Below are 54,586 nucleotides of genomic sequence, written 5' to 3'. Positions count from 1 at the left end.
CTTTTGGGGGCGGGGCTGGGTCAGGGCCGCTCCTGTGAGGACTATTGCCGCGCCGATCGGGGTCGACCAGGTCAGGGACTCGTTCAGGAGGGCGACTCCCGCCGCCGTGGCGATGACCGGGATGAAGTACGTGACCATCTGCGCGGTGGTCGGGCCGACCTCGGCGACCAGGCCGTACTGGATCAGTACCGCGAGGCCGGTGCCCAGGGCACCCAGGGCGACGATCGCGAGCAGCGGGACGGTCGCGAAGTGGTGCGGCCAGGACGTGAACAGGGGGGTCACCAGGGCCAGTTGGACCGTGGCGAGCAGCAGTTGGGCGCCCGTCATGGAGAGGTGCGAGTGGCCGCTGTCCGCCAGGGTGCGGCGGACGTAGATCCAGCCGACCGGGTAGCTGAACGAGGCGAGCAGCGCCAGCGCCGTGCCCGTCACGTCCACGCCCTGGAAGCCCTGCCACACGCCCAGGACCGTCAGGACCCCGAGGAAACCGATGCCCAGGCCCGCCACCCGGCGCCGGGTCGGCCGGTCCTCCGAGAGGGCGACGAGGGAGAGCGCCATGCCCCACAGCGGCGACGTCGCGTTGCAGATCCCCGCCAGCGTCGACGGGACCGTCTGCTCGGCGAACGCGAACAGGGAGAACGGGAGGGCGTTCAGGAGGAACGCGGCCACCGTGAGGTGACCCCAGGTGCGGGCGCCGCGCGGCAGCCGCACCCGCTTCACGGCCATCGCCGCCGCGAGCACCGCCGTACCGAACACCAGGCGTCCGAGAGTCACCTGGAACGGCGCGAACCCGTCGGTGCCCACCTTGATGAGCAGAAAGCTGAAGCCCCAGATGAGGGAGAGAACGCCGAAGCGCAGGCGCCAGTCGAGGGCCCGGCGGGGGAGGGGCGGGTGCGCGCCGGACGGGGCCCGGCGGGAGGTGGTGACGGTGGTCATGAGGACAAGCGTGACCCTCTGGTCCTCGTAGCACAAGCGAGATTTCTTGCGCCCTATCCCTTAGCATCGCTTACATGTTGAACCTGGAGCGGCTGCGCGTGCTCGACGCGCTGGCCCGGTACGGATCGGTGAGCGGCGCCGCCGACGCGCTGCACGTCACCACCTCCGCCGTCTCGCAGCAGATGACGAAGCTGGAGCGCGAGGTCGCCCAGCAGCTGCTCGCCAAGCACGGACGCGGCGTGCGCCTCACCGACGCGGGGCGGCTGCTCGCCGAGCACGCGGCCCGCATCCTGTCCCAGGTCGAGCTGGCCCAGTCCGACCTGGAGGCGCAGCGCGGGCAGGTGGTGGGCGAGCTGCGGATCTCCGCGTTCCCGACCGCCGCACGGGGCCTGTTCCCCGCCGCCCTGTCGGGGTTGCGCGACGAACATCCTCAACTGAGAGTGCGTTCCCAGGAGTTGGAGCCCGAGGCCGGGGTCGCCGGAGTGCTCCGCGGTGACCTCGACCTGGCCGTGGTGCTCGACTGGTACAACAAGCCGATGCCGATGCCCGACGGCCTGGTCAAGGCGAGCATCATGGACGATCCGGCGGACATCGCCATGCCGCTGCGCCACCCGCTGGCGAACCGCTCCGAGGTCGGTCTGGAGGACTTCGCCGACGACGAGTGGATCACCTGGGGCGAGGGCGAGTTCTGTCACGAGTGGCTGCTGTTCACGCTCCGCGCCAAGGGCATCGAGCCGCAGATCGGCCACCGCGCCGCCGAGACCCATACGCAACTGGGGCTCGTCGCCGCCGGGTTGGGCGTCTGTGTCGCCCCGCTGCTCGGCCGCCACCCGATGCCGGAGGGCGTGGTGACCGTGCCCGTCCGGCAGCAGGTGCGGCGTCATGTGTACGTGGTGTGGCGGGCGGACGCCGACCGGCGGCCCTCGATCCGCGCGGCCGTGAGGGCGTTGCAGAAGGTGGGCGCCGACCTCGGCCGACTGTCGGACGGGTAGACCCCGCTCCGCCGTCGTACGTCCGCTACAGATCCGCCAGCTTGCGGAAGTCCCACGACGTGATCTTCTCCGGCGTCAGGCGCGCCCACGCGTGCCGGCCGTCGTAGATCATCTCGGGCAGCCCGAAGTTCTTCTGTGCGAACATCCGCTCGGGGACGTCGAGTTCGGGGCACGGCTCGCCGGTGCGCGGGGACTCGCCGAGGAACTCGATCCGGCCGGAGAGTTCCACGCCGCGCAGCTCCCCGTACTCCTCGCCCGCGTCGACCACCACGGCGACCCGGCCGTCGGCCCGCAGGTCCGCCCAGCGGCGGCTGCGCGCCAGGGAGTACAGCCACAGGGACGTGCCGTCCCACAGGAACCAGAGCGGGCTGACGTGCGGGGTGCCGTCGGCCCCCACCGTGGCCACGCGGCAGGTGCGCTGCCCGGACAGGAACCCGTCGCGCTCCTCGGGCGTCATCATGATCTTCCGGCCCCGGCGCTGTGTGACGGTCATACGCCCTCCTCTTCCTCCCCGGACGCCCCGAAAGGGACCTGACGATGTGTCAGGTCAGCAGCATGCTGCCTCTTCCTTCCCCGCGCAATGGTGGCTAGTCTCCAGCACCCCGCACCACCAGGACGCACAGGGGGACCCATGCCGTCACCGGAACAGCTGGCCGACCTGCTCGACCCGGCGTACACCATACTGCTCACCGTGGAGTGCCAGGAGGGCGTCGTCGGCACCGACAGCGCGCTGCCCGAACTGGCCGACGAGGCGCGGTCGTCCGGTGCGCTCGTCCATGTCGCCCAACTCGTCGCCGCCGCCCACGAGAGCGGGGTCCAGGTCATGCACGCCGTCGCCGAGCGGCGCCCCGACGGCCGCGGCGCCAACCGCAACGGCCGCCTCTTCCGCGCCGCCGAACGCCTCCCGGTGCAGCAGCTGTCGGGCACCAGGGCCGTCCGCGTCGCCGCACCCGTCGAGGTCGCGGACGAGGACTTCGTCGTGCGGCGGCTGCACGGGCTCTCGCCGATCACGGGCACCGACGTCGACCCGCTGCTGCGCAACCTGGGCTGCCGCACCCTCGTCGTCACCGGGGTCTCCGCCAACGTGGCGATACCGAACGCCGTCTTCGACGCGGTGAACCTCGGCTACCAGGTCGTCGTGCCCCGGGACGCCATCGCGGGGGTGCCCTCCGACTACACCCCCGCGATGATCCGCAACACGCTCGCCCTCGTCGCCACCGTGACCGCGACGCAGGACGTGCTCACCGCGTGGAAGCGGTCTAGGCGAGGCTGATCGCGTCGCCGCTCGTGGTGATCTTCTTCTCGCCGAGCGGCTGCGTCGCCGGACCGTGCTTGACGCTGCCGTCCTCGATGGAGAACCTGCTGCCGTGGCACGGGCAGTTGATGGTGCCGCCCTCGACCTTGGTCACCGGGCACTGCTTGTGCGTACAGATGTTGGTGAACGCCTTGAACTCGCCCTTCTTCGGCTGCGTCACCACGACTCCCGCGTCGGCGAAGATCGTGCCGCCGCCCTCCGGGATGTCCGAGGTCTTGGCGAGCTCCTTGCCGGCGCCGTCGCCGCTGCCGGCCGACGAGGCGTTCCCCGCGGGCTCGGACGAGCCGTCGTCCGAGCTGCCGCAGGCGCTCAGTGCCGCGGCGAGACCGGCGGCCCCCACCGCGGCGACCACGGTGCGGCGGGACGGGGCGGACTCCTGCGATGCGGTCATGAGGTGGGGATCCCTTCGTCGTGCGTCGGATCGATCGGGGCCGTGCCGGATTCCGTGGGGGTTGCTCAGGGGTACGTACGGTGATCCCGCGGCGTTCAAGGCCTTCTCGATCTCATCACCCGGGCCCGCGCCCACCGGCGCCATGGCGACCCGTCACGGCGCCGATGTCACCCCATCGAGGGAACCCGGCCGCCCCGCCTCAGGCGACCGCGCCGTCGCCTTCCGTGGTCATGCGGGCCACGTGGAGCGCCAGGTAGGAGACCTCGTCCTCGCTCAGCTGCTGGCCGAGCCGCAGCTCGACGATCGTCGCCAGCCGCTGCGCGGTGCCGGTCGCCTCCGGGTAGTGCAGGCGGATGCCCTTGCCGATCGTGGACTCGTGTCCCTTCAGCTGCCGGTGCTGCTGGATGCGCACGAAGAGGTAGCGCACGTGGGTGATGAACCGCGCGGCGGTCATCGACTCCTGCGAGACGTCGAGCCCGTACTGCTCGCCGACGACGGCCAGCATCTGCTGGATGACGCCGGTCATCGTGTACGTGAAGGACAGGTCGCCGGAGGCGAATCCCGCGTTCACCAGGTGCAGGGCCAGAGCGGTCGCCTCGGAGGGCTCCAGCTTCGGGTCCACGTGCTCGTTCACGGCCGCCAGCAGGCGCTGCGCCTGGGCGTACTCGGTCGGGTACAGGGCCTGGACCTCGGCGCGCAGCGGGTACTCGACGGCGATGCCCTGCTTCGCCCTCTCCAGCGCGTTGGCGACGTGGTCGGCGACGGCGATCGCGAGGGTGGGGCGAGTGGACTCGCGCCCCTCGATCCCGGCCTCGCCGAGCGCGATCACGACGGCCCGCAGGACCTCCTCGCCGACGAAGGTCAGGGCCTGCGCCAGGTGGTCGGGGTCGCGGCCGTCCTCCGGGACGAAGACGCGCACGATCAGCGTGGGATCGATGGTCTGGCCCTGGCGGGTGTTGAAGCCGATGCCACGCCCGGTGAGGATGACCTCCTGGCCCTTCCCGTCACGCGCGAGGACCACGTTGTTGTTGAGCACGCGCAGTGCTTCCACCGGTCCTCCTTTCCGTCCGTGGTCCGACTTCTGCCTGACTTCTGTCCGACTTCTGTTCGATGATCCCTTATCGCCCGCCGTGCGCGCCAACCTCGCCCTGACCCACGCGGCAGGCGCGCACCCCCGGGAGGGGGCGCGCGCCCGGGCGACGGCGGTCCGGCTACCGCGTGACGGTCACCACGGCGTCACCCGCGGCCACGTCCCGCCCGGCGGCGAGCGGCTCGACCGAGGCGAGCTCCGCGGTGTTGGGCACGGTCATGAGGGTGACGGTCGGGTGCTTCGCCGCGCGCACGGCGTCGAGGTCGACCTCGGCCAGCAGGTCACCGGCGACCACCTTCTGTCCCGACGCGACGCGCACGTCGAAGCCCTCGCCCTTCATCTGCACCGTGTCGATGCCGACGTGCACGAGCACCTCGACGCCGTCCGCGGTGCGGATGCCGAAGGCGTGACCGGTGTCGACGACGGTGACCAGCTCGCCGTCGACCGGGGCGACGATCCGGCCGTCGGCGGGCTCGATGCCCAGGCCCTCGCCCAGCGCGCGGGACGCGAAGACCGGGTCACCGGCCTCGTCGAGGCTGACGACACGGCCCGCGACCGGCGCCGTGAGTTCGAGACCGGTGGTGCCGGCGGCCGGGGCGGCAGCGCCGGCTCCCGTGGCTCCCGCGGCGACGGGCCCGCGCTCGTCGGCCTCGGCGGCGTCGCGCTCGGCGTTCACCTGGGCGCGGTCCTCCGCGGTGCGGAAGTCGGAGAAGTACACGAGCGCCATCGAGGTGAAGAAGGCCGCCGTGATCGCGATGACGTAGGTGACCGCCGGGGAGAAGACCGGGATCGTCAGCAGCGAGGTGAAGGCGAACGCCTCCGTGTCCACGCCGCCCAGCAGACCGACGATCACGCCGCCCACGAGGCAGCCCACGAGCATGCGCGGGTAGATCCGCTTGAAGCGCAGGTGGATGCCGTACAGCGACGGCTCGGAGATGCCGCCGAACAGGCCCGCGGCCAGCGCGCCGGTGGCGGTCTGCCGCATCTCCTTCTCACGGTGGCGCAGCGACAGGAGCAGCACGCCGGCGGTGGCGCCGAAGCAGGCGAAGTTCCAGGCGCCCATCGGACCCTGGATGAAGTCGGAGCCGAGGGTGTTGATGTTCTGCAGCATGAGCGCGTTCAGCGGCCAGTGCAGGCCCAGCGGCACCAGGAACGGGTAGAGCAGCGGGATGACGATCGCGAAGACGATCGGGGCGTTGTTGTTCAGCCAGGACAGACCCTCGCCGAGGCCGTTGCCGGCCCAGATGCCCAGCGGGCCGATGAGGAAGGCGGTCACCGGGATCATGACCAGCATGCTGAAGAACGGCACGAAGACCATGTGCACGTTCTCCGGGAAGACGCGCTGCAGGCCCTTGTAGACCAGGGCGAGCACGGCGACCATCAGCAGCGGGACGAACACCTGGCCGCCGTAGTCGTTCAGCTGCATCGGCAGCCCGAAGACGTGCGCCACGCACTCCTGCGTGCCCAGCGTCGCGTTCGTGGAGCAGGTGACGCCGGGGATCCCGGAGTCCTTGTTGAGCATCCCCGTGAAGTTCGGGGTCATGACCGCGGCCATCACGGCGGCGCCGACCCACGGGTCGATCTTCAGCTTCTTGGCCGCGTTGTAGGCGACGAAGATCGGCAGGAAGTACAGCACCGAACGCCACATGGCGTCGACGAACACCCAGGTCGCCGACTTGTCCGCGGCCCGGAAGTCGGTCACGCCGAGGGCGTCGAGGACCGAGGCGATCGCGATGATCAGCGAGGAGCCGAGCAGCACGCCCATGAGCGGGCGGAACGAGTCGGAGAGGTACTCGAAGAAGTTGTCGAGCCAGGCGAACCGTCCGCGGCTCTTGGCGCGCACCTCGGCCTTGACCTCGGCGTCGGACTTCGCCCGGGGCGTGCCGCCCTTGGTCATCGACGGCAGGTTCATGATCTTGGAGTAGACACCCGAGACGGCGCCGCCGATCACGATCTGGAAGCGGTCGCCGGACTGCGGCACGGTGCCCATGACGCCGTCCAGGGCGTCCAGGGCGGCCTGGTCGACCTTGGCCCCGTCGTGGAGCTGGAAGCGCAGCCGCGTCGCACAGTGCGTGAGGCTCTCGATGTTCCCGGGTCCGCCGACACCGCGGAGGATCTCCTCCGCCAGTGCGTCGGTACCCGTTGCGGGTGTGCTGCTCATGATGCTTCCTCGCATCCTCAGGTTCTTGCCGTCGTGCAGGGTTCGTGACCGCTCCCGACCGGTTCAGGGCAACAAAAAAGGCCCGGGCAGCGCCAACGGCGCTTCCCAGGCCTTGCCTCGCCTCACGTGGACGACGACGTCCTGTGGGGAGTAACAACCCTGTGATCGGGATCGATCGGCGTCACTGTAGCACCGTGCGGGGGGCCTGTGAACGACTGTGCGATACGGCACTGCGTCCGCGAGGTTCGGCGGGGGTGGACCATCCGCGGTGGCAGGGGTGGACCATCCGCGAGGCTCGTCCCTCGGCCACGGGCAACTCCCTTCCGCGCCCCTGCCGTTGACGGGGCGCGACGCCGGTTCCCGCGCCGGTGCGGACCTTCGATCGACAGGCCGGGCAGCCGTATAGCCTGGGACGATGCTTGATGAAGTCGCGGCGACCCGCTACGTCACCCCCCTGCGCGAAGGGGGATCTCTGCCCGGACTCGTCGAGGCCGACGACCGGGGTACGTACGTCATGAAGTTCACCGGCGCCGGACAGGGGCGCAAGACGCTCGTCGCCGAGGTGATCTGCGGGCAGCTGGCGCGCGCACTCGGCTTCCGGGTGCCCGATCTCGTCGCCATCGGCCTCGACCCGGTGATCGGCCTCGGCGAGCCCGACCCCGAGGTGCAGGAGCTGCTCAAGGCGAGCGGCGGCACCAACCTCGGGATGCGGTTCCTGCCGCGCGCCCTCGGCTTCGACCCGCTCGCGTACACCGTCGACCCGCTGGAGGCCGGCCGCGTCGTCTGGTTCGACGCGCTGATCAACAACGTCGACCGGTCCTGGCGCAACCCCAACATGCTGGTGTGGCACGGCGACCTGTGGCTCATCGACCATGGCGCGAGCATGATCTGGCACCACAACTGGCGGGGCGCCCCGGCCTGGGCCGACAAGCCGTACGACGCGACCGACCACGCCCTCGCCCCCTTCGGGCCGGACGTCGCGGCGGCCGCCGCCGAGCTCGCCCCGCGCGTCACCGGGGAACTGCTCGCCCGCGCCGCCGCCGACGTGCCCGACGTGTGGCTGGCGGACGAGCCCGGCTTCGCGGACCCGGACGCGGTGCGGCGCGCCTACGTGGAGACGCTCCTGGAGCGCGCCGCGACCGTGCACGAGCGGATCGGCCTGCCCGCCGGTGCCGCGGACCGGACCCGGCGCGCGCCGGGCTGGGTGACCACGCAGGGAGCGGCCCGATGAGCGAACGCGACGTCTTCGAGTACGCCCTGCTGCGGGTCGTGCCGAGCATCGAGCGCGGCGAGCAGATCAACGCGGGCGTCGTGGTGTACTGCCGCGCCAAGTCGTTCGTCACCGCCCTCACCCACCTCGACGAGGCGAAACTGCTCGCGCTCGACCCCGAGGCCGACGTGACCGGGGTGCGCGCCCTGCTCACCGCCGTCGAGCGGCACTGCCGGGGCGGCGACAGCGCGGGCCAGGCGGCCGGGGACGACGCGGGGCGGCGCTACCGCTGGCTGATCGCGCCCCGCTCGACCGTGGTGCAGCCCGGGCCGGTGCACACCGGTCTCACCGCCGATCCGGCGGCCGAGGCGCAGCGGCTGCTCGCCCGTCTCGTGCACTGAAACGGCCTGGTCCGGAGCGCTACGTGAGCAGAGGCACCCGGTGGGTACGTTGACACCGGGTGCCAGGGCTTCTAGCGTCACTCGCACAGGGTACTAAGCGGTCGCTCACCCGCACCGGAGCGGAGCGACCGCCCTCTAGGGCGAGGAGACCGAAGAGCATGTCCACCACTGAGCAGCGCGTAGCCATCGTGACCGGGGCCGCGCGCGGCATCGGCGCCGCCACCGCGATCCGGCTGGCCGAAGAGGGCCGCGCCGTCGCCGTGATCGACCTCGACGAGGCCGCCTGCAAGGACACCGTCGAAAAGATCACCGCCGCCGGTGGCAAGGCCCTTGCCGTCGGCTGCGACGTCTCCGACGAGGCGCAGGTCGCGGCCGCCGTCGCGCGGATCGCCGAGGAGCTCGGCGCTCCCACGATCCTCGTGAACAACGCGGGCGTGCTGCGCGACAACCTCCTGTTCAAGATGAGCGCCTCCGACTGGGACACCGTCATGAACGTGCACCTGCGCGGTGCGTTCCTGATGACCAAGGCCGTCCAGAAGCACATGGTGGACGCCAAGTTCGGCCGCGTCGTGAACCTCTCCTCGTCGTCCGCCCTCGGCAACCGCGGCCAGGTCAACTACTCCGCCGCCAAGGCCGGTCTGCAGGGCTTCACCAAGACCCTCGCGATCGAGCTCGGCAAGTTCGGCGTCACCGCCAACGCCGTCGCCCCCGGCTTCATCGTCACCGACATGACCGCGGCCACCGCCGAGCGCGTCGGCATGGGCTTCGAGGAGTTCCAGGCCGCCGCCGCCACGCAGATCCCGGTGCAGCGCGTGGGCCGCCCCGACGACATCGCCAACGCCATCGCCTTCTTCACCGGCGAAGCGGCCGGCTTCGTCTCCGGCCAGGTCATGTACGTGGCCGGCGGACCGCTCAACTAAGGCCGGAGGAGACCGACATGACCGCAGAACTCTCGGGCAAGGTCGCCCTCATCACCGGCGCCAGCCGCGGCATCGGCTACGGCATCGCCGAGGCCCTCCTCGCGCGCGGCGACCGCGTCTGCATCACCGGACGCGGCGAGGACGCGCTCAAGGAGGCCGTCGAGACCCTCGGCTCCGACCGCGTGATCTACGTGGCCGGCAAGGCACACGACGAGGCGCACCAGGCCACCGCCGTCGAGCGCACCATGGAGGCGTTCGGCCGCGTCGACTTCCTCATCAACAACGCCGGTACGAACCCGGTCTTCGGCCCGATGGCCGAGCTCGACCTGAACGTGGCGCGCAAGGTCTTCGAGACCAACGTCGTCTCCGCGCTCGGCTTCGCGCAGCAGACCTGGAAGGCGTGGCAGAAGGACAACGGCGGCGCGATCGTGAACATCGCGTCCGTCGCCGGCGTCTCCGCCTCGCCGTTCATCGGCGCGTACGGCATGAGCAAGGCCGCCATGGTCAACCTCACCTTCCAGCTGGCGCACGAGTTCGCGCCGACGGTGCGGGTCAACTCGATCGCCCCGGCGGTCGTGAAGACCAAGTTCGCGCAGGCCCTGTACGAGGGCCGGGAGGCCGAGGCCGCGGCGGCCTACCCGATGGGCCGGCTCGGCGTGCCGGAGGACATCGGCGGCGCCGCCGCGTTCCTCACCTCGGAGCAGTCCGACTGGATCACCGGGCAGACGCTCGTCGTCGACGGCGGCATGTCCCTCAACGCGGGCGTCGCCTGACGCAGGTGAGAATCCGGGCGTCGGATGACAACGTCTGACATACGCCCTCGCGCATCAAGTGCCCCGTCGGTGCAGGCAGTTGCACCGGCGGGGCACTGCGATATGGTCTGCCGACCCATGGCATGGCCGATCGAGGAGCGTGCGCGTGTTCATACGGTTGCTTGCCCCCCGTACGCGGATCCGTACGGCGGCGGCGACTGCGTCCATTGCTGTGCTCGCCGGGTGCGGGCTGGTGAACACGGGCGATTCCGAGGACGAGAAACCGATCGTCGTGGGCACCACCAGCGCGCCCAGCACCCTCGATCCGGCGGCCTCCTGGGACGGCTCCTGGGAGCTGTTCCGCAACGTGTACCAGACGCTCGTCGCCTTCCCGTCGGGCGCCGCCGAGCCGGAGGCCGACGCGGCCGAGTGCTCGTTCCAGGACAGCGCCAACCGCGTCTACCACTGCGAACTGCGCGAGGACATGAAGTTCTCCGACGGGCACCCGCTCGACGCCGCCGCGGTGAAGCACTCCGTCGACCGGATCCGCACGATCGGCGTGAAGGGCGGACCCGTGGGGCTGCTCGGCAGCCTCGACAAGGTCACGACCTCGGGCGACCGCGACGTAACGTTCCACCTGAAGAAGCCGGACGCCACCTTCCCGTTCGTGCTCGCCACCCCCGCCCTGTCGATCGTCGACCCCGACGAGTACCCCGCCAAGGCGCTCCGCCAGGACGGCGCGGTCACCGGCTCGGGCCCGTACGAGCTGAAGTCCTACACGGACGGCGAGCGGGCCGAACTGGTCAGGAACCCGAACTACAAGGGCTTCGCCGACCGCAAGAACGGCGCCGTCACCATCCGCTACTTCGGCAAGTCGGCGGAGATGGTCCAGGCCCTGAAGGCCAAGAAGATCGACGCGACGTTCCGCGGACTCGCCGCCGAGGACGTCGTGGACCTCCAGACCAAGAACGCCACCGACGGCCTCCAGCTCGTCGAGGGCGCGGGCACCGAGATCAGCTACCTCGTCTTCAACCCGAAGGACCCGTGGGCGGGCAAGCGCGCGGTGCGCCGGGCGGTCGCCCAGGTCGTGGACCGCGGCGCCATCGCGCACGAGATCTACAAGGACACCGTCGAACCGCTGTTCTCGATGGTCCCGCGGGGCCTCGCGGGACACACCACCGACTTCTTCGACGACTTCGGCGACCCGAGCCCCGCCAAGGCCGCCGAGATCCTCTCCAAGGCCGGCATCACCGCGCCCGTCCCGCTCACCCTCTGGTACACCACCGACCGGTACGGCTCCGCGACCGCCCCCGAATTCGCGGCCCTCAAGCAGCAGTTGGAGGACTCCAAGCTGTTCAGGGTCACCCTGAAGAGCCGGCCGTGGAAGACGTACGAGGCCGGCTACCGCAAGGGCGAGTACCCGGTCTTCGGACGCGGCTGGTTCCCCGACTTCCCCGACGCCGACAACTTCATCGCGCCCTTCGTGGGCCAGGAGAACGCGGTGAGCACCCCGTACGTCTCGCCGGAGATCACCGACCAGCTGCTGCCGCAGTCGCGCCGGGAGAGCGACCGGGGGGCCGTGGTCCGGCAGTTCGAGCGGGCCCAGCAGATCATGGTGGACGACGCGCGGCTGCTGCCCCTGTGGCAGGGCAAGCAGTACATCGCGGCCAGCGACGAGATCTCCGGCGGGGAGCGGGCCCTCGACCCGTCGACGATCATGATGATGTGGGAGCTGCACCGCAAGACCAGTTGGTGAGGGTGCCGGACACGATTGTCAGTGGGCGCCGGTAGGTTTCTGGGTGTCGAAGCGCTCGCGCTCCCCGGACGGGGTGGCGCGGGCGTGCAAGTGCCCGTACCCCGGAGGTTGTTGACGTGACCGACACCGCGATGCTGCCCGAGTCCTGGCGCGGCGTCCTCGGCGAGGAGCTGCAGAAGCCCTACTTCAAGGAGCTCACGGAGTTCGTCGAGGAGGAGCGCGCCAAGGGTCCCGTCTACCCGCCGCGCGAGGAGGTCTTCGCCGCGCTCGACGCGACGCCGTTCGACAAGGTCAAGGTCCTCGTCCTCGGCCAGGACCCGTACCACGGCGAGGGCCAGGGCCACGGCCTGTGCTTCTCGGTGCGGCCCGGCGTGAGGACGCCGCCCTCCCTGCGGAACATCTACAAGGAGATGCAGGCCGAGCTCGGCACCCCGATCCCGGACAACGGCTATCTGATGCCGTGGGCCGAGCAGGGGGTGCTGCTGCTGAACGCGGTGCTCACCGTCCGCGCGGGCGAGGCGAACTCGCACAAGGGCAAGGGCTGGGAGAAGTTCACGGACGCCGTCATCCGCTCCGTGGCCGAGCGCCCCGACCCCGCGGTGTTCGTCCTGTGGGGCAACTACGCACAGAAGAAGCTGCCCCTCATCGACACCGAGCGGCACATCGTCGTCAAGGGCGCCCACCCCTCGCCGCTGTCCGCGAAGAAGTTCTTCGGCTCGCAGCCCTTCACGCAGATCAACGACGCGGTGGCGGCCCAGGGGCACGAGCCGATCGACTGGACCGTGCCGAATCTGGGCTGAGCCGCCGAGCCGCGCGCCGTGCCCTGCCGTGCCGTGTCTGACGGGGTTTGCCGGCGGTGGCCGTTAGCGTCGGAAGTCGTGATCGGCATATGAGCCGGTTTCCGACCTTGGAGGAGCCAGTGGCACAGCAGCGCGAGCAGGCGGCGGACGACGCCATGATGACCCGCATCGGGCAGGTGGCAATGCTGGCCCACGCCGGTGACCGCGAGGAGGCGCGCGACCGCTTCCTCGGCCTGTGGTCGGAGATCGGCGAGGACGGCGACCCGCTGCACCGCTGCACGCTGGCGCACTACATGGCCGACACGCAGGACGATCCGTCCGACGAGCTGGCCTGGGACCTGCGGGCGCTGTCCGCCGCCGACGGGCTGACGGGGGAGCGGCTCGCCGGGCAGGAGCGGTCGCTCGCGCTGCGGGCCCTGTATCCGTCACTGCATCTGAACCTGGCGGCGGACTACGTGAAGCTGGACCGCCCCGACGCCGCCCGCAGCCATCTGGCCCGGGCCTGGGCCGTGGTCGACGCGCTCGGCGACGACGGGCACGGGGACGGCGTGCGCGCCGCCCTCGCCCGGCTGGAGCAGCGCGTGGCCGGACTGCCCGGCGAGGGGGACGGCGGGGGCGAGGGGGACGACGGCGGCCGGCCCGGCGGGGAGCCGCTGGGGCCGCCGCGCCGCAGTTCCTGAACGGATCGTGATCCGGCCGGGCGCCGCGGGCGGCGGCTCCCGCAGATGTCAACTCCCGTAGGTGTCCCGGCAGATGACGGACTGGGGGCTGTCCGGGTCCCAGCCCCCGTACTGGCGGCCGAGGGCGCACACGTCGGTCTGCGCCGGGGGCTTCGGGGCGGGTGACGGCTTGGCCGCGGGCTTCGGCGCGGCCGTACGCGGTGGCGGCTCCGGCGCCGTACGCCGCGGTGGGGCGGCCTGCCGCGGGGGAGCGGAAGGCGGCTGCGCGCGGGGTGCGGGGGTCCGGTGCGGCGACGGCCCCGTCCGCTCCATGGCTTCCCGTGCGGGCGCCTGGACGAGCGGCCGGTCGTCGGCGTGGCCGTCGGGGCGGGGCGCCGCCGGGGCCGTGGCGGCCGGTGACGGAGCGGCGGGTGCGGTCGGCGTGGGGACGCTCACGCATCCGGACGCGGTGGCGGCGGTGACGGCCGTGACCGCCGCCGACAGCAGGAGCGTGGCTGAGCTGGACTTTCTGGGCACCCGGGCAACTCTGCTGGACGGAGTCGCCGTGGGGCAGCCGGAGTGGGCGAGGATGCCCCGCACGGGTGACGGACGGGGCGGCGGGCTGCCGGCAGGTGGCGTCGCCGCAGCGCTTCGAGTTCCGCGCCTCAGTCGTCCGAAGCGCCCAGCATCCCGTGCAGCGACTCCCCGTAGCCCTCCCCGGTCAGCCGCGTCGCCATGACCCGGAGCCGGTCCGCGGTCGCCCTGCGCGGCACCGCGATCCGGGCCGCGGGCGCCCTCGGCCCCGCCGTGCTGCTGCGCGGCACGGACGGCATCGCGGACCGGCGCCCGCCGCAACCACGGCCCTACGTCGCGCAGGGCGAGCGGCGGCAGCCCGCGACGCCCGTATGCTGCCCAGACGCAACGGGGCATCGGCGACAGAGGAGTACAGGAACGTGAAGGTCGGCTGCATCGGACTCGGCGACATCGCGCAGAAGGCATACCTTCCCGTGCTCACCACGCAGGCCGGGATCGAACTGCACTTGCAGACCCGGACACCCGCCACCCTGGCCAGGATCGCGGACCAGCACCGCGTCCCCGAGGCACAGCGCCACACCGACCTGGACTCGCTGATCGCGCAGGGGCTCGACGCGGCGTTCGTGCACGCGCCGACGGCCGTGCACCCGGAGATCGTGGCGCGGCTCCTGGAGGCCGGCGTCGCCACCTACGTCGACAAGCCGCTGGCCTACGAACTCGCCGAGTCCGAGCGGCTCGTGCGGCTCGCCGAGGAACGCGGCGTCAGCCTCGCCGTCGGCTTCAACCGGCGGTACGCGCCCGGGTACGCGCAGTGCGTCGAGCACCCGCGCGAGCTGATCCTGCTCCAGAAGAACCGGGTCGGCCTGCCCGAGGAGCCGCGCTCGATGATCCTCGACGACTTCATCCACGTCGTCGACACGCTGCGCTTCCTGGTGCCCGGCACGGTCGACGACGTCACCGTGCGGGCCCGCGTCGAGGACGGACTGCTGCACCACGTGGTGCTCCAGCTCGCGGGCGACGGCTTCACCGCGCTCGGCGTCATGAACCGGCTGAGCGGTTCGACCGAGGAGATCCTGGAGGTCTCCGGGCAGGACACCAAGCGGCAGGTCGTCAATCTCGCCGACGTCATCGACCACAAGGGCCAGCCGACCGTGCGCCGCCGCGGCGACTGGGTCCCGGTCGCCCGCCAGCGCGGCATCGAGCAGGTCGTGCTCGCCTTCCTCGACGCCGTCCGCGCGGGCAAGGTGCTCGGCGCCCGGGACGCGCTGGCCACCCACGAGCTGTGCGAGCAGATCGTGCGCGAGGTGCAGCGGGCCGGCGCCTGAGCGTCAGCGGCCGGGCCAGACGTGGGCGGACGGCAGACCGGACGCCGCCGCCCGCCGCCTGGACCAGCGCACCGCCTCCGCCGCCGCGAGCACCACGAGCACCGTGACCGCCGCGTGCACCGGCCAGTCGCCGAACCGGACGTACAGCGTGCTGCCGTGCGCGGTCGGCACCTCGTACACCCGCGCCGCGCTCGCCGACGTGCCCAGCCAGGCACCGGCGCGCGCCCCGTCCGGCCCGTACACCGCGGACACCCCGGTCAGCGTGGCGTGCACCATCGGGCGGCCCGTCTCCGCGGCCCGCACCGCCGCCAGCGACGCGTGCTGCTCGGGCGCCCAGCTGTGCTGGAACGTCGACGTCGACGACTGGGCCAGCAGCACCCGCGCCCCGTCCCGCGTCAGCTTCCGCGTCATGTCGGGGAACGCCGACTCGAAGCAGACCAGCGGGCCGACCCGCAGGTCACGGCCGCCGTGCCGGGTGTCCATCACGACCTGCCGGGTGCCCCGCATCCGGTCCTCACCGGCCGCCTTGCCGACCGACGTCGCCCAGCCGAGCAGCCCGCGCGCGGGGACGTACTCGCCGAACGGCACCAGCCGCATCTTGTCGTAGCGTGCGCCGGTCGGTCCGTCCGGACCGATCAGGACCGAGCTCTTGTAGATGCCCTGGGCCGTCGCGCCCCCGCCGTCGGCCGGGCGGCGGGCGTCCACGTTCACGAGGACGTCCGCGCCCACCTCGCGGGACAGGGCGGCGATCCGGCCGGCCAGGTCGGGGCGCTCGGCCAGGTCGAAGCCGACGCTGCTCTCGCCCCACACCACCAGGTCGACGTCCTGCCCGGCCAGCCGGCGGGTGAGCGCCTCCTCGCGGTCGAAGCGACGGGCCACGCTGTCGGCGCCGTCGATCACCCCCGGCTGCACCACCGCGATCCGCACCCGGCCGTCGGTCGCCGGACGCGGCGCCCACGCCCAGGCGGCACCGGTCACCGTCACCGTCGCCACGAGCCCGGCCACCGCGGGCACCCGAGCCCCGCGCGCGACGACGAGGACGGTGATCCCGGTGTTCACCGCCACCACGAGCAGGCTGACCAGCCAGACGCCGCCCACCGAGGCGAGCCGCAGTGCGGGCACCACCTGCCACTGGCTGGAGCCGAGCAGCCCCCAGGGGCCGCCCAACCCCTGCCACGAACGGACCAGTTCGACCATCAGCCAGGCCGATGGCACGGCGACCAGGGCGGCCCCGGCCTGCCCGGCCGACGGCACGCCGTGCAGCAGTCTGCGCAGCAGCCAGCCCCAGGGCGCCCAGAGCGCACCGAGCAGCGCCGCGATGACGACCGTGAAGACGTGCAGGCTCGGCAGCAGCCAGTGGTGCACCGCGAGCATGAAGCCGAGGCCGCCGAGCCAGCCGTCCAGCGCCGCCCGGCGCGGCGTGCCCGCCGAGCGCGCCAGCAGCATCCACGGCACCAGGGCCACATAGGCGAACCACCACAGGGACGGCGCCGGGAACGCGAGCGCGGGCAGGGCGCCCGCCCCGACCGCCGCGGCACCGCGCCACCAGGGCGACGAGCCGAGCCGCTGCCGCCATCGCTCCATGCGCCGGGCCTCCCGGGTCGTACGACACCTGCCAGTGCCTTCAAGTGTGCGCGCCGGAAGCGATCAACGACAGTGGGCGTTCGGCGAGGTGGCGCAGTGCTCACGCCCCGGCGGCGGCCCGCTCCGGAGCACGCCGCCACTTCTCGTGCACCGTCACCCGGTGCATCCGCCAGCCACTGTGCGTACGGACGAGCCCGAACGCGTACCGGCCGCCGCACACGAAGTCCGGGGCGGTGCCCTCGCCGGCGAACCGCATGGGGTTGATGAAGTCGGCCCGCACCCGGGCGGTGTCGCCGACGTCCCGGTCGAGGATCCCGAACCGCACCCGCCGGTTGACGATCAGGTGCTGCCGCATCGGGAACAGCTCCATCGTCGAGGTGAGCCAGCGCGCGATCTCCTCGGCGCTGCCCTCCACCCCGCCCGCGTCGCGGTAGTCGGCGCGGCCGTCCGGCGCGAACAGCGCGCGGTACGCCGTCCAGTCGCCGTCGTCGACGGCCACCGCGTAGTCGGTCACCAGCTCGTCGACGGCGAGCCGGTCGAGGACGGTCGCGAGTTCCACACGCTGCGTCATCGGCTCAGTGTCGGTGCCGCGTCGCGCGGAGCCAAGAGTCGTGCGCACGCGGGATGAACGGGGATACCATGCGGCCGATGGTAATTCGGTCAACTGGCCGTCCATAGGGGGTAGTTGGTGAAGAACGCCGATCGCAGGGCCGGGTACGAGCGGCAGACCGCACGCAAGGAGTTGACGCCACGTCAGAAGCGTCGGCTCGCCAAGAAGGCACGGCAGGGCAAGGGCTGACGCCCGCGCCGGACCGGGTCCGGTGAAACTCCCGGGGCGGCCGTGAAGATCGCTGCTACGGTCGCCCCATGTCAGCAGAACCGAACAGCCCGGCGACCGGACCCGTGACCGCCGACGACGTGGCCGAGGCCGTCCTCCTCACCGTCACCGCGCTGACCCCCGCGCTCGACGCCGACTGGGACGTCCCGGCGGGCGACCTGACCTGGACCGTCTGGGAGACCGGCGAGCACCTCGCGGACGACCTCTTCTGGTACGCCGCCCACATCGGCCCCCTGACCCCCGCGGTCGACGGCAACCTGCCCTTCGGCTCGGGCCGGCGCAGCCCCACCGGCCCGGAGAACACCGTGACGGCCGACCGCGACGCCGGACCGGCCGCCCTGCTGCGGGTGATGGACGCGTGCGGCGGCATCCTCGCCGCCGTGGTCCGCGCCACCCCGCCGACCGCCCGCGGATTTCACGTGTACGACGTCTCCGACCCGGAGGGCTTCGCCGCGATGGGCGTCGTCGAGACCCTCGCGCACGCCCACGACATGGCGACCGGGCTCGGCGTCCCGTTCGAACCGCCCGCCGACCTCTGTGCCCGCACCCTGCGCCGGCTCTTCCCCGACGTGCCCGGCGGCACGGAGCCGTGGCCGACCCTGCTCTGGGCGACCGGCCGCGGTGATCTGGAGGGCCGCGAACGGCGCACGCAGTGGCGCTGGTACGGTGCGCCCGGCGCGACATGATCACCGACCGGGAGGCCCCCTTGCCCCGCCCCATCACCCTCGTCACCGGCGGCAGTCGCGGGATCGGCGCCGCCACGGCGCTGCGGCTCGCGCGCGACGGACACGACGTCGCGCTGAGCTACGTACGCGACAAGGATGCCGCCGAGCGCACCGCCGAGGCCGTACGTGCCCAGGGCGCGCGCTGTGCCGTCCTGCGGGCCGACACCGCCCAGGAGGCCGACATCGAGCGGATGTTCGATGAGGCCGTCGCCGAACTCGGTCCGCTCACCGGCCTGGTGAACAACGCGGGCGTCACCGCCCCGCTCGGCCCGCTCGCCGACACCACCACCGAGGACCTGCGCCGCGTCGTCGACGTCAACGTCCTCGGCGTCCTGCTGTGCTGCCGTCGTGCCGCCCGCGACATGGGTGCCCGCAGCGAGGGCTCCATCGTGAACCTGTCGTCCGCGGCGGCCACCCTCGGCAGCCCCGGCGACTACGTCCACTACGCCGCGTCCAAGGCCGCCGTGGACACGCTCACCCTGGGCCTGGCCAAGGAGTTGGGCCCGGTCGGCGTGCGGGTCAACGCGGTCGCGCCCGGCATCATCGACACCGAGATCCACGCCGCCAGCGGCGCCCCCGACCGCGCGGCCCAGGCGGCCCCCGGCATCCCGCTGCGCCGCCCCGGCACCGCCGAGGAGGTGGCCGCGGCGATCGCCTGGCTGCTGTCCGCGGACGCGGCGTACACGACGGGCACGGTGGTGAGGGTGGCGGGCGGCCGCTGAGCCGGCCGCGGCTGCCGGAACGGCTTTGTCGGCTGCGGGTCTTGTTCGGCGCGGCGGATCGCTCTTGTCGGCCGCAGGCCTTGCTCGGCATGGACCGGGACACCCTTGTCGGCCGCAGGTCTCGCTGGGTACCGACCCGAACGCCCTCAGCGGCGGCCGCAGGTCTCGCGCGGTGCCGACCGGGTCACGCGGCCTCGCCGACGGCGACCCGCATGGCGCGTGCCCACTCCGCCACCAGCAGTTCGTACTCGGCGCGCTGGTCGGCGGTGAGCCGCCCGGCCGCGCGCAGCCACAGACCGCGGATCTGCTCGTTCACTTCGGCGGCAGACCGCGCGGAACCCGAGGAGACTGGCGGCGGCATGCGCCCAGGCTACGTGCGGCCCGGCCGGTTGGGAACCCTGAGCGAGCGGTCGGCTGCGCCAAGTGATCAACTGGACAAGGGAGTTGCCGCGGCCATCAGGGCGCCGACGAGGTCAGCAGGGCCGGCAGTACCGTGCCGGACAGGAGCGCGATGCGGTCCGCGTCGGCGGATCCGGACGCGGCCGTGTAGACCATGACCCGCAGATCGTCGCCCGCGACGGTGAGGATGTCGCAGTCCAGCGTCACCGGGCCGACCTGCGGATGGTCGATCGTCTTGCGGGTCCCCTCGTGGCGGCCGACAGCCCCGGAGTCCCACAGCTCGGCGAACCGGTCGCTGCCCGCGCGCAGCTCCGCCACCAGGTCGCGCAGCCGCGGATCCGCCGGATAGCGGCCCGCGGTCGCCCGCAGATCGGCCACGAGGGCGGCCTCCGTCGCACGCCGCTCGGCATCGCTCTGCCGGACCCGGCGCGGCGGGCCGAGGAACGTCCACCAGACGCCGTTGCGCCGGTGCTCGGGGCCGTCGGGATCCTCGGGGCCGTCGCCCATCAGGGCCGTGTACAGCGGATTGGCGAGCAGCAGCGTCCACGCCGCGTCGAACACCGCGACCGGCGTCCCGGCCAGCCGCTCCAGCAGCCGGTGCACGCTCGGCGCGAGCGTGCCCGGCACGGTGCCGGGGCCCGGCGGCGCGAGCCCCGCGAGCCGGAACAGATGCGCACGCTCCTGCCCGGACAGCCGCAGCGCGCGGGTCAGCGCCTCGACCACCTGGTCGGAGGGGCGGGTCGCGCGGCCCTGTTCGAGCCGGGTCACGTAGTCCGCGGAGATCCCGGCGAGCAGCGCCAGCTCCTCGCGGCGCAGCCCGGCCGCCCGCCGCTGCTGACCGGCCACCGTCAGCCCCGCCGACTCCGGCGACACCCGGTCCCGCCACCGCCGCACCGCGTCCCCGAAGTCACCGAAGTGCCCGGAGTCCTGATGTCCGTCGATCGCCGCGCTCGCCATGCCCCTACTGTGCCCCGTCCGGTACGGAACTTCCTGGTACCGCGAGTCCCAGGAAGCAGGGGCTGCTGGTAGCCGGGGCCGCGCCGCCGCAGGATCGAACCATGACCACGACACTCATCACCGGGGCCAACAAGGGCCTCGGCCGCGAAACCGCCCGCCGTCTCGTCGAGGCCGGCCACACCGTCTACCTCGGCAGCCGCGACCTCGAGCGCGGCCGTCGCGCCGCCGAGGAGACCGGCGCTCGGCACGTCCTCATCGACATCACGGACGAGGCGTCCGTCACCGCCGCGGCCCGCCGGATCGAGGCCGACGGAGGCCTCGACGTCCTCGTCAACAACGCCGGCATCGAGGGCCGCACCGAGGGCAACGGCATCGTCCTCCCGGCCGACGAGACCGTCGACACGCTGCGCCCGCTGTTCGAGACGAACGTCTTCGGCACCCTGCGCGTGACCCACGCGTTCCTGCCGCTGCTGCGCCGCTCCGCCGCCCCCGTCGTCGTGAACGTCGCCAGCGGCCTCGCCTCGCTCACGGGCCTCTCCGACCCGACGACCCCTGGTCACGGCTACCCCGGCATCGCCTACCCGGCCTCCAAGACCGCGGTCAACGCGCTGACCGTGCAGTACGCGAAGGCCTTCCCGGACATCCGGATCAACGCAGTGGAGCCGGGGTTCACCAAGACCGACCTCAACGGCAACACCGGCGTACAGACCGTCGAGGAGGGCGCCGAGATCATCGTGCGGATGGCGCAGATCGGCCCCGAGGGACCGACCGGCGGCTTCTTCGACGCGTCCGGACCGCTGCCCTGGTGAGATGACGGACGGGCCCGGGCTCAGCCCGGGTGACGGACGGGCCCCGGCTCAGCCCGCGGACTCCGCGGCGTGCGGGCTGAGCACGCCCGCCGAGACGAGGACGAACAGGGCGATGCCGAGCGCGATCCGGTAGTAGACGAACGGCATGAAGCTCTTGCTGGAGATGTACTTCATCAGCCACGCGATGACCGCGTACCCCACACCGAACGCGATCAGCGTCGCGAACACCGTCGGCCCCCACGACACGTGACCGCCCTCGGTCGCGTCCTTGAGCTCGAAGACGCCGGAGGCGAGCACCGCGGGGATCGCGAGCAGGAACGAGTAGCGGGCCGCCGACTCACGGGTGTAGCCGAGGAAGAGGCCACCGCTGATCGTGGCGCCCGACCGGGAGACGCCGGGGATCAGGGCCATCGCCTGGCAGAGGCCGTAGATCAGGCCGTCCTTGACGGAGAGGTCCTTGAGCTCCTTGCGCGAGCGGACGGCGCGGTGCTTCCCGCCCAGCTCGTCGCGGGCCGCGAGCCGGTCCGCGACGCCGAGCACGACACCCATCACGATCAGCGTCGTCGCCGTCAGCCGCAGATCGCGGAAGGGACCCTCGATCTGGTCCTTGAACGTGACGCCGAGCACGCCGATCGGGATCGAGCCGACGATGACGAGCCAGCCCATCTGCGCGTCGTGGTTGCCGCGCATGGTCTTGTCGGTCAGCGACCGGAACCACGACGAGATGATCCGCGCGATGTCCTTGCGGAAGTAGATCACCACCGCGGTCTCGGTACCGAGCTGCGTGATCGCGGTGAAGGCGGCGCCCGGGTCGGACCAGCCCGCGAACGCGGCCGTCAGCCGGAGGTGGGCGCTCGACGAGATGGGCAGGAACTCCGTCAGCCCCTGGACGAGCCCGAGGACGAACGATTCGAACCAATTCATGAAGGGGTACGCGATCCAAGGGCTGGGCGGGACCGGCCGCGAGCGCGGGCCGGGCATGGGCGTGCGCGCCCCCGCCACATGGGTCGCGGGCGCACGCGTGGGGCAGCGTAGCGTCCGAAAGTGACGGGACCCCCACGGGGGCCGCGGGCCCGGGTCAGCCGGCGGCCCGCTGCGCCGCCACGAGAGCGTCGCCCACCGGGGTCCGGAAGTAGAGGACCGAGCGGCCCGCCCGGCGGCGCCCCACCAGCCGGGCGTCCAGCAGCACCTTCAGATGACGGCCCACCGAACCGAGGCCCTGACCGGTCAGCGCGACCAGCTGGGTGGTGCTCAGCGGCTGGTCGAGCCGGACGAGGACATGGGCGCGGGCCGGGCCGACGAGCGCGGCCAGGCCGTCCGGCGCCGCCCGTCCGTTGTCGGCGAGCGCACCCGCGCACGGGTACACCACCGCGTACCGGTCACCGGCACCATCGGCGCCGGTCTGCCAGGACACCCAGCCCTCCTTGAGCGTGACCGGCACGAACAGGAGTCGCGCGCCGGAGACGTCGCGCGGCGGATAGTCGTGCGCGTTGATCCGCAGCAGCCCCTCGCCCAGCCAGCGCATCGTCGGCCGCATCCCGCCGAACGCCGCGGCCCAGCCGCCGCGCGTCAGCTCCCGGGTCCGCGCGACGACGTCGGCCTCCATGACCCGGCGCCGCCGCGCCCACTCGGGCCGCACCGTCTCCCGCCACACCCACCCGAGCAGGTCCGCGACGCGCTCCGCCAGGTCGTCGGCGTCCGCCAGCGGCCCGGGCAGCGGTCCGGGCGAGGAGACCGCGAGATCCGCGCGGACCGCGTCGGAGGAGACCGCGCCGATCCGCCCGAGACCCTCGTCCAGGTCGTCCTCGCACAGGCCCGCCGGCGTCGGCGTGAGGAAGTCGGCGTTCCACGTCGCCCCGAACACGGCGTCGACGAGCAGCGCGGTCACCGGGTCGGCGGCGAGCCGGGCGCGGTAGGCGGGCAGGTGGGCGTCGAGCCAGCGGCGCTCGCCGGGGTGGGCGGCGACCGGCGCCGCGAGCTTCTTCAGGCTCGCCGTGGTCTCCACCAGCGACGACACGACGAAACGGCTCCCCGCGAGGGTGTCCGCGTCGACCTGCCAGACCCCCATCGCACCCTCCTGCCGCCCTGGACGTTTCGCCGGTGCGCGAAACATTAACGCCCGCCCGCCGGGGCCCCTCAGCCTCCCTCCATGCGCACCTACCGGGACCTGTTCGCCACGCGGGAGTACCCGCCCTTCTTCGCCGCCTGCTCGTTCCAGGCCGCCGCCCAGACCGTCGCGGGCCTCGCCCTCGGCTCCCTCGTCTACGCGGCGACCGGTTCCCCGCTGCTCTCCGCGCTGGCCATGTTCGGGCCCTCGCTCGCCCAGGTCGTCGGCGCGCTCACCCTGCTGTCGGCGGCGGACCGGCTGCCGCCGCGCGCCGCGCTCGCCGGGCTCTCCCTCTTCCTCGCCTGCGCCACGGCGGTGCAGGCGGTACCCGGTCTCCCGACGGCGGCCGCGCTGGCGCTCGTCCTCCTCCAGGGCGTTCCCGCGGCGCTCGGCGGCGGCGTCCGCTACGGCCTGCTCACCGACCTCCTCGACAAGGACGGCTATCTGCTGGGCCGTTCCGTCCTCAACATGAGCACGGGCCTGTGCCAGATCCTCGGGTTCGCGGTGGGCGGCGTGCTGGTCGCCGCACTGTCCCCGCGTGGCACCCTCCTCGTCGGCTGCGTCCTGTACGCGGCGTCGGCGCTGGTCGCGCGGACCGGTCTGGCCCGCCGCCCGGCCCGGTCGACCGGACGCCCCTCCCTGTCCGAGACGATGCGCGGCAACCGACGGCTCTGGTCGTCGGTCCCGCGCCGCTACGTCTACCTCGCCCTGTGGGTGCCCAACGGCCTGATCGTCGGCTGCGAGGCGCTCTTCCTGCCGTACGACCCCCGGCACGCGGGCCTCCTCCTCGCGGCCGCCGCCCTCGGCATGCTCGCCGGTGACACCCTCACGGGCCGCTTCCTGCCGCCGCGTTGGCGCCCGCGCCTGGGCGCCCCGCTGCGCCTGCTGCTCGCCGCGCCCTACCTGGTCTTCGCCGTCGACCCCGCCCTGCCGACGGCCGTCATCGCCGTCACCCTCGCCTCGGTCGGTTACTCGGCGAGCCTCCTCCTCCAGGAACGCCTCGTGGCCCTCACCCCGGACGACCTCGGCGGGCACGCGCTGGGCCTGCACACGGCGGGGATGCTGACGACACAGGGCGTCGGCGCGCTCCTGGCCGGCGCCCTCGCCCAACTCTGGTCCCCGGCAACGGCGATGACCCTGCTGGCCGCCGTGTCGGTGGGGGTGACGCTGGCGCTGGGGCGGGGGTTGCGGGCGGGCGGGACCGCTCCCGCCCCGGCGGACCGGGCCGGACGCGCACCCGGCCGCCCGGCGGGAAACCCCTGAAACCCCTGACGGAGGCGGTGACGCACTGTTGACCCCCATCGCCCCACCCGCATAGCGTCGACCACGAGGAAAGCGCTTGCTATACCGGGGCGCCCCTTGACCAGGCACCGTCACCGCACCCCGATGGAGTGTTGATCGCGCCCATGCGCAGCACACCCGCACCGGATCGCTCCGGACCCCGTACCCACCGTCTCAAGGCCGCCGTCGTCGGTACCGGCGGCATCGCCCGCGGCAGTCATCTGCCCGCTCTCCGGCAGCTCGCCGAGGAGGGGGAGCTGGAGGTCGTCGCCGCCGTCGACATCGACGACGACGCCGTCCGCCGGTTCTGCGCCGACGGCGGCATCCCGCACCCGTACACCGATCTCGCGCGCATGCTCGACGAGCAGCGCCCCGACCTCGTGACCATCTGCACGCCCCCGACCCTGCACCGCGAACAGAGCGTCGCCGCCCTGGAGTCCGGGGCCTGGGTGTGGTGCGAGAAGCCGCCGACGCCGTCCCTGGAGGAGTTCGACGCGGTCGAGGCCGCGGAGGGGGCCGAGGGCGGGCCGTACGCCGCCATCGTGTTCCAGCACCGGTTCGGGTCCGGGGCCCGGCACGTGCGCGAGCTGCTCGCCAAGGGCGAGGTCGGACGGCCGCTCGTCGCCCACTGCCAGACCACCTGGCACCGGGACACCGCCTACTACTCCGTGCCGTGGCGCGGGCGGTGGGCGACGGAGGGCGGCGGGCCCGCGATGGGGCACGGCATCCACCAGATGGATCTGCTGCTCGACATCCTCGGACCGTGGAGCGAGGTGCGCGCGATGGCCGGGCGGCTCGTGCACGACGTCGAGACCGAGGACGTGTCGACCGCGCTCGTCCGGTTCGAGAGCGGCACCATGGCCACCGTCGTCAACAGCGTCCTCAGCCCGGACGAGGTCAGCCGGATCCGCATCGACTGCGAGCGCGCGACCCTCGAACTGACCCATCTGTACGGGTACGGGAACGCCGACTGGACCGTGACGCCCGCGCGGGACGTGCCCGCGGAACTCGCCGCGTCCTGGCGGGACTTCGGGCCCGACGTGCCCAGCTCGCACCTCGCCCAGCTGCGCGAGCTCGTCGCCTCGATGCGGGCGGGCGAGCGGCCGCGCAGCAGCGGACCCGACGGGCGCACCAGCCTGGAGCTGATCTCCGCGCTCTACAAGTCGGCGTTCACCGACGTCACCGTCCGCTCCGGCGAGATCGGTCCAGGCGACCCGTACTACACCGCCCTGCACGGCGGCGCCCCCGGCTGGGCGCCCACCCAGGAGGCACCCCATGAGTGAAGGTCTGCGCGTCGTCCACGCCCACGGCGACCGGATCACGGTCACCGAACCCACCACCGGCGTCGACCTGTTCGCGTACGTCTACCGGCCCGAGGCGGCGTGGGAGGCCCCGAAGCCGTACCTGCACCCGGTCAGGACGTTGAGCGGCGCCGCCGTCACCGACTACCGGCCCAACGACCACCGCTGGCACAAGGGCCTCCAGATGACCGCCTCGCACCTGTCGGGGCAGAACCTGTGGGGCGGCAACAGCTATGTGCACGGCGAGGGTTATCTCCGGCTGCCCGAGCGCGTCGGGTCCATGGCGCACGTCGCCTTCGACGAGGTCCGGGCCGACGGGGACGGGAACCTCGTCATCGCCGAGCGGCTCACCTGGCATCCGCACGACGGCGAGCTGTGGGCCGACGAGGAGCGCCGGGTCGAGGTGCGCGACGTCGACCCGGCCGCCGGGAGCTGGACGCTGACCTGGAGCAGCGCCGTCACCAACCGTCGCGCGGAGCCGCTCCGGTTCGGCAGCCCGACCACCCACGGCCGCGAACTGGCGGGCTACACCGGGCTGTTCTGGCGCGGCCCGCGCGCCTTCCGCGACGGCCGCATCCAGACCGCGGACGCCGAGGGACCGCAGGTCATGGGTGCGCAGGCGCCCTGGCTCGCGTACAGCGGCGAGCACGACGGCAGTGACGGGCACGCCACGCTCGTCTTCGAGCACGCCCCGGAGAACGACCACGCGGGGGAGCGCGGCACCCACCCGGCCCACTGGTTCGTGCGCAACGACCCGTTCGCCGCCGTGGCGCCGTCCTTCGCCTTCCACGACGAGCTCGTCCTGGCGCCGGGGGACACCCTCACCCGCCGCTACCGCGTCGTCGTCGCCGACGGCGCCTGGGAGCGGGACGAGATCGCCAAGTACCTGGCGGAGCACCCGTGGTGAGCCCGGCCGTGCCCCACGAGGGGCTGCCGGGCGGCGTCGCCGTCTCGCACCTCGCCGTGTACGACTGGCCGGCCGCCGACGGGCTCTGCGGCGGCACCCCGCACCTGCACCTGACGTGCAGCGAGGGATACGTCGTCACGGCGGGGCGCGGCGCCGTGCAGACGCTCACCGCCTCCGGGTTCGAGCAGACGCCGCTCGCGGCCGGCACCGTCGCCTGGTTCACGCCGGGCACGATCCACCGTCTCGTCAACGAGGGCGGCGGCCTGCGCATCGTCGTCCTGATGCAGAACAGCGGGCTGCCGGAAGCGGGCGACGCCGTGCTCACGCTGCCGCCCGAGTACCTGACCGACCCGGACACCTACGCGGCCGCGACCACCATTCCCGCCGACGCCCCCGAGGCCGAGCAGGAACGGTTCGCGCGGGCCCGGCGCGACCTCGCCGTCGAGGGATACCTGCGGCTGCGCGAGGAGCCGAAGGAGCTGGCCGCCTTCCACGAGGCGGCGGCCGCGCTGGTCAGGCACCGGCTGGACGCCTGGCGCACGCGCTGGGAGCGGGGCGCCGCCGCGGCCGCCGCCGCGACCGGGCAGCAGCTCGACCGGCTCGCGGCGGGTGACGCCGGGCACCTCGCGGACGCGGTCGTACGGTCCGAAGTCCCGTCCGCGTACGGCAAGTTCGGGATGTGCGGGCGGCTGGACGTGTACCGGCTCGACTGACCGGTGCTACCCGGCGTCCGGCCCCGACGTCGTCCAGCCCGGGGCCTGGGGGTGCGCCTTGAGGTCCTCGTGGCGCACCGCCTCGCCGCAGGCCGCGCAGGTCACCGCGGGCACCAGGTCGTGCCCGCAGCGGTGCTCGATCACCATGGGGCGGTCGCCGTCGCGCAGATGGCGGTCGCCCCAGGCCATCAGCGTCATCAGGACCGGCTCCAGTTCGAGGCCCGCCGTCGTCGGCCGGTACTCGAAGCGCTGCGGCCGCTCCTGGTACGCCACCTTCTCCAGCACGCCCGCCTCGACCAGCCGCTTGAGGCGCGTGGCCAGGATGTCGCGGGGCGCCCCGATGTTGCGCACGAGCCGGTCGAAGCGGCCGTTGCCCAGGCAGACCTCGCGCAGCACGAGCAGGGAGTACTTCTCCCCGACGACGGCCAGGGTGTCGGCGATCGAGCAGGGGCGGGGGTCCTTGGCGGCAGCGGGCATGCGCCCAGTGTAGAGGCACGTCCATGGGTGGGTTTGTTTTTCCAACGCGTAGGGCTATGGTGAGTTGGAAATTCCTACTCGTGCGTAACCCCATCCGCCACGGAGGCCAGCGCCATGCGTGACGCCGTCATCGTCGAAGCCGTACGCACCCCCGTCGGAAAGGGCCGGCCGGGCGCCGGCGCCCTGTCCGGCACCCACCCCGTCCAGCTCCTCGCCCACACCCTGCGCACCCTCGTCGACCGGGCCGGGATCGATCCCGCGCTCGTCGACGACGTCATCGGCGGCACCGTCGACCAGGTCGGCGAGCAGGCCATGAACACCACCCGCTACGCCGTCCTGTCCGCCGGTTTCCCGGAGTCGGTGCCCGCCACCACGGTCGACCGGCAGTGCGGCTCGTCCCAGCAGGCCGTGCACTTCGCCGCGCAGGGCGTCCTGTCCGGCGCGTACGACATGGCCGTCGCCTGCGGCGTCGAGTCCATGAGCCGGGTCCCGATGTGGTCCAACGTGCCCGCCGGAGCCGACCCGTTCGGCCCCGGCATCGCCGAGCGCTACCCCGAGGGTCTGGTCCCGCAGGGCATCAGCGCCGAACTCATCGCCGCGAAGTGGTCCCTGTCGCGCGAGCAGATGGACACCTACGCCGCGCAGTCGCACCGCAGGGCCGCCGCCGCGTGGGACGGCGGACTCTTCGACGCGGAGGTCGCGCCGCTGAACGGGGTGACGCGCGACGAGTCGGTGCGGCCGGGGACCTCGGTGGAGGTGCTGGGCGGCCTCAGGTCCGCGTACTACGACCCCGGGTTCGCGGAGCGGTTCCCGCAGATCGAGTGGAACGTGACGGCGGGGAACGCGAGTCCCGTCAACGACGGGGCGTCCGCCGGGCTCATCACGACCGGCGAGAACGCGGCGCGGCTGGGCCTGCGGCCGCTGGCCCGGCTGCACTCCTTCGCCGTGACCGGGTCCGATCCGCTGCTCATGCTGACCGGGGTGATCCCGGCGACCGAGAAGGTGCTCCGGACGGCGGGGCTCGACCTCGCGGACATCGACCTGTTCGAGGTCAACGAGGCGTTCGCCGCGGTCGTCCTGGCCTGGCTGCAGGAGACCGGGGCGGACCCGGACCGGCTGAACGTGCACGGCGGGGCGATCGCCCTCGGGCATCCGCTGGGCGCGAGCGGGACCCGGCTCATGACCACGCTGGTGCACGCCATGCGGGCACGCGGGGCGCGGTTCGGACTGCAGACCATGTGCGAGGCCGGGGGACTGGCCAACGCCACGGTGCTGGAAGCGCTCTGAGGCCGGGACGCCCTACCGGGTTCAGGCGTCGCCGCGGAACTTGTGGCGCTTGAACCAGGCGACCAGGACCCCCGCGAGACCCGTCACCGCGATGAAGCCCATCGCGATCAGGAACGCCGGGGACGTCGGCGTCGACGCGCGGGCGCCCGCCACCACGTACGCCGCCGTGTTCGGGATCGAGCCGAGCGCCGTGGCCAGGAGGAAGGGCAGCCAGCCCATCCGGGAGACCGCCGCGCAGTAGTTCGCCGCCCAGAACGGGACGCCGGGGAAGAGGCGGGCCGCCAGCATCGAGCGGAAGCCGTGCCGGCTGAGCTGGCCGTCCGCCGCCTTCAGCCACCGTCCGCGCAGCAGCGGACGCAGCGCGTCCTGGCCGAGGAGCCGGCCGAGCCCGAAGGAGACGCCCGCCCCGACCACCGTCCCGCCGATCGCGCCCAGCAGCCCGAGCTGCGAACCGAACAGGGCGCCCGCCGCGAGGTTCAGCAGCGGGCGCGGCACGAACGCCACCGTGCACAGCCCGTACGCCACCGCGAACAGCACGACCGCCGCCGCACCGCCCACCTGCGGCGGCCAGCCGTCCGCGAGCAGCCGCTGCGGCTCGAAGAGCAGCACGCCCGTCGCGCCCGCCGCCAGCAGCACCACCAGGAGAGACAGCCGTGACCAGGGGGACAGCAGCACCCTGGTGCAGCGCGCGGCGAGCCCGGTGGGACGGGCGGGGACGGTCTCGAACATCCGGGGAGAGTAACCGACACATACGTAAGATCGCCGTAGGTTGTGTCTCACTTCTCCCGCTGTTCCCGATCGGTCCAGGGAGGGTCACGTGCCCGTCACCGCGCCGCCACCCAGCGAGCTCGCCGACACGCTCCTCGCCCGGCTGCCCGCCGTCTACGGGGCCGCCGCCGACGCCGGGCGCGCCGCGCAGATGCGCGCCTACATGAAGGACGTCGCACCCTTCCTCGGCCTCACCTCGCCCGTGCGCAGGGAACTGTCCCGGACCGTCCTCGACGGCACGCCCCGGCCGGACGAGACCGATCTCACCGCCGTCGCGCTGCGCTGCTGGGCGCTGCCCGAGCGCGAGTACGCCTACTTCGCCCCGTCGACTACCTGCGCCGCCACGTGCGGCGCCTGTCGTCCGGCTTCCTGCCCGTCGCCCGCCGGCTCGTGACGACCGTGCCCTGGTGGGACACCGTCGACCTGCTCGCCGCCCACGTCGTGTGCGGGCTCGTCGCCGCCGACCCGAAGCTCGTCGCCGCCATGGACGCCTGGATCGACGACCCGGACCTGTGGGTGGCCAGGGCCGCGCTGCTGCACCAACTCCGGTACAAGGACGCCACGGACGCGGAGCGGCTCTTCGCGTACTGCCTGCGGCAGGCCGGGCATCCGGACTTCTTCATCAGGAAGGCGATCGGCTGGGCGCTGCGCGAGTACGCCAAGACCGACCCCGAGGCGGTCCGGTCCTTCGTCGCCGCCCACCGGGACGTCCTCGCCCCGCTGTCGGTACGGGAAGCCCTGAAGAACGCCGGCCCCTGACCTGCCGGTCAACTGCCCGGCCGGGCACGGAAAACCATTCGACGCGGGGCACCCGGTCGGCGATGATCTGCCTCATGTTCCGGTACGCCTTCCTCGCAGCTGGGTCCGCAGTCGCGGACGCGGCTCAGGCTGCCGGTTTCCTCACAGCTCTGCTCGCAGCAGCCGCTGACGGCGCGCGACGCTGACCCTCTCCGGACAATCCGGCGGACCCCGCAGGGGGAGGGTCGGCCGGACTCAGGGGTCCCCGCCTCCCGTAGGAGGCCCTCACTTCTTCTGAAGCACTTTCAGTTGTTCCGGAAAGGGACCACTCAGCCATGCCCAAGACGGCATACGTGCGCACCAAGCCGCACCTGAACATCGGCACGATGGGCCACGTCGACCACGGCAAGACCACCCTGACCGCCGCCATCACCAAGGTCCTCGCCGACCGCGGCGCGGGCACCTTCGTGCCCTTCGACCGCATCGACAAGGCGCCGGAGGAGGCGCAGCGCGGCATCACCATCAACATCGCGCACGTCGAGTACGAGACCGACACCCGGCACTACGCGCACGTCGACATGCCGGGCCACGCCGACTACGTCAAGAACATGGTCACCGGCGCCGCCCAGCTCGACGGGGCGATCCTCGTCGTGTCCGCGCTCGACGGGATCATGCCGCAGACCGCCGAGCACGTGCTGCTCGCGCGGCAGGTGGGGGTCGACCACATCGTCGTCGCGATCAACAAGGCGGACGCCGGGGACGAAGAAGTCACCGACCTCGTCGAGCTGGAGGTGCGCGAGCTGCTCTCCGCGCACGGGTACGGCGGCGACTCCGTACCGGTCGTCCGGGTCTCCGGGCTCAAGGCCCTGGAGGGCGACCCGAGGTGGACGGCGTCCATCGAGGCGTTGCTCGACGCGGTCGACACGTACGTGCCGATGCCCGAGCGGTACGTGGACGCGCCGTTCCTGCTGTCGATCGAGAACGTGATGACCATCAGCGGGCGCGGCACCGTCGTCACCGGCGCCGTCGAGCGCGGGCGTGTGCGGGTCGGCGACCGGGTGCGGGTGTACGGCGCCGAGTCCCTCAAGGAAGGGGAGACCGTCGTCACCGGCGTCGAGACCTTCGGCAAGCCGATGGAGGAGGCGCAGGCCGGGGACAACGTCGCGCTGCTGCTGCGCGGGGTGCCGCGGGACGCGGTGCGACGCGGGCACGTCGTCGCCGAGCCGGGCAGTCTGCGGCCGGCCCGGCGGTTCACCGCGCAGGTGTACGTCCTGTCGGCGAAGGAGGGCGGCCGCACCACGCCCGTCGCCACCGGCTACCGCCCGCAGTTCTACCTGCGCACCGCGGACGTCGTCGGCGACGTCGACCTGGGCGAGGTGGCCGTCGCCCGGCCCGGCGACACCGTCGCCATGACGGTCGAGCTCGGCCGTGACGTGCCGCTGGAGTCCGGTCTCGGCTTCGCGATCCGCGAGGGCGGACGGACCGTCGGCGCGGGCACCGTGACGTCGGTGGAGTGAACGACCGTGCGGCCGGGACCCCGGGGTCCCGGCCGCACGCCGGTGCGTCACACTGACCGCGGACACGACGGTCGTGGCGGAGCAGGCGGAGGTCGCGGTGGCGGGCAGGGCACTCGTACTCGGGGGCGGCGGGCTCGCCGGCATCGGCTGGATCTCCGGGATCCTGCACGGCCTCGCCGAGGCGGGTACCGACCTGTGGGACGCCGACACCGTCATCGGCACGTCGGCCGGGGCGGTCGTGGGCGCCCAGCTCACCTCGGGACGACTGACCCCGCTCTCCCTCTACGAACGGCAACTCGCCGCCCCGACGAAGGAGTTGACCGCCGACTTCGGGGCGAGCGCGACGTTCAGGTACGCCCGCGCCGCACTGTCGTCGCGGACCATCGAGTCGTACGGGCGCAAGCTCGGCCGGATGGCGCTGGCCGCCCGCACCCCCGACGAGGCCGCCCGCCGCGCGGTGATCGCGGGCCGGCTCCTGTCGCACGACTGGCCCGACCGCCGGCTCCTGGTCACCGCCGTGCAGGCGCACACCGGGGAGTTCCGGGTCTTCGACGGCACCTGCGGGGTCGGTCTCGTCGACGCCGTCGCGGCGAGCTGCGCGGTGCCCGGGGTCTGGCCGCCGGTGACGCTCGACGGCGCCCGCTGGATCGACGGCGGCACCCGCTCGCCGGCCAACGCCCAGCTCGCCGAGGGGCACGAGCGGGTGGTGGTCGTCGCACCCATCGCGGCGGGTGGCGGCGTCCTGCACGCGGCCCGCACCCAGGCCGCCCGGCTCGCCGACGCCGGCACCCGCGTCACCCTCATCACCCCGGACCGCGCGGCCCGCCGCGCCTTCGGCAACAACAGCCTCGACCCCCACCACCGGGCCCCCGCCGCCCGCGCCGGCCGCGAACAGGCGGCGGCCCACGCCGCGGCGGTGGCCAGGACCTGGGGGTGAGGGGCGGGCGTCCCGGCACAATGGGTGGGTGAACGCACCCGATCCCGAGCCGATACCCGTCACCCGTGCCGTCGACCACGGCACCGCCAAGCTGATGCCCGACGTGGACCGGCGGCGGGCCTGGCTGCTGACGGTGGACGGGGCGCCCCAGTCGTACGTCGACCTCGACGAGCCCGCCCACCTGGAGTTCGAGTACGCGCGACGGCTCGGGCACGTCCTGGACTGCGTCGGCGCGGACGGCGGGCCGCTGGACGTGCTGCACCTGGGCGGCGGCGCGCTGACCCTGCCCCGGTACGTCGCCGTTACCCGGCCCGGGTCCCGGCAGGACGTCGTCGAGGCCGACCGGGGACTGCTCGCCCTGGTCGCCGAGCACCTGCCGCTGCCGGACGGGGCGGGCATCGACGTGCACGGCGCGGACGCCCGCGTCTGGCTGGAGGCCGCGCCCGCCGACTCCGTGGACGTGCTCGTGGCCGACGTGTTCGGCGGCTCACGTGTCCCGGCGCACCTGACGACCGAGGCGTACGCGCGGGAGGCGGACCGGGTGCTGCGGCCCGGCGGCAGCTACGCGGCGAACCTCGCGGACGGCGCGCCCTTCACCTTCCTGCGCTCCCAACTGGCCACGTTCTCGACGGTGTTCGAGCACGTCGCGCTGGTCGCCGAGCCCGCGGTGCTGCGCGGGCGGCGGTTCGGCAACGCGGTGCTCGTCGCCTCGCAGACGGCGCTCGACGTCACCGAGCTGGCCCGGCGCACCGCCCGCGACGCGTTCCCCGCCCGGGTCGAGCACGGGGCGGCGCTGCGCCGCTTCGTCGGGGACGCGCGGCCGGTCACGGACGCCGCCGCGGTGCCGTCGCCGGAGCCGCCGGGCGGCTCGTTCAGCGTGGGGTGACCTCCACCGGCGCGGCCGGCGCCGGCGCCGGCTCCGGCGAGCCCGCGACCTTCACCGTCTCGCGGCGCCGCAGGTTCCGTACGTCGGGGACGAACAGCACCGCGGACGTCGCGAGCACGACGAGCGCCGCGCACCCCCACAGCGCCGGGGTCCGCCCGAACGCGGACTCCGCGGGGCCGGCGAGCGCCGTGGCGAGCGGCACCATCGCCACCGAGCCGAACCAGTCGTAGGCGGAGACCCGGGACAGCTTCTCCTCCGGGATCTCCTGGTGCAGCGCCGTGATCCACGAGACGCCGAAGATCTCGATGGTGACGCCGCTGACGAACATCACGGCGATCAGCACGCCCAGCGGCACCGGCACGGCGAGCGCCGCCGACGGCAGAGCGAGCGAGAACACCGACAGGGTCGCCGCGAACAGCAGCCGCTGCGGCTTCCACCGCATCATCAGCAGCCCGCCGAGGATCGTGCCCACGCCGAACGCGCCGAGCGCGAGCCCCCACGGCCCGGCCCCGCCCAGTTCGTCGCGCGCCACCAGCGGCCCGAACACCGACTCGGCGGCGCCCACCACCGCGACGACCACCGAGAACTGGGCGACGATCGTCCACAGCCAGGGCCGCCCGACGAACTCGCGCCAGCCGTCCCGCATGTCGGCGAGCAGTCCGCCGCCCGCCTCGCGGGGTGCGATGTGGCTCACGTCGAGGAAGCACCGCAGCGCGCCCGCCACCGCGAACGCCACCGCGTCGACCGCGAGCACCCAGCCGGGCCCGATTGCGGCGACCATCGCGCCGCCGAGCGCGGCACCGCCCACCGCCGCGCCCGACATGCCCATCCGGAACAGGGCGAAGGCGCGGCTGGCCTGCTCGCCGGAGACGGAGGCCATCAGCATGCCCTCGGCCGCCGGATTGAAGAACGCCTGGCCCGTGCCGCCGAGCGCGCTCAGCGCCATCATCTGCCACAGCTGCGGCTCGCCCGCGATGACGAGCAGGGCGAAGGCGCCCTGCGAGAGGAAGTTCAGGGCGTTGGCCGCGACCATCACGTGGTGGCGCGGCAGCCGGTCGGCCACCGCGCCGCCCACGAGCAGGAAGACCACCAGGAACAGCGTGCGCGCCGCGGCCACCAGGCCGACGTCGCCGCCGTCACCGCCGGCGTCGAGCACCGCGAACGCCGACGCGATGAGGGAGCCGTGCGCCCCGAGCGTCGTGACGAACGCCGACACGGCGAGCAGGGTGTAGTTGCGCCCGGCCCAGGCGGGGCGGCGGCGCGAACGGTTCGGCGGGGACGGCGGAGCGGCGGCGGAGGTCACTGAGGGACTATCGCCGCCGCACGTCCATTTGCCAAACCGATTAGCCGCGGATCAGGACGCGGTGGGGTCCTTGAAGTAGCGGACCGAGTCGACGATCTTCTGGATCGTCTCGTCGGACACCTCGCCCTTGACGCCCTTCGCGGCCCACAGGTCCCAGGAGACGTAGTCGCCCTCGGCGTTCTGGAAGGCGAACACGGTCGCCTTGCCCTCGCTGGCGCACTTGCCCTTCTTGGGGTTGTTCTCGGAGTGCGCGGTGATCAGGCTGCCCTTGATGCCCTGGGCGTTGGTGAAGTCCTTCGCCTTGCCCAGCTTCACCGACTTGAGGTCCGGCTCCGTGTATCCGCCGTAGATCCACCACGGCACCCGGTTCTCGGCGGCCTGGGCGGCGGTCTTCGCGCCGTTCTCACCGCGCGTGCCGACGCCCGCGAGCGCGGTGTCCTCCTGGCGGCCGTCCTTGTTCGCGTCCTCGGTGCACCACTTGGACTTGAACCATGCGGGACCGGTCACGGTGGTCCGGCCGCTGTCGCCCTTGTACTTGTACTCGAAGCCGACGCTCTGGTCGGCGCCGCCCGGGTCGACCTCCCAGCCAGGCGGGACGTCGAAGACCGTCTTGAAGTTGGTGTTGACCACGGGCTGCCAGCCCTCGACGACCGGCTTGACCGCGTTGTCACCGCCGCGCGGGTTGTCGTCCGTGGACGCGGTGGGGCTCGGCTGCTGCGTCGCGGACTTCGTCGTCCTGGGCTTCGGCTCGTCACCGCCCTTCGCGTCGTCGTCCTTGTCCCCGCCGAGCACCAGGAAACCGGTCACCCCGGCCGCGACCACCACGGCCACCGCGGCGACGATCGCGACGAGCTTCGTCCTGTTGCCGCCACCGCCGCTCGGCGGCTGCGGGGCGCCGAGCGGTGTCGTCGGCGCGTTCCACCCCGGCTGCTGCTGGTACGGGTTCGGCTGCTGGTACCCCGGCTGCTGATAGGGGTTGGGCTGCTGGTACCCCGGCTGCTGGTACGGGTTGGGCGTCGGCGGATTGTTGGGATTCGGGTTGTTCGCGTCCTGCGGGTTCTGCTCGCCCCCGGGCGGCTGCTGTCCTGGCCACATGGCCGTAAACGATAGAGGGTCGTGGGGCCGCTGACGTCCCGGCCCTGTACCGGACGTGCAACGGTTGCCCCCGGAGCGTCAGGACGCCTCGTCGTCCACCATCCGCACCGTGGCCAGAATCCGGCGGATCGTCCCGTCCGGTACCTCGTCCCGCACGTCCGCCGCCCCGACGAAGCTCCACGAGTGGATGTCGCCGTCCGGGCTCCTGAACGAGAACGTCGTCGCCCTGCCCTCCGTGGCGCACCGGTTCTTCCCGGCCACGCCGTGGGACCGGGCGGAGACGAGGGTGCCGGAGAGGCCCGAGGAAGGCGGGGGCCCGCATCGCGATGAGGAGTTCGGCGTGCCGTCCCCCGGACCCTGTTCTCCTGGCCACATGGGGAGCCACCCCAGGGGGTGACGCCAGATGCTACTAGCGGGTAACCTGCGCGGCATGAGCGCAGATCAGATGTCCATCGGCGAGATGCTCGCCGCCACGGTGCCGATGGCCCGCACCCTGAACCTCGACTTCGCCGAGACCACCCCGGAGCGGGCCGTCGTCGCGCTGCCCGACCAGGCCGACTACCACAACCATGTGGGCGGACCGCACGCCGGAGCGATGTTCACGCTCGGCGAGTCCGCGAGCGGTGCCATCGTGCTCGCCGCCTTCGGCGAGCAGCTCTCCCGTGCCGTGCCGCTGGCCGTCAGCGCCGAGATCGCGTACAAGAAGCTGGCGATGGGAGCGGTCACCGCGACCGCGACCCTGGGGCGTCCGGCCGCCGACGTCGTCGCGGAGCTGGACGCCGGACAGCGGCCGGAGTTCCCGGTGAGCATCGAGATCCGGCGCGCGGACGGCGCGGTCACCGGTGAGATGACCGTCGTGTGGACGTTGCGGCCCAACGGCTGAGGGTTCGACCAGGGGCGGAAGGTGCCGGCGTCATGGGGGCGCAGGGCACCTTCTTGTCGTGGCCGGCCGGCCCCCCCCGGGCGTGCCGGCCGGGATGGTCATGGCCCGCTGGGGGAAGGGGCCCGGCGGGGGAGGTGGTCACTGTGCTGCCGGCTCTGTTCTGGGTGCTGCTCCTCTGGGTGGTGCTGTTCCTGGTGCGCCCACTGAACTGGGGAACGATCTACATCGGCCTCGTCTTCACGCTGTTCTACCTGGGTGTGCGGCTGGGGCGGCCGTGGGCCGCGGTCGTGGGTGGCATCGGGGTCGTGGCCTTCCTGGCGTGGGGGGTCTGACGGTCGGTCTGCCCGCGAGGAGATCGGTGAAGGCCGCGAAGGTGCCCGCCCTTCTCGTTCACTCCATTGACACGAGTCAACGCCGGACGTAGTTTCCCGCTCGGCCCTCCGTCGTCTGACGGGGAGTCACGTCCGCTTTCTCGCACAGCGCGTTCACGTGTCGAACGAAGGAGTGGTCACTGACATGCGAAGCCACCGCATGCGCACGCTGGTCGCCGCCCTGGTGACCGTGGCCGCCGGGCTCGTCCCGGCGGCGGCCGCCCGGGCCGCGGAGCCCGGCGGCGGCACCCTGGTGCACACGGCGACCGGATGGGTGCGAGGTGAGCGCACCGCCGAGGGACGTCAGTTCCTCGGCATCCCCTACGCCCGGCCGCCCGTCGGCGAACTGCGCTGGCGCGAACCGAGGCCCGCCGAGCGCTGGCGCGGTGTGCGCGACGCGACCGGCTTCGGCAACAGGTGCGTACAGACGGCGAGTTGGGACCCCGGCTACGAGGACCCGACCTACACGGAGGACTGCCTCGACCTGAACGTGTACGCACCCGACGGCTCCGCGGGACGGCCCGTCATGGTGTGGCTGCACGGCGGCGGGCTCACCGCGGGCGCCGGCGCCGACATCGTGCCCGACGCCTTCGCCCGCACCACCGGCACCGTCGTGGTCACCGTCAACTACCGCCTCGGCGCGCTGGGTTTCCTCGCCTCGGCCGGACTCGACGGCACGGCGTCCGACGGCGTCTCCGGCAACTACGGCCTGCAGGACCAGCAGGCCGCGCTGCGCTGGGTGCGCGGCAACGTCGCACGGTTCGGCGGCGACCCGGCCCGCGTCACCGTCGCGGGCGAGTCCGCGGGCGGCCGCTCCGTCTGCACCCAGCTCGCCTCGCCGACCGCACGCGGCCTGTTCCGGGCCGGGATCATCGAGTCGGGGGCGTACGGGGACTGCGCCGCCCGCACCCACCGGGAGGCCCGCGCGGCCGGGGCCGCGTTCGCCCGGAAGCTCGGCTGCGACGGGCCGGACGCCGTGGCGTGCCTGCGGCGCAAGCCGGCCAGGGAGGTCCTCGACGCGCAGGCCGGATTCGACTGGGGGCCGGTCGTCGGCGGGACCTTCCTGCCCGAGCAGCCGGCCGCCGCGATCGCCGCGGGCCGCTCCGCGCGCGTCCCCGTCCTCGACGGCGCCAACCAGGACGAGGGTCGGCTCTTCGCGTACGGCGCGTACGACGGACAGGGCCGACCGCTGACGGCCGCCGCATACCCGAAGGCCCTGACGGACGCGTTCGGGCCGGCGGCCGGGGCGCGGGCCCTGCGGGAGTACCCGGCGGACCGCTACCCGTCGCCCACCTACGCGTACGCCGCCGCGGCCGGTGACCAGCTGATGGCCTGCCCGGCACTCCGCCTCGACGAGCGGCTGGCGCGCAGCGGCCTGCCGGTCTACGCGTACGAGTTCGCCGACCGCACCTCGCCGCCGTTCGCGTCGATCAGGGAAGCCGGCCGGACCTTCGACTTCGGCGCCACCCACGTCAACGAGGTGCAGTACCTCTTCAAGCACTTCGGCCTCGCCACCCCGCTCGACGCGGAGCAGCGGGTCCTGGCGCGCCGGATGGTCCAGTACTGGGGCTCCTTCGTCCGGGGCGGCGCACCCCGGGCGCAGGGTGCGCCCGCGATGCCCGACGGGCGGACGCACCCCGGCCGGGTGCTGTCGCTGCGCACCGCCTCCGTGGGCGGGATCACGCTCTCCACGACGGTTCACACCGAACACCGATGCACCTTCTGGGACTCGGTGACGTCATAGGGAGCAGGTAGGCTGCCCGGCGTGCGCGTTCAGAGGGGGAGCGCACGTCGGGCACACGGATTTTCGGGTACGGGAGGCGACCGCGTTGCACGTCCAGGAATGGCTCGACACGATTCCGGCGGTCGCCATCTACGCGTTGGTGGCCGGGGTCATCGGTCTGGAGAGCCTGGGCATCCCGCTGCCCGGTGAGATCGTGCTGATCTCCGCCGCTCTGCTGTCCTCCCAGCACGGGGACGTGAACCCGCTGGTGCTCGGGGTCTGCGCCACCGCGGGCGCGGTGATCGGCGACTCCATCGGGTACGCCATCGGGCGCAAGGGCGGCCGGCCACTGCTGGCGAAACTGGGGAGCAAGTTCCCCCGGCACTTCGGTCCCAGCCACGTCGCGACCGCCGAGCGGTCCTTCGAGAAGTGGGGCATGTGGGCCGTCTTCTTCGGCCGCTTCATCGCCCTGCTGCGCATCTTCGCCGGCCCGCTCGCGGGCGTCCTGCACATGCCGTACTGGAAGTTCCTCGTCGCGAACTTCCTGGGCGGCGTGGTGTGGGCGGGCGGCACGACCGCCGTCATCTACTACGTCGGGGTCGTCGCCGAGGACTGGCTGAAGCGGTTCTCGTACGTGGGCCTCGGGGTCGCCGTGCTGATCGGGCTCGCGTCGATGCTGATCGTGAAGCGGCGGGCGGCGAAGATGGCCGCCGAGCACGAGGCCGCCGAGCCGGAGGCGGCCGTCGCGGCCGACTGACGCCGCCGGCCGCTCCCGCCCGCCCGCTCGCCGTGCGGGACGCCTACCGGTACTCGGCCCGGTGGGCCCGGGCCAGTTCCACGTAGACCGTGCCGTTGAGGGTGACGCCCTCGCGCTCCTCCTGCGTCAGTTCCCGCCGCACCTTGGCGGGGACGCCCGCGACCAGGGAACCCGGCGGGACCACCATGCCCTGCGGCACCAGCGCCTGCGCCGCCACCAGCGAACCGGCGCCGATCACCGCGCCGTTGAGGACCGTCGCGCCCATGCCGATCAGGCAGTCGTCCTCCACGGTGCAGCCGTGCAGGACCGCGTTGTGGCCGACCGAGACGCGCTCGCCGATCGTCACCGGGAAACCGGCGTCGACGTGCACGGTGCAGTTGTCCTGGATGTTGCTGTCGGGGCCGAGCACGATCGGCTCGAACTCCGCGCGCAGCACCGCGCCGTACCAGACGCTCGCACCGGGATGCAGGGTGACGTCGCCGATCAGGGCGGACGTCGGCGCCGTGAACGCCGACTCGTCGACCTTCGGTTCCTTGCCGCCGAAGCCGGTGACGAGTGCCTCGTGGGCCGTGTTTCCCATGGGGGTGTCGCTCCCTGTGTGTCGTGCCTGCGTCGCGCCTGAGCGAACCGTACCCGTGGGGTGAAGATCACAGGCCGTCGAGGTGGGGGCGGACGGTACGGGTGAGTAACGTAGCGCCGTGCCGAAGACCTGGAACGCGTTCTCGTCCCGCGGGGCGCCCGTCAAGGGCGGGCTCGCCCACCGTGCCGTACAGGCGGGCTGGCGCTGGGCGCAGCGCAAGGGGGCGGTCACGGCCGAGCAGCCCGGCGGGCACCGGTTCGGCGCGATCGGGCACGGCACCAAGCTCGCGTTCCCGCAGGGCACCGTCTTCGGGGAGCCGTGGATCCGGCTCGGCGCGCACTGCATCATCGGCGAGCAGGTCACGCTGACCGCCGGGCTGATGCCCGACCTGGACCTGGGGTCCGAGCCGATCCTGACCATCGGGGACGGCGTCGTCATCGGCCGCGGCAGCCACGTCATCGCCGACACGACCGTGACCGTCGGCTCCGACGTCTACATGGGCCCGTACGTCTACATCACCTCCACCAATCACTCCTACGACGACCCGCACGAGCCCATCGGCAAGCAGTGGCCCCGGATGGAACCGGTGGAGATCGGGTCGGGCTGCTGGATCGGCACCGGAGCCGTGATCCTGCCCGGCGCCCGGATCGGGCGGAACGTCGTCGTCGCGGCGGGCGCCGTGGTGCGCGGCGCCGTGCCGGACCACGCCGTCGTGGCCGGGGCGCCGGCCCGGGTCGTGCGGACCTGGGACGCCGAGGCGGGCTGGCAGCCGCCGCTGCGCACCCCGGCCCCGCGGCCGATCCCGTCCGACGTCACCCCCGAACAGCTCCTCGCCCTGGCCGAGTTGGAGGAGGGCGCGTAGCCGACCCGGAGCGCCTAGCCGCGCAGCGCTTCCGCCGCCGCGCCGGTCACCGCCGCCGCGACCGCGGCGAGCGCGGGGGAGTCCAGCTTCCACTGCTGCCAGTACAGCGGGTGGTCGACCGGGCGGTCCGGGGCCAGCCGGACCAGCCGGCCCCGCGCCAGCAGCGGTTCCGCCTGCGCCTCGGGCACCATGCCCCAGCCCAGACCCAGCGCGACGGACTCGACGAACCCCTCCGACGTGGGCACCGCGTGCCGCACCGAGCTCGCCGCGCCCCGGCCGCCGAGCAGTTCGCGCACGAACGCGTCCTGATGGCCGTCGCTGCGGTCGAACGTCATCACCGGGGCGTCCGGGAGCGCGTCCCGCAGCGGACCGCCGAGGTACCGGTCCACGAACTCCGGGCTCGCCGCGGCGACGTAGCGCATCCGTCCCAGGAGCCGGACCGAACAGCCCGTCACCGGCTCCGGCGACGAGGTCACCGCGGCCATCACCAGGCCCTCCCTGAGCAGTTCCGCCGTGCGGGACTCGTCCTCGCGGTGCAGCTCGAAGCGGACCCGCGGGATGCCCGACACCCGGGTGAGCGCGCCCAGGAACCAGGTCGCCAGGGAGTCGGCGTTCACCGCCACCGCCACCCGGGTCGGCCCGTCGTCGCCGCTCAGACCGAGCTCGGCGTACGCGTCCCGCTCCAGCCGCGCGAGCTGGCGGGCGAAGCGCACGACGACCTCGCCCGACTCGGTCGGCCGCACCGGCTTGGTGCGCACCAGCAGCACCCGTCCGGTCCGCTGCTCCAGCGCCTTCACCCGCTGGCTGACCGCCGACGGCGTCAGGTGCAGGGCGGTCGCCGCCGCGTCGAACGTGCCCTCGTCGACCACCGCGAGCAGGGTCCGTACCTGATCGAGCGGGAGCTCAGGAATCATCACGAGCGCTAATGCTACGTAAAAATCTTTAGCTGTACGCGCGGTGATCCGCTGCTTAGCGTCGAGGACATGACCGCTTCACTCACCGCCGCTGCCGCCGGGTTCGGCACCGGCCTCTCGCTCATCGTCGCCATCGGAGCCCAGAACGCGTTCGTGCTGCGGCAGGGGATCCGCCGCGACGCGGTCCTCGCCGTGGTCGGGATCTGTGCCCTCTCGGACGCGCTGCTGATCGCGCTCGGCGTCGGCGGTGTCGGGGCCGTGGTGGTGGCGTGGCCGGGGGCGGTCACGGCGATCGGCTGGATCGGCGGCGCGTTCCTGATCGGCTACGGCGTCCTCGCCGCCCGCCGCGTCGTGCACCCGGCCGGCTCGCTGCGCGCGGAGGGCGAGGCGGCCGGCTCACGGCGCCGCGCGGTGCTCACCTGTCTGGCGATGACCTGGCTCAACCCGCACGTCTACCTCGACACCGTGTTCCTGCTCGGCTCCGTCGCCGCCGGACACGGATCGAGCCGCTGGACCTTCGGACTCGGTGCGGTGCTCGCCAGCCTGTGCTGGTTCGCCGCCCTCGGCTTCGGGGCCCGGCTGCTCGGCCGCTTCCTGGCCAGGCCGGTCGCCTGGCGGGTGCTCGACGCCCTGGTCGCCACCACGATGATCGCCATGGGGATCATGCTGCTCGCCGGAACCTGAGCAGGCGGTTCCCGACGTCCCCGGCGGTGCTGCGATAGTGAACCCCGGCATCGAAAGATGTAGCGACCAACCAGGATGACCGACCGGGGACCCGTGGACACCAGCGAGAGCAGCACCGGCACCGAACAACAGGAGCCGTCCGGACCGTCCCGGCGCGGCTGGCGCCGCTGGGCCATGGACACCCGGCCCCTGCGCATCCCCGCCTACCGGCGGCTGTGGACCTCCACCATCGTCACGGCCGTGGGCAGCCAGCTCACCGCCGTCGCCGTGCCGAAGCAGATCTACGACATCACCGGTTCCTCGGCGTGGGTCGGCGCGGCCAGCATGGCGGGCCTGCTGCCGCTCGTCGTGTTCGCGCTGTGGGGCGGCGCGATCGCCGACAGCATGGACCGCCGCAAACTGCTCCTCGTCACCAACAGCGGGATCGCCGTCACCTCGGTGCTTTTCTGGCTGCAGGCCCTGGTCGGGCTCGACTCCGTGGCCACGCTGATGGTGCTGCTGGCGGTCCAGCAGGCCTTCTGGGGACTGAACGCCCCGGCCCGCAACGCGTCCATCGCCCGGCTCGTGCCCGAGGGCGAACTGGCCGCGGCCAACGCCCTCGGCTCGACCGTCATGCAGACCGGCCAGGTCGTCGGGCCGCTCCTGGCGGGCGTCCTGATCCCCGTCATCGGCCTGCCCGAGCTCTATCTGATCGACGCCCTCGCGCTGTGCGTCACCGTGTGGGCCGTGTACCGGCTGCCCTCGCTGCCGCCGCTGGACACCACGGTGAAGCGGCGGGCGGGCGTCCGGGAGATCGCGGCCGGCTTCCGCTACATCTCGATGCACAAGGTGCTGCTGCTGTCGTTCCTCGCCGACATCATCGCGATGGTCTTCGGGATGCCGCGCGCCCTCTTCCCGCAACTCGCCGCCGAGACCTACGCGCCGTACGGGGAAGGGCTCGCGCTCGGCCTGCTGTTCGCGGCGATCCCGATCGGGGCGGTGGTCGGCGGCCTGTTCTCCGGCACGTTCTCGCGGGCGAAGCGGCACGGCTGGATGGTGATCGGGGCGGTCGTCGCGTGGGGCGCGGCGATCACCGGGTTCGGCCTGAGCGACAGCCTCTGGCTCGCCGTGGTGTTCCTGGCCGTGGCGGGGATCGCCGACATGGTCTCGATGGTGTTCCGCGGGGCGATTCTGCTGTCCGCCGCCACCGACGAGATGCGCGGCAGGATGCAGGGCGTCTTCACGGTCGTCGTCGCGGGCGGGCCGCGCCTCGCCGACGTGCTCCACGGCACGGCGGGCTCGGCGTTCGGCCCGCGTGCGGCGGTGGTCGGGGGCGGCCTGCTGGTCGTCGTCGCCATGCTGGGGCTCGCGTTCGCGATACCGGCGTTGCGCAAGTACCGGATCTGAGGGGCGGGTCCTGGCCCCGCGGGGCGGGCCCCGGTTTCGCGGCGCGTCCCGGCTCAGCCCGTCGCCAGCAGCACCGTCCCGATCAGGGCGAGCCCGGCGCCCGCGGCCTGCACCCCGCGCAGCCGCTCGCTCAGGACGCCGCGCGCCGCGAGCGCGGTGACGACGGGGTAGAGGGACGCCAGCACGGCGGCCACCGTGACCGGGCCGTGCTGCGCGGCCATCGAGTACGTGCCGTTGGCGGCCACGTCCGCGAGGCCCACGAACGCCAGGGCCGGCAGCGCGCGCACGAGCAGCGCCGGTCCGCCCTCCACCGGCAGCACCGGCGCCCCGCGCCGCGCCGTAACGAGGAGCGCCGCACCACCCGCCGCCACGTTCGTCACGCGCTGCACGAACAGGGCGAGGAAGAGGCCGGTGAGCGTGGTCGACGCCTCCGCGATCAGGGCCATCACCGCGCCGAAACCGAACGCCGCCAGCAGCGTGAGCAGCACCGCCTGCCGCTGCACGGGAGCGCCCTTCAACTGCGGGCCGCCCGCGAGGACCACGCCCGCGACGGCGACCAGGATGCCCCCGAACTGCAGCAGCCCCGGCCGCTCGCCGAGGACCAGCCCGACGCCCACCGGCACGGCGACGCCGAGCGAGCCGAGCGGCGAGACGACCCCCATCGGGCCGAGCGCCAGCGCCTTGTAGAAGGCGAGCATGGCGACGGGGCCGACGAGCCCGGCGCCCACCGCGAACCACAGCTGCGGGCCCGCCTCGCTCCAGCCGCCCGTGGCGACCACCATCGCACCGAGCACGACCGTCGCGATCGACTGCGAGACGACCACCACCGTGAGGGCCGGCGTGCGCCGGGTGAGCAGCCCGCCGCCGAAGTCGGCGAGGCCCCACAGCAGGCTCGTGGCCAGGGCGAAGAGTGCTGTCATGCCGGACCTCGCAGTACAGTTTGCTGAACGTTCGGGTGCACCACACCGTAGTTCACTGAACTGAACGACGTCATCCAAAATATTGCACAACGGTTAGCCTCGTCGACCCACTCTCATGGACGGAACGTGTCGGACCTCGACCTCCTGACCCAGTCGCTCGCCCGCAACGTGAAGCACTGGCGCGCCGAGCGCGGCTTCACCCTGGACGCGCTGGCCGGCCGGGCCGGCGTCAGCCGCGGCATGCTCATCCAGATCGAGCAGGCCCGCACGAACCCGAGCATCGGCACCGTCGTCAAGATCGGCGACGCGCTCGGGGTCAGCATCACCACGCTGCTCGACTACGAGCAGGGGCCGAAGGTGCGGATCGTGCCCGCCGACCAGGCGGTGCGGCTGTGGTCCACGGAGGCCGGCAGCTACCACCGGCTCCTCGCCGGGACCGAGGCGCCCGGGCCGCTGGAGATGTGGGACTGGCTGCTGCAGCCCGGCGACGGCAGCCCGTCCGATCCGCACCCCCAGGGCACCGTCGAGCTCCTGCACGTCACCGAGGGGGAGTTGACCCTGGTCGTCGACGGCGTCGCGCACCAGGTGCCCGAGGGGGCGAGCGTCACCTTCGAGGCCGACGTGCCGCACGAGTACCGCAACGACGGTGCCGTACCGGCCCGGTTGGTCATGGCCGTGTCGGTGCCGTTCGAACGCTGAGACGCCCGGATGCGGTGCGCGCCACCCCTGTTAGCGTGCGGCCATGCGCGCACCCATCGGCACCTTCGACCACGTCCTCGCGGCCCCCGACGCCCTCGAACTGCTCACCCGCCCCGTCGCCGACGCCGTGCGGCACTGGCGCGGCACGGTGCCCGCGCAGGACCTGATCCACGTCGACACCGACCCCGAGTGGGCCGACACCGCGACCTTCGTCCAGCACTACGGCCCCGACATCCTCGCGCGGTCCGCGAACTGCGTGGTCGTCGCGGGCAAGCGGGGCGGCGAGGCCACGCTCGCCGCGTGCGTCGTGCTGTCCACCACCAAGGTCGACGTCAACGGCGCGGTGCGACGCCAACTCGGCGCCCGCAAGGCCTCGTTCGCCTCGATGGACACCGCGGTCGGCGAGACGGGCATGGAGTACGGCGGCATCACCCCGATCGGCCTGCCCGCCGACTGGCCGGTCCTCGTGGACGCGGCCGTCGCCGACCTGCCGCACGTCCTCATCGGCAGCGGCACCCGCCGCGGCAAACTGATCGTCCCGGGCAAGGCCCTCGCCGAACTCCCCAACGCGGTGGTCCTGGAGGGCCTCGGCGTCACGGTCTGAACGACCCATCGGGACGGGGCGCCCGGCCGACAGGCGGCCCCCGCCCGGCCGGTGCCGCGATCCGACGGTCCCCTGTCCAGCAGTCCCGCCCACGCGACGACTCAAGGCGTCACCCGCCCGCGCGGCGCGCGCCCCGTGCTCTCCCGCACCACCAGCCGCGTGGGCACCAGCGTCGTGCCGCGCTCCGCCTCGCTCTCCCTGACCTGGCGCAGCGCGCTCTCCACGCAGCGGCGGCCGACCTCCGCGAAGTCCTGGTGGACCGTGGTGAGCGGAGGCAGGAACGAGCCCGAGTCGGGGATGTCGTCGAAGCCGATGACCGAGACGTCCTCGGGGACCCGGCGGCCGCGCTCGTCCAGCGCCCGCAGCAGGCCCAGCGCCATCTGGTCGTTCGCCGCGAACACCGCGGTGCAGTCGGCCTGTTCGGCCAGGCGCAGACCTGCGCGGTAGCCGGACTCGGCCGACCAGTCGCCCCGCACCGGCGGCGGCACGGCGCGGCCCGCGCTCTCAAGTGCCGTGCGCCAGGCGTCCGTTCGACGCTGCGCGGCGAAGGACTCGGAGGGGCCCGCCAGGTGCCAGACCGTGCGGTGGCCGAGGTCGAGGAGGTGGCGCACCGCGTCGCGGGTGCCGCCCGCCTGGTCCGTGTCCACCACCGCGTACCGGTCGCCGGCGTCGGAGTCCGCGACCACCACCTTCACGTGCGGCGGCAGCGTCAGGCTCGCCGAGTCGAGCAGATGGACCTCCATGATGACGATGACCGCGTCCACGGCCAGTTCGCCGAGGCGGGAGAACGCGCCGCGCACCTCGTCCTGGGTGGGCACCGCGACCGGCAGGAGCGTGACCGCGTAGCCCTCCTGCGCGGCCGAGGTCGCGATGGCCTCCAGCGTGCGCATGTTGCCCGTCGTGGACAGCGTGAACGTGATGACGCCGATCGTGCGGAAGTCGCCCCGCTTCAGCGCCCGCGCCGCGCTGTTGGGGCGGTAGCCGAGGTCCTTCATCGCGGCGAGGACCCGGTCCCGGGTCTCCTCGTTGACCCCGGGGAAGCCGTTCGAGACGCGGGAGACCGTCTGGGACGAGACGCCCGCGACCCGGGCGACGTCGGCCATCGACGCGTTCTGTGTCCGGCGCGTGCCGCCCCGCGGAGCGCTCCCGTTGGTTGTCACCGTGTCCCTCACCGACTCTTGACCGTCGTCCTCGGGGCAGTGTAGACATGCCGCCACCGAATGTTTACGTAAACATAGCAGCCGCCGGACCCTTTGCGCCCAGGGATGTTTACGCAAACATCGAGCCCAGTGACCCATGGACGAGTGAGGGACGCGAGATGACCACGCTGCAACCGCCGGTCGCCGTGAGGCGGCGCCGCTCGTGGACGGGATGGGGGTTCATCGGCCCCTTCGTACTCGTCTTCGCCCTGGTCTTCCTCGCGCCGCTCGCGTACTCGGTCTATCTGAGCCTCTTCAGGACCCAACTCATCGGCGGCACCACCTTCGTGGGCCTCGACAACTACCAACAGGCGCTCCAGGACAGCCAGTTCTGGGAGGGCGTGGCCCGCGTCGGGCTCTTCCTGCTGATCCAGGTGCCGATCATGCTGGGCATCGCCCTGCTCGTCGCCCTCGCCATCGACAGCGGCCGCCTCTACGGCAAGGACTTCTTCCGCATCACCGTCTTCCTCCCGTACGCGGTCCCCGCCGTCGTCGCCACCCTCATGTGGGGCTTCATGTACGGCACCCGCTACGGCCTGGTCGGCGACCTCGACGACGCGCTCGGCACGAAGCTGCCCGACCCGCTCTCCGCCGACCTGGTCCTCGCCTCCATCGGCAACATCGTGACCTGGGAGTTCGTCGGCTACAACATGCTGATCTTCTTCGCCGCGCTGCGCGTCGTACCGCACTCGCTGTACGAGGCCGCCGAGATCGACGGCGCCGGACAGTGGCGCGTCATCACGGCCATCAAACTCCCGGCGATCCGCGGCGCCCTCGTCATCGCCACGATCTTCTCGGTCATCGGCAGCTTCCAGCTCTTCAACGAGCCCGCGATCCTGCAGAAGCTCGCGCCGAACGCCATCACCACCGACTACACCCCGAACTTCTACACGTACTCGCTGTCCTTCGCGGGCCAGCAGCAGAACTACTCCGCGACGGTCGCCATCGTCATGGGCGTGATCACGATGATCGTCGCCTACGTCGTCCAGCTGCGCGGCATGCGCAAGGGAGCGTGAGCGCGATGACCACCACCACCGGCTCCGTGCGGACGACCGCACCGCCCAAGTCCCCGGCCCCGCGCCTGCGGTCACCGCGCGCCCCGCGTCCGGGACGGCCTCGCCGCAGCGTCCTGCTGACCGTGCTCACCGGCGTCGTCCTCGTCTACAGCCTGCTGCCGCTGGTCTGGCTCCTGATCAGCGCCACCAAGTCCCAGCAGGGCCTGGCCCGTTCGTTCGGCCTCTGGTTCGACCGGGACTTCGACCTCTGGCACAACATCGGCACGACCTTCACCTACCAGGACGGCGTCTTCGGCCGCTGGCTCGTCAACACCCTCCTGTACGTGGTGGTGGGCGCGGGCGGGGCCACCTTCCTCGCGGTCCTCGGCGGGTACGCGCTCGCCAAGTTCGCCTTCCCCGGCAAGCGCGCCGTGTTCGCCGTCGTCATCGGGGCCGTCGCGGTGCCGGGCACCGCGCTCGCCGTCCCCACCTTCCTCATGTTCAGCAAGATGGGGCTCACCGACACCCCGTGGGCCGTCATCATCCCCTCGCTGATCTCGCCGTTCGGCCTGTACCTGATGTGGGTGTTCGCCACCGAGGCGATCCCCACCGAACTGATGGAGGCCGCCCGCATCGACGGGGCGAGCGAGCTGCGCACCTTCTTCCAGGTCGCCCTGCCGCTGCTCGCCCCCGGCACCGTCACCGTGCTGCTCTTCACCACGGTCGCGACCTGGAACAACTACTTCCTGCCGCTGATCATGCTGAAGGACCCCGACTGGTACCCGCTCACGCTCGGCCTGGACTCCTGGAACAAACAGGCGCAGACGGCCGGCGGCGAGGCCATCCCCCATCTGGTGCTCACCGGTTCGCTGCTCACCATCGTGCCGCTGATCGCCGCCTTCCTGCTGCTCCAGAAGTACTGGCAGTCCGGACTGTCCGCCGGAAGCGTCAAGGAGTAGGCGCAGCGCCGCAGTTCACGCCGCACCCCGGCACCAACACCCTCCGTAGGACCACGACGAAGTGGAAGCATGCCCATGCCCAAGCACTCCCGCCGCCTGCTGCGCGGCCTCGGTCTCGTCTGCGCCCTCGCCCTCGGCGCCACCGCCTGCGGCGGCTCCGACGACGACTCCGGTGACAAGAAGGTCGGTTCCTCCGACATCCGGTCGGCACTGAAGAAGGGCGGCACCGTCACGGTGTGGGCATGGGAGCCCACCCTGAAGCAGGTCGCCGCCGACTTCGAGAAGAAGTACCCGAAGGTCGACGTCAAGCTGGTCAACGCGGGCACCAACAACGACCAGTACAAGGCCCTGTCGAACGCGATCTCGGCGAAGAAGGGCGTCCCGGACGTCGCGCAGATCGAGTACTACGCGCTCGGCCAGTACGCCCTGACCAAGCAGATCACCGACCTCAAGGCGTACGGCGCCGAGAAGCTGGCGTCCTCGTACTCGCCGGGCCCGTGGAACTCGGTGAAGTCCGGCGAGGGCGTCTACGGCCTGCCCATGGACTCCGGCCCGATGGCGCTCTTCTACAACAAGAAGGTCTTCGACAAGTACAAGATCGCCGTCCCGACGACCTGGGACGAGTACGTCGAGGCGGCCCGCACGCTGCACAAGGCCGACCCGAAGGCGTACATCACCAGCGACGTCGGCGACGCCGGCCTGACCACCAGCCTGCTGTGGCAGGCCGGTTCGCACCCCTACAAGGTCGACGGCACCAAGGTCGGCATCGACTTCACCGACGCGGGCGCGAAGAAGTACACCGACACCTGGCAGCAGCTGATCGACGAGAAGCTCGTCTCGCCCGTCACCGGCTGGACCGACGACTGGTACAAGGGCCTCGGCGACGGCACCATCGCCACCCTGCCCACCGGCGCCTGGATGCCCGCCAACTTCGCCTCCGGCGTGAAGGGCGCGGCCGGCGACTGGCGCGTCGCCCCCATGCCGCAGTGGGAGAAGGGCGCCGACGCCAGCTCGGAGAACGGCGGCAGCTCGCTCGCCCTGCCCGAGCTCGGCAAGAACAAGGAACTCGCCTACGCCTTCGTCGAGTACGCCAACTCCGGCGCCGGCGTGCAGACCCGCATCGAGAACGGCGCGTTCCCCGCGACCACGAAGGACCTGGACTCCCCGTCGTTCCAGGACACCGAGTTCCCCTACTTCGGCGGCCAGAAGGCCAACAAGATCTTCGCCGAGTCCGCGAAGAGCGTGCCCACCGACTGGAAGTACCTGCCGTACCAGGTGTACGCCAACTCGATCTTCAACGACACCGTCGGCAAGGCGTACGTCTCCTCGACCAAGCTCACGGCCGGCCTCAAGTCCTGGCAGGACGCCTCCGTCAAGTACGGCACCGAGCAGGGCTTCACCGTCGAGAAGTAGCCCGCGCCCCCTTTGTGACCGCATCCCTGGAAGGACGTGCATGACCGCCCCCCTCACCTCCCGTTTCCCGTACGCGAAGGGCTCGGACGGCGCCCGGCGCCTCGGCTACGGAGCCGACTACAACCCCGAGCAGTGGTCACGGGAGGTGTGGGCGGACGACATCCGGCTGATGCGCGAGGCCGGGGTGAACGTCGTCTCCCTCGCCATCTTCTCCTGGGCCCGGATCCAGCCCACCGCCGACACCTGGGACTTCGGCTGGCTCGACGAGATCATGGACCTGCTGCACGCGGGCGGCATCGGCGTCGACCTGGCCACCGCCACCGCGTCGCCGCCGCCGTGGCTGACCACCGCGCACCCGGAGATCCTGCCGGTCACCGCGAGCGGCGAGACGCTCTGGCCCGGCGCCCGCCAGCACTGGCGGCCCACCTCGCCCGTCTTCCGCGAGCACGCGCTGCACCTGGTGCGCAAGCTCGCCTCCCGCTACGCCGACCATCCGGCCCTCGTCGCCTGGCACGTCAACAACGAGCTGGGCTGCCACAACGTCTACGACCACTCCGACGACGCGGCCCGCGCCTTCCGTCACTGGCTGCGCCGCCGCTACACGACGCTCGACGCCCTCAACGACGCCTGGGGCACCGCCTTCTGGTCCCAGCGCTACAGCGACTGGGAGCAGCTGCTGCCGCCCCGGCTCGCCGCCTCGCACCCCAACCCGACGCAGCAGCTCGACTTCAAGCGGTTCTCGTCGGACGCGCTCAAGGACCATCTGCTGGCCGAGCGGGAGATCCTGCGCGAGCTCACCCCGGACACGCCCGTCACCACCAACTTCATGGTGATGGGCGGCACCAAGGGCATGGACTACGCGGACTGGGCCGACGAGGTGGACTTCGTCGCCAACGACCACTACGTCATCCCAGGACCGCAGGACCGCGACGAACTCTCCTTCTCCGCCAACCTCAGCAGCGGCATCGCCGGCCACCGGCCGTGGTTCCTGATGGAGCACTCCACCAGCGCCGTGAACTGGCAGCCCGTCAACCTGCCCAAGCAGCCGGGGGAGTTGGCCCGTGACTCGCTGCTGCACGTGGCGCACGGCGCCGACGCCGTCTGCTTCTTCCAGTGGCGCCAGTCCGTGGCCGGCGCCGAGAAGTACCACTCGGCGATGGTCCCGCACGCCGGTGCCGACAGCGAACTCTTCCGCGCCGTCGTCGAGTTGGGCCGCACCCTGGACGCGCTCGCCCCGGTCGCGGGCAGCGAGCGCGAACCCGCCCGGGTGGCGATCCTCTTCGACTGGGACTCCTGGTGGGCCAGCGAGCAGGACTCCCACCCCACCTCGCGCCTCGACTACCACCGCGAGGCCCTCGACTGGTACTCGGCGCTCCTGCGCCTCGGGATCCGCGCCGACGTGGTGCCCGCCCACCGCACCGACCTGTCCGCGTACGACGTCGTCATCGCGCCCGTCCTGCACGTGGTGCCGCAGCCGCTCGCCAAGGAGCTCACCCGGTACGTCGAGGGCGGCGGCCACCTCGTCACCACGTACTTCTCCGCGATCGTCGACGAGAACGACCACGTCTGGCTCGGCGGCTACCCGGGCGCCCTGCGCGACGTCCTCGGCATCCGCATCGAGGAGTTCGGGCCGCTGCTCGACGGCGTCACCGTCGACCTGGACAACGGCACCACGGGCAGCCTGTGGACCGACCGGATCTCCGTCACCGGCACCGACGTCGAAGTGCTCGCCGGGTACCGCACCGGCACGTACGCCGCCCGCCCGGCCGTCACCCGGCGCGGCACCGGCCGCGGCTCGGCCGCCTACGTCTCCACCCGCCTCGGCGCCGACGGCCTGACCGTGCTGCTGCCCGAGCTGCTCGCACCGGCCGGGGTGAGCAGTGAACTCCCGGAGCGGGCGCGGGGGTCGGTCGAGCACGTCGTGCGGCGCGACGCCGGGCACCGCTACCACTTCCTGGTCAACCGGAGCGACGAGGAGGTGGCGCTGCCCGGTCTGACCGGCGACGTCCTCGTCGGTCCCGCGGGCGACGGCGGCCTCGTCCTCGCGCCCCGGCAGGTCGCCGTCCTCCGGCAGCCCGCCTCCGCCTAGAACCACTCCGTTCCAGCACCACCAACACCGCACTCACACCACGACGTCGGGAGCTCACGTTGGCGCGCTTGACCCGCAGACGGTTCATCGGAATCGCCACGGCCACGGCCGCGGCCGCAGGAACCCAGATCTCGGCCGCACCGTTCCTCGCCCCGGCCGCCGCGGCCGACGCGGCGGCGGTCACGGTCACCCCCGACCCCTCGTACCGGCAGGACCGGTTCGAGGGGTGGGGCACCAGCCTGGTCTGGTTCGCGAACGCCACCGGGCACTACCCGGACGAGATTCGCGAGCGGATAGCCGACCTCGTCTTCGGACGGGACGGCCTCGCCCTGAACATCGCCCGCTACAACATCGGCGGCGGCAACGCCCCCGACGTGCCCGACTACCTCAGGGCCGGCGGCGCCGTCGAGGGCTGGTGGAAGGCGCCCGAGGGCACCACGCGCACCGACACCGACTGGTGGGACCCGGACGACGCGGACCACTGGAACGAGGACGCCGACGCCACCCAGCGCTGGTGGGTGGACCGGATCAAGAAGGACATCACCCACTGGGAGACGTTCTCCAACTCGCCGCCCTACTTCATGACGGTCAGCGGCTACGTCTCCGGCGGCTTCGACGCGTCGAAGGACCAGCTGAAGGAGGCGTCCGTCGACGACTTCGCCGCCTACCTGGCCGGTGCCACCCGGCGCCTGGAGAAGGCGCACGGCATCGAGGTGAAGACCGTCGACCCGTGCAACGAGCCCAACACCAGCTACTGGGGCACCCAGTTGGGCGCCGACGGCGATCCGACCGGCGGCCGGCAGGAGGGCTGCCACATCGGCCCCGGCCTCCAGCAGAAGATCGTGCCCGCGCTCGACGCCGCGCTGCGCAGGGCGCGGACCGGCGCGGCCGTCTCGGCGATGGACGAGACCAACCCGACGACCTTCGTCACGAACTGGACCAGCTATCCGGCGGACGT

General features: G+C 72.6%; 56 protein-coding genes and 2 pseudogenes (2 of these 58 running past the window's edge). 36 read left to right on the top strand and 22 right to left on the bottom strand.

What is annotated here, in order from left to right:
* Positions 1–933 carry the 5' portion of a DMT family transporter gene (locus RBJ77_RS01265; RefSeq protein WP_372343241.1) on the bottom strand. The gene continues 6 nt to the left of window position 1, outside the view, so the window shows 933 of its 939 coding nt (coding positions 1–933); the start codon lies at positions 931–933; the stop codon falls past the left edge of the window.
* 74 nt (positions 934–1,007) lie between these two features.
* Between RBJ77_RS01265 and RBJ77_RS01260 the strand changes: the two genes are divergently transcribed.
* A complete protein-coding gene (locus RBJ77_RS01260; RefSeq protein ID WP_372343240.1) occupies positions 1,008–1,925 on the top strand; it encodes a LysR substrate-binding domain-containing protein in 918 nt (305 codons plus the stop codon).
* A gap of 25 nt (positions 1,926–1,950) precedes the next feature.
* Here RBJ77_RS01260 and RBJ77_RS01255 read toward each other — a convergent pair whose 3' ends face one another.
* A complete protein-coding gene (locus RBJ77_RS01255; RefSeq protein WP_372343239.1) occupies positions 1,951–2,418 on the bottom strand; it encodes a pyridoxamine 5'-phosphate oxidase family protein in 468 nt (155 codons plus the stop codon).
* Between the two features lie 138 nt (positions 2,419–2,556).
* Here RBJ77_RS01255 and RBJ77_RS01250 point away from each other — a divergent pair, with 138 nt between their 5' ends.
* Positions 2,557–3,198, top strand: a complete 642-nt coding sequence (locus tag RBJ77_RS01250) for an isochorismatase family protein (RefSeq protein WP_372343238.1) — start codon at positions 2,557–2,559, stop codon at positions 3,196–3,198.
* Here the strand turns inward: RBJ77_RS01250 and RBJ77_RS01245 are convergent.
* From RBJ77_RS01245 to RBJ77_RS01235, 3 genes are all read right to left on the bottom strand, one after another.
* A complete protein-coding gene (locus RBJ77_RS01245; protein WP_372343237.1) occupies positions 3,185–3,631 on the bottom strand; it encodes a Rieske (2Fe-2S) protein in 447 nt (148 codons plus the stop codon). The genes RBJ77_RS01250 and RBJ77_RS01245 overlap by 14 nt on opposite strands.
* A 199-nt stretch (positions 3,632–3,830) precedes the next feature.
* A complete protein-coding gene (locus RBJ77_RS01240) occupies positions 3,831–4,682 on the bottom strand; it encodes a PRD domain-containing protein (RefSeq protein ID WP_372343236.1) in 852 nt (283 codons plus the stop codon).
* A 160-nt stretch (positions 4,683–4,842) separates the two neighbouring features.
* A complete protein-coding gene (locus tag RBJ77_RS01235) occupies positions 4,843–6,882 on the bottom strand; it encodes a glucose PTS transporter subunit IIA (RefSeq protein ID WP_372343235.1) in 2,040 nt (679 codons plus the stop codon).
* Positions 6,883–7,297: 415 nt separating this feature from the next.
* On the opposite strand from RBJ77_RS01235, the gene RBJ77_RS01230 reads away from it, so the two are divergent.
* From RBJ77_RS01230 to RBJ77_RS01200, 7 genes are all read left to right on the top strand, one after another.
* Positions 7,298–8,113, top strand: coding sequence for a HipA family kinase (locus tag RBJ77_RS01230; RefSeq protein ID WP_372343234.1), 816 nt, complete (start codon positions 7,298–7,300; stop codon positions 8,111–8,113).
* On the top strand, positions 8,110–8,493 hold the full coding sequence (locus tag RBJ77_RS01225; RefSeq protein ID WP_372343233.1) for a DUF3037 domain-containing protein: 384 nt from the start codon (positions 8,110–8,112) through the stop codon (positions 8,491–8,493). Before RBJ77_RS01230 ends, RBJ77_RS01225 begins: the two co-directional genes overlap by 4 nt.
* 158 nt (positions 8,494–8,651) lie before the next feature.
* Positions 8,652–9,413 (top strand): 3-oxoacyl-ACP reductase FabG, encoded by a 762-nt coding sequence (gene fabG, locus RBJ77_RS01220; protein WP_372343232.1) that lies wholly within the window; start codon positions 8,652–8,654, stop codon positions 9,411–9,413.
* Positions 9,414–9,430: 17 nt separating this feature from the next.
* On the top strand, positions 9,431–10,186 hold the full coding sequence (locus tag RBJ77_RS01215) for an SDR family oxidoreductase (protein WP_372343231.1): 756 nt from the start codon (positions 9,431–9,433) through the stop codon (positions 10,184–10,186).
* A 232-nt stretch (positions 10,187–10,418) separates the two neighbouring features.
* Positions 10,419–11,921, top strand: a complete 1,503-nt coding sequence (locus RBJ77_RS01210; protein WP_372343230.1) for an ABC transporter substrate-binding protein — start codon at positions 10,419–10,421, stop codon at positions 11,919–11,921.
* A 116-nt stretch (positions 11,922–12,037) separates the two neighbouring features.
* Positions 12,038–12,721 carry a uracil-DNA glycosylase gene (ung, locus tag RBJ77_RS01205; protein ID WP_372343229.1) on the top strand — a complete coding sequence of 228 codons (684 nt, stop codon included), beginning with the start codon at positions 12,038–12,040 and terminating at the stop codon, positions 12,719–12,721.
* A gap of 119 nt (positions 12,722–12,840) precedes the next feature.
* A complete protein-coding gene (locus tag RBJ77_RS01200; RefSeq protein WP_372343228.1) occupies positions 12,841–13,401 on the top strand; it encodes a hypothetical protein in 561 nt (186 codons plus the stop codon).
* A gap of 48 nt (positions 13,402–13,449) precedes the next feature.
* On the opposite strand, the gene RBJ77_RS01195 is transcribed toward RBJ77_RS01200, so the two are convergent.
* Both RBJ77_RS01195 and RBJ77_RS01190 read right to left on the bottom strand, forming a co-directional pair.
* A complete protein-coding gene (locus tag RBJ77_RS01195; RefSeq protein ID WP_372343227.1) occupies positions 13,450–13,917 on the bottom strand; it encodes a hypothetical protein in 468 nt (155 codons plus the stop codon).
* A gap of 128 nt (positions 13,918–14,045) precedes the next feature.
* On the bottom strand, positions 14,046–14,204 hold the full coding sequence (locus RBJ77_RS01190) for a hypothetical protein (RefSeq protein WP_372343226.1): 159 nt from the start codon (positions 14,202–14,204) through the stop codon (positions 14,046–14,048).
* Between the two features lie 129 nt (positions 14,205–14,333).
* Between RBJ77_RS01190 and RBJ77_RS01185 the strand changes: the two genes are divergently transcribed.
* Entirely contained in the window at positions 14,334–15,239 is a 906-nt protein-coding gene (locus RBJ77_RS01185; RefSeq protein ID WP_372343225.1) for a Gfo/Idh/MocA family protein, read from the top strand.
* Here RBJ77_RS01185 and lnt read toward each other — a convergent pair.
* Positions 15,166–16,823, bottom strand: a pseudogene (gene lnt, locus RBJ77_RS01180) (apolipoprotein N-acyltransferase); the annotation flags it as partial. The gene RBJ77_RS01185 and the pseudogene lnt overlap by 74 nt on opposite strands.
* Positions 16,824–16,923: 100 nt before the next feature.
* Positions 16,924–17,394 carry a nuclear transport factor 2 family protein gene (locus RBJ77_RS01175; protein WP_372343224.1) on the bottom strand — a complete coding sequence of 157 codons (471 nt, stop codon included), beginning with the start codon at positions 17,392–17,394 and terminating at the stop codon, positions 16,924–16,926.
* Between the two features lie 296 nt (positions 17,395–17,690).
* Here RBJ77_RS01175 and RBJ77_RS01170 point away from each other — a divergent pair, with 296 nt between their 5' ends.
* Together RBJ77_RS01170 and RBJ77_RS01165 are read left to right on the top strand one after the other, a co-directional pair.
* Complete coding sequence (locus RBJ77_RS01170) at positions 17,691–18,347, top strand: hypothetical protein (RefSeq protein ID WP_372343223.1); 657 nt, start codon at positions 17,691–17,693, stop codon at positions 18,345–18,347.
* Complete coding sequence (locus RBJ77_RS01165; protein WP_372343222.1) at positions 18,344–19,108, top strand: SDR family oxidoreductase; 765 nt, start codon at positions 18,344–18,346, stop codon at positions 19,106–19,108. The genes RBJ77_RS01170 and RBJ77_RS01165 overlap by 4 nt, the downstream gene beginning before the upstream one ends.
* Positions 19,109–19,292: 184 nt before the next feature.
* Here RBJ77_RS01165 and RBJ77_RS01160 read toward each other — a convergent pair whose 3' ends face one another.
* Both RBJ77_RS01160 and RBJ77_RS01155 read right to left on the bottom strand, forming a co-directional pair.
* Entirely contained in the window at positions 19,293–19,424 is a 132-nt protein-coding gene (locus tag RBJ77_RS01160) for a hypothetical protein (RefSeq protein WP_372343273.1), read from the bottom strand.
* Positions 19,425–19,564: 140 nt separating this feature from the next.
* Positions 19,565–20,464: a helix-turn-helix transcriptional regulator gene (locus RBJ77_RS01155; RefSeq protein WP_372343221.1), complete on the bottom strand. Its 900-nt coding sequence runs from the start codon at positions 20,462–20,464 to the stop codon at positions 19,565–19,567.
* A 101-nt stretch (positions 20,465–20,565) separates the two neighbouring features.
* Between RBJ77_RS01155 and RBJ77_RS01150 the strand changes: the two genes are divergently transcribed.
* On the top strand, positions 20,566–21,273 hold the full coding sequence (locus tag RBJ77_RS01150) for an SDR family NAD(P)-dependent oxidoreductase (protein ID WP_372343220.1): 708 nt from the start codon (positions 20,566–20,568) through the stop codon (positions 21,271–21,273).
* Positions 21,274–21,321: 48 nt separating this feature from the next.
* On the opposite strand, the gene RBJ77_RS01145 is transcribed toward RBJ77_RS01150, so the two are convergent.
* Positions 21,322–22,197, bottom strand: coding sequence for an undecaprenyl-diphosphate phosphatase (locus RBJ77_RS01145; RefSeq protein WP_255982120.1), 876 nt, complete (start codon positions 22,195–22,197; stop codon positions 21,322–21,324).
* Between the two features lie 154 nt (positions 22,198–22,351).
* A complete protein-coding gene (locus RBJ77_RS01140; protein ID WP_372343219.1) occupies positions 22,352–23,341 on the bottom strand; it encodes an ArsR/SmtB family transcription factor in 990 nt (329 codons plus the stop codon).
* Positions 23,342–23,422: 81 nt separating this feature from the next.
* Between RBJ77_RS01140 and RBJ77_RS01135 the strand changes: the two genes are divergently transcribed.
* From RBJ77_RS01135 to RBJ77_RS01120, 4 genes are all read left to right on the top strand, one after another.
* Positions 23,423–24,643, top strand: a complete 1,221-nt coding sequence (locus RBJ77_RS01135) for an MFS transporter (RefSeq protein ID WP_372343218.1) — start codon at positions 23,423–23,425, stop codon at positions 24,641–24,643.
* 143 nt (positions 24,644–24,786) lie between these two features.
* Complete coding sequence (locus tag RBJ77_RS01130; protein ID WP_372343217.1) at positions 24,787–25,944, top strand: Gfo/Idh/MocA family protein; 1,158 nt, start codon at positions 24,787–24,789, stop codon at positions 25,942–25,944.
* Complete coding sequence (locus RBJ77_RS01125) at positions 25,937–26,869, top strand: PmoA family protein (protein WP_372343216.1); 933 nt, start codon at positions 25,937–25,939, stop codon at positions 26,867–26,869. The genes RBJ77_RS01130 and RBJ77_RS01125 overlap by 8 nt, the downstream gene beginning before the upstream one ends.
* A complete protein-coding gene (locus tag RBJ77_RS01120) occupies positions 26,866–27,582 on the top strand; it encodes a cupin domain-containing protein (RefSeq protein ID WP_372343215.1) in 717 nt (238 codons plus the stop codon). The genes RBJ77_RS01125 and RBJ77_RS01120 overlap by 4 nt, the downstream gene beginning before the upstream one ends.
* A 6-nt stretch (positions 27,583–27,588) precedes the next feature.
* On the opposite strand, the gene RBJ77_RS01115 is transcribed toward RBJ77_RS01120, so the two are convergent.
* Positions 27,589–28,059, bottom strand: a complete 471-nt coding sequence (locus RBJ77_RS01115) for a winged helix-turn-helix transcriptional regulator (protein WP_372343214.1) — start codon at positions 28,057–28,059, stop codon at positions 27,589–27,591.
* A gap of 114 nt (positions 28,060–28,173) precedes the next feature.
* On the opposite strand from RBJ77_RS01115, the gene RBJ77_RS01110 reads away from it, so the two are divergent.
* Positions 28,174–29,346 carry an acetyl-CoA C-acyltransferase gene (locus tag RBJ77_RS01110; RefSeq protein ID WP_372343213.1) on the top strand — a complete coding sequence of 391 codons (1,173 nt, stop codon included), beginning with the start codon at positions 28,174–28,176 and terminating at the stop codon, positions 29,344–29,346.
* Between the two features lie 21 nt (positions 29,347–29,367).
* Here the strand turns inward: RBJ77_RS01110 and RBJ77_RS01105 are convergent, their stop codons facing one another.
* Complete coding sequence (locus RBJ77_RS01105; protein WP_372343212.1) at positions 29,368–30,075, bottom strand: TVP38/TMEM64 family protein; 708 nt, start codon at positions 30,073–30,075, stop codon at positions 29,368–29,370.
* A gap of 88 nt (positions 30,076–30,163) precedes the next feature.
* Between RBJ77_RS01105 and RBJ77_RS01100 the strand changes: the two are divergent.
* From RBJ77_RS01100 to RBJ77_RS01085, 4 genes and pseudogenes are all read left to right on the top strand, one after another.
* Positions 30,164–30,873, top strand: a pseudogene (locus RBJ77_RS01100) (DNA alkylation repair protein).
* 314 nt (positions 30,874–31,187) lie between these two features.
* The gene (tuf, locus tag RBJ77_RS01095; RefSeq protein WP_372343211.1) at positions 31,188–32,369 is read left to right on the top strand and encodes an elongation factor Tu; all 1,182 of its coding nucleotides are present in this window, start codon (positions 31,188–31,190) and stop codon (positions 32,367–32,369) included.
* Positions 32,370–32,466: 97 nt separating this feature from the next.
* The gene (locus RBJ77_RS01090) at positions 32,467–33,306 is read left to right on the top strand and encodes a patatin-like phospholipase family protein (RefSeq protein ID WP_372343271.1); all 840 of its coding nucleotides are present in this window, start codon (positions 32,467–32,469) and stop codon (positions 33,304–33,306) included.
* 94 nt (positions 33,307–33,400) lie between these two features.
* Positions 33,401–34,192, top strand: coding sequence for a spermidine synthase (locus RBJ77_RS01085; protein ID WP_372343270.1), 792 nt, complete (start codon positions 33,401–33,403; stop codon positions 34,190–34,192).
* On the opposite strand, the gene RBJ77_RS01080 is transcribed toward RBJ77_RS01085, so the two are convergent.
* From RBJ77_RS01080 to RBJ77_RS01070, 3 genes are all read right to left on the bottom strand, one after another.
* Entirely contained in the window at positions 34,179–35,495 is a 1,317-nt protein-coding gene (locus RBJ77_RS01080; RefSeq protein ID WP_372343210.1) for an MFS transporter, read from the bottom strand. The genes RBJ77_RS01085 and RBJ77_RS01080 overlap by 14 nt on opposite strands.
* A gap of 51 nt (positions 35,496–35,546) precedes the next feature.
* Positions 35,547–36,590 carry a hypothetical protein gene (locus tag RBJ77_RS01075; protein WP_372343209.1) on the bottom strand — a complete coding sequence of 348 codons (1,044 nt, stop codon included), beginning with the start codon at positions 36,588–36,590 and terminating at the stop codon, positions 35,547–35,549.
* Positions 36,591–36,668: 78 nt separating this feature from the next.
* Positions 36,669–36,965 carry a hypothetical protein gene (locus RBJ77_RS01070; protein WP_372343208.1) on the bottom strand — a complete coding sequence of 99 codons (297 nt, stop codon included), beginning with the start codon at positions 36,963–36,965 and terminating at the stop codon, positions 36,669–36,671.
* A 70-nt stretch (positions 36,966–37,035) separates the two neighbouring features.
* Here RBJ77_RS01070 and RBJ77_RS01065 point away from each other — a divergent pair, with 70 nt between their 5' ends.
* The 4 genes from RBJ77_RS01065 to RBJ77_RS01050 all read left to right on the top strand — a co-directional run bounded on the left by RBJ77_RS01065 (position 37,036) and on the right by RBJ77_RS01050 (position 40,324).
* Positions 37,036–37,473 (top strand): DUF4442 domain-containing protein, encoded by a 438-nt coding sequence (locus tag RBJ77_RS01065; RefSeq protein WP_372343269.1) that lies wholly within the window; start codon positions 37,036–37,038, stop codon positions 37,471–37,473.
* Between the two features lie 143 nt (positions 37,474–37,616).
* A complete protein-coding gene (locus RBJ77_RS01060) occupies positions 37,617–37,805 on the top strand; it encodes a hypothetical protein (protein WP_372343207.1) in 189 nt (62 codons plus the stop codon).
* Between the two features lie 184 nt (positions 37,806–37,989).
* Positions 37,990–39,588 carry a carboxylesterase/lipase family protein gene (locus RBJ77_RS01055; RefSeq protein WP_372343206.1) on the top strand — a complete coding sequence of 533 codons (1,599 nt, stop codon included), beginning with the start codon at positions 37,990–37,992 and terminating at the stop codon, positions 39,586–39,588.
* Positions 39,589–39,673: 85 nt separating this feature from the next.
* Positions 39,674–40,324 carry a DedA family protein gene (locus RBJ77_RS01050; RefSeq protein WP_372343205.1) on the top strand — a complete coding sequence of 217 codons (651 nt, stop codon included), beginning with the start codon at positions 39,674–39,676 and terminating at the stop codon, positions 40,322–40,324.
* Positions 40,325–40,367: 43 nt separating this feature from the next.
* Here RBJ77_RS01050 and RBJ77_RS01045 read toward each other — a convergent pair whose 3' ends face one another.
* Positions 40,368–40,904, bottom strand: coding sequence for a gamma carbonic anhydrase family protein (locus RBJ77_RS01045; RefSeq protein WP_372343204.1), 537 nt, complete (start codon positions 40,902–40,904; stop codon positions 40,368–40,370).
* A gap of 118 nt (positions 40,905–41,022) precedes the next feature.
* Here RBJ77_RS01045 and RBJ77_RS01040 point away from each other — a divergent pair, with 118 nt between their 5' ends.
* On the top strand, positions 41,023–41,766 hold the full coding sequence (locus RBJ77_RS01040; protein ID WP_372343203.1) for an acyltransferase: 744 nt from the start codon (positions 41,023–41,025) through the stop codon (positions 41,764–41,766).
* Between the two features lie 14 nt (positions 41,767–41,780).
* Here RBJ77_RS01040 and RBJ77_RS01035 read toward each other — a convergent pair whose 3' ends face one another.
* Entirely contained in the window at positions 41,781–42,680 is a 900-nt protein-coding gene (locus RBJ77_RS01035) for a LysR family transcriptional regulator ArgP (protein WP_372343268.1), read from the bottom strand.
* A 69-nt stretch (positions 42,681–42,749) separates the two neighbouring features.
* On the opposite strand from RBJ77_RS01035, the gene RBJ77_RS01030 reads away from it, so the two are divergent.
* Both RBJ77_RS01030 and RBJ77_RS01025 read left to right on the top strand, forming a co-directional pair.
* On the top strand, positions 42,750–43,364 hold the full coding sequence (locus tag RBJ77_RS01030) for a LysE/ArgO family amino acid transporter (protein ID WP_255971628.1): 615 nt from the start codon (positions 42,750–42,752) through the stop codon (positions 43,362–43,364).
* 93 nt (positions 43,365–43,457) lie between these two features.
* On the top strand, positions 43,458–44,750 hold the full coding sequence (locus RBJ77_RS01025) for an MFS transporter (RefSeq protein WP_372343202.1): 1,293 nt from the start codon (positions 43,458–43,460) through the stop codon (positions 44,748–44,750).
* Between the two features lie 53 nt (positions 44,751–44,803).
* On the opposite strand, the gene RBJ77_RS01020 is transcribed toward RBJ77_RS01025, so the two are convergent.
* Entirely contained in the window at positions 44,804–45,670 is an 867-nt protein-coding gene (locus tag RBJ77_RS01020) for an EamA family transporter (RefSeq protein WP_372343201.1), read from the bottom strand.
* 126 nt (positions 45,671–45,796) lie between these two features.
* On the opposite strand from RBJ77_RS01020, the gene RBJ77_RS01015 reads away from it, so the two are divergent.
* The gene (locus RBJ77_RS01015; RefSeq protein WP_255971622.1) at positions 45,797–46,369 is read left to right on the top strand and encodes an XRE family transcriptional regulator; all 573 of its coding nucleotides are present in this window, start codon (positions 45,797–45,799) and stop codon (positions 46,367–46,369) included.
* 43 nt (positions 46,370–46,412) lie between these two features.
* Positions 46,413–46,973: a YbaK/EbsC family protein gene (locus RBJ77_RS01010; protein ID WP_372343200.1), complete on the top strand. Its 561-nt coding sequence runs from the start codon at positions 46,413–46,415 to the stop codon at positions 46,971–46,973.
* 101 nt (positions 46,974–47,074) lie between these two features.
* Here RBJ77_RS01010 and RBJ77_RS01005 read toward each other — a convergent pair whose 3' ends face one another.
* The gene (locus tag RBJ77_RS01005) at positions 47,075–48,076 is read right to left on the bottom strand and encodes a LacI family DNA-binding transcriptional regulator (RefSeq protein WP_372343199.1); all 1,002 of its coding nucleotides are present in this window, start codon (positions 48,074–48,076) and stop codon (positions 47,075–47,077) included.
* A 215-nt stretch (positions 48,077–48,291) separates the two neighbouring features.
* Between RBJ77_RS01005 and RBJ77_RS01000 the strand changes: the two genes are divergently transcribed.
* The 5 genes from RBJ77_RS01000 to RBJ77_RS00980 all read left to right on the top strand — a co-directional run.
* Positions 48,292–49,188, top strand: coding sequence for a carbohydrate ABC transporter permease (locus RBJ77_RS01000; protein WP_255971618.1), 897 nt, complete (start codon positions 48,292–48,294; stop codon positions 49,186–49,188).
* Positions 49,189–49,193: 5 nt separating this feature from the next.
* Positions 49,194–50,126, top strand: a complete 933-nt coding sequence (locus RBJ77_RS00995; protein WP_372343198.1) for a carbohydrate ABC transporter permease — start codon at positions 49,194–49,196, stop codon at positions 50,124–50,126.
* A gap of 75 nt (positions 50,127–50,201) precedes the next feature.
* Positions 50,202–51,539, top strand: a complete 1,338-nt coding sequence (locus tag RBJ77_RS00990) for an ABC transporter substrate-binding protein (RefSeq protein WP_372343197.1) — start codon at positions 50,202–50,204, stop codon at positions 51,537–51,539.
* A gap of 40 nt (positions 51,540–51,579) precedes the next feature.
* A complete protein-coding gene (locus RBJ77_RS00985; protein WP_372343196.1) occupies positions 51,580–53,628 on the top strand; it encodes a beta-galactosidase in 2,049 nt (682 codons plus the stop codon).
* A gap of 59 nt (positions 53,629–53,687) precedes the next feature.
* On the top strand, positions 53,688–54,586 hold the 5' end (the start) of the coding sequence (locus RBJ77_RS00980; RefSeq protein ID WP_372343195.1) for an RICIN domain-containing protein. 1,141 nt of this gene lie beyond the right edge of the window; 899 of the gene's 2,040 nt are visible here — the first part of the coding sequence; its start codon is at positions 53,688–53,690; its stop codon lies off the right edge, out of view.

The sequence above is a fragment of the Streptomyces sp. KL116D genome, from assembly GCF_030766975.1.
GTDB classification, from domain to species: Bacteria; Actinomycetota; Actinomycetes; order Streptomycetales; family Streptomycetaceae; genus Streptomyces; species Streptomyces longispororuber_A.
This window is presented reverse-complemented; position numbering and strand designations above follow the sequence as displayed.

What these genes read in the sequence shown, in the direction of transcription:
- RBJ77_RS01260 (WP_372343240.1), top strand. Translation starts at nt 1,008, where the DNA reads ATGTTGAACCTGGAGCGGCTGCGCGTGCTCGACGCGCTGGCCCGGTAC.
- RBJ77_RS01255 (WP_372343239.1), bottom strand. Translation starts at nt 2,418, where the DNA reads ATGACCGTCACACAGCGCCGGGGCCGGAAGATCATGATGACGCCCGAG.
- RBJ77_RS01250 (WP_372343238.1), top strand. Translation starts at nt 2,557, where the DNA reads ATGCCGTCACCGGAACAGCTGGCCGACCTGCTCGACCCGGCGTACACC.
- RBJ77_RS01245 (WP_372343237.1), bottom strand. Translation starts at nt 3,631, where the DNA reads ATGACCGCATCGCAGGAGTCCGCCCCGTCCCGCCGCACCGTGGTCGCC.
- RBJ77_RS01235 (WP_372343235.1), bottom strand. Translation starts at nt 6,882, where the DNA reads ATGAGCAGCACACCCGCAACGGGTACCGACGCACTGGCGGAGGAGATC.
- RBJ77_RS01230 (WP_372343234.1), top strand. Translation starts at nt 7,298, where the DNA reads ATGCTTGATGAAGTCGCGGCGACCCGCTACGTCACCCCCCTGCGCGAA.
- RBJ77_RS01225 (WP_372343233.1), top strand. Translation starts at nt 8,110, where the DNA reads ATGAGCGAACGCGACGTCTTCGAGTACGCCCTGCTGCGGGTCGTGCCG.
- fabG (WP_372343232.1), top strand. Translation starts at nt 8,652, where the DNA reads ATGTCCACCACTGAGCAGCGCGTAGCCATCGTGACCGGGGCCGCGCGC.
- RBJ77_RS01215 (WP_372343231.1), top strand. Translation starts at nt 9,431, where the DNA reads ATGACCGCAGAACTCTCGGGCAAGGTCGCCCTCATCACCGGCGCCAGC.
- RBJ77_RS01175 (WP_372343224.1), bottom strand. Translation starts at nt 17,394, where the DNA reads ATGACGCAGCGTGTGGAACTCGCGACCGTCCTCGACCGGCTCGCCGTC.
- RBJ77_RS01170 (WP_372343223.1), top strand. Translation starts at nt 17,691, where the DNA reads ATGTCAGCAGAACCGAACAGCCCGGCGACCGGACCCGTGACCGCCGAC.
- RBJ77_RS01165 (WP_372343222.1), top strand. Translation starts at nt 18,344, where the DNA reads ATGATCACCGACCGGGAGGCCCCCTTGCCCCGCCCCATCACCCTCGTC.
- RBJ77_RS01155 (WP_372343221.1), bottom strand. Translation starts at nt 20,464, where the DNA reads ATGGCGAGCGCGGCGATCGACGGACATCAGGACTCCGGGCACTTCGGT.
- RBJ77_RS01150 (WP_372343220.1), top strand. Translation starts at nt 20,566, where the DNA reads ATGACCACGACACTCATCACCGGGGCCAACAAGGGCCTCGGCCGCGAA.
- RBJ77_RS01145 (WP_255982120.1), bottom strand. Translation starts at nt 22,197, where the DNA reads ATGAATTGGTTCGAATCGTTCGTCCTCGGGCTCGTCCAGGGGCTGACG.
- RBJ77_RS01140 (WP_372343219.1), bottom strand. Translation starts at nt 23,341, where the DNA reads ATGGGGGTCTGGCAGGTCGACGCGGACACCCTCGCGGGGAGCCGTTTC.
- RBJ77_RS01135 (WP_372343218.1), top strand. Translation starts at nt 23,423, where the DNA reads ATGCGCACCTACCGGGACCTGTTCGCCACGCGGGAGTACCCGCCCTTC.
- RBJ77_RS01130 (WP_372343217.1), top strand. Translation starts at nt 24,787, where the DNA reads ATGCGCAGCACACCCGCACCGGATCGCTCCGGACCCCGTACCCACCGT.
- RBJ77_RS01125 (WP_372343216.1), top strand. Translation starts at nt 25,937, where the DNA reads ATGAGTGAAGGTCTGCGCGTCGTCCACGCCCACGGCGACCGGATCACG.
- RBJ77_RS01115 (WP_372343214.1), bottom strand. Translation starts at nt 28,059, where the DNA reads ATGCCCGCTGCCGCCAAGGACCCCCGCCCCTGCTCGATCGCCGACACC.
- RBJ77_RS01110 (WP_372343213.1), top strand. Translation starts at nt 28,174, where the DNA reads ATGCGTGACGCCGTCATCGTCGAAGCCGTACGCACCCCCGTCGGAAAG.
- RBJ77_RS01105 (WP_372343212.1), bottom strand. Translation starts at nt 30,075, where the DNA reads ATGTTCGAGACCGTCCCCGCCCGTCCCACCGGGCTCGCCGCGCGCTGC.
- tuf (WP_372343211.1), top strand. Translation starts at nt 31,188, where the DNA reads ATGCCCAAGACGGCATACGTGCGCACCAAGCCGCACCTGAACATCGGC.
- RBJ77_RS01085 (WP_372343270.1), top strand. Translation starts at nt 33,401, where the DNA reads ATGCCCGACGTGGACCGGCGGCGGGCCTGGCTGCTGACGGTGGACGGG.
- RBJ77_RS01075 (WP_372343209.1), bottom strand. Translation starts at nt 36,590, where the DNA reads ATGTGGCCAGGACAGCAGCCGCCCGGGGGCGAGCAGAACCCGCAGGAC.
- RBJ77_RS01070 (WP_372343208.1), bottom strand. Translation starts at nt 36,965, where the DNA reads ATGTGGCCAGGAGAACAGGGTCCGGGGGACGGCACGCCGAACTCCTCA.
- RBJ77_RS01065 (WP_372343269.1), top strand. Translation starts at nt 37,036, where the DNA reads ATGTCCATCGGCGAGATGCTCGCCGCCACGGTGCCGATGGCCCGCACC.
- RBJ77_RS01055 (WP_372343206.1), top strand. Translation starts at nt 37,990, where the DNA reads ATGCGAAGCCACCGCATGCGCACGCTGGTCGCCGCCCTGGTGACCGTG.
- RBJ77_RS01045 (WP_372343204.1), bottom strand. Translation starts at nt 40,904, where the DNA reads ATGGGAAACACGGCCCACGAGGCACTCGTCACCGGCTTCGGCGGCAAG.
- RBJ77_RS01035 (WP_372343268.1), bottom strand. Translation starts at nt 42,680, where the DNA reads ATGATTCCTGAGCTCCCGCTCGATCAGGTACGGACCCTGCTCGCGGTG.
- RBJ77_RS01030 (WP_255971628.1), top strand. Translation starts at nt 42,750, where the DNA reads ATGACCGCTTCACTCACCGCCGCTGCCGCCGGGTTCGGCACCGGCCTC.
- RBJ77_RS01020 (WP_372343201.1), bottom strand. Translation starts at nt 45,670, where the DNA reads ATGACAGCACTCTTCGCCCTGGCCACGAGCCTGCTGTGGGGCCTCGCC.
- RBJ77_RS01010 (WP_372343200.1), top strand. Translation starts at nt 46,413, where the DNA reads ATGCGCGCACCCATCGGCACCTTCGACCACGTCCTCGCGGCCCCCGAC.
- RBJ77_RS01005 (WP_372343199.1), bottom strand. Translation starts at nt 48,076, where the DNA reads ATGGCCGACGTCGCCCGGGTCGCGGGCGTCTCGTCCCAGACGGTCTCC.
- RBJ77_RS01000 (WP_255971618.1), top strand. Translation starts at nt 48,292, where the DNA reads ATGACCACGCTGCAACCGCCGGTCGCCGTGAGGCGGCGCCGCTCGTGG.
- RBJ77_RS00995 (WP_372343198.1), top strand. Translation starts at nt 49,194, where the DNA reads ATGACCACCACCACCGGCTCCGTGCGGACGACCGCACCGCCCAAGTCC.
- RBJ77_RS00990 (WP_372343197.1), top strand. Translation starts at nt 50,202, where the DNA reads ATGCCCAAGCACTCCCGCCGCCTGCTGCGCGGCCTCGGTCTCGTCTGC.
- RBJ77_RS00985 (WP_372343196.1), top strand. Translation starts at nt 51,580, where the DNA reads ATGACCGCCCCCCTCACCTCCCGTTTCCCGTACGCGAAGGGCTCGGAC.